43 protein-coding genes, 5 pseudogenes and 1 riboswitch (1 of these 49 cut by a window edge) are annotated in these 45167 nt (G+C 67.6%); of the genes and pseudogenes, 21 read left to right on the forward strand and 27 right to left on the reverse strand.

The window, feature by feature from the left end:
• From CDN38_RS10850 to thiO, 3 genes are all read right to left on the reverse strand, one after another.
• On the reverse strand, positions 1 to 611 hold the 5' portion of the coding sequence (locus CDN38_RS10850) for a thiazole synthase (protein WP_075509520.1). It extends 145 nt beyond the left edge of the window; the window shows 611 of its 756 coding nt (coding positions 1-611); it begins with the start codon at positions 609 to 611; the stop codon falls past the left edge of the window.
• Between the two features lies 1 nt (position 612).
• Complete coding sequence (thiS, locus tag CDN38_RS10855; protein WP_075509519.1) at positions 613 to 810, reverse strand: sulfur carrier protein ThiS; 198 nt, start codon at positions 808 to 810, stop codon at positions 613 to 615.
• On the reverse strand, positions 807 to 1829 hold the full coding sequence (thiO, locus tag CDN38_RS10860) for a glycine oxidase ThiO (RefSeq protein WP_075509518.1): 1023 nt from the start codon (positions 1827 to 1829) through the stop codon (positions 807 to 809). The genes thiS and thiO overlap by 4 nt, the downstream gene beginning before the upstream one ends.
• A riboswitch (TPP riboswitch) is annotated at positions 1819 to 1937 on the reverse strand. Its footprint overlaps the gene before it by 11 nt.
• A 68-nt stretch (positions 1938 to 2005) precedes the next feature.
• Between thiO and thiE the strand changes: the two genes are divergently transcribed.
• Complete coding sequence (thiE, locus tag CDN38_RS10865) at positions 2006 to 2665, forward strand: thiamine phosphate synthase (protein ID WP_142361354.1); 660 nt, start codon at positions 2006 to 2008, stop codon at positions 2663 to 2665.
• On the opposite strand, the gene CDN38_RS10870 is transcribed toward thiE, so the two are convergent.
• Positions 2637 to 3260 (reverse strand): NUDIX hydrolase, encoded by a 624-nt coding sequence (locus CDN38_RS10870; RefSeq protein WP_075509565.1) that lies wholly within the window; start codon positions 3258 to 3260, stop codon positions 2637 to 2639. The two genes, thiE and CDN38_RS10870, sit on opposite strands and share 29 nt — an antisense overlap.
• A 155-nt stretch (positions 3261 to 3415) precedes the next feature.
• Here CDN38_RS10870 and glnX point away from each other — a divergent pair, with 155 nt between their 5' ends.
• Genes glnX through CDN38_RS10885 form a run of 3 tightly spaced genes read left to right on the forward strand, consistent with a single transcriptional unit; the run spans position 3416 to position 8009 of the window.
• Positions 3416 to 4735 (forward strand): protein kinase G-activating protein GlnX, encoded by a 1320-nt coding sequence (gene glnX / locus CDN38_RS10875; RefSeq protein ID WP_075509517.1) that lies wholly within the window; start codon positions 3416 to 3418, stop codon positions 4733 to 4735.
• Entirely contained in the window at positions 4735 to 5721 is a 987-nt protein-coding gene (locus CDN38_RS10880) for a glutamate ABC transporter substrate-binding protein (protein WP_075509516.1), read from the forward strand. Before glnX ends, CDN38_RS10880 begins: the two co-directional genes overlap by 1 nt.
• The gene (locus CDN38_RS10885; RefSeq protein WP_075509515.1) at positions 5721 to 8009 is read left to right on the forward strand and encodes a serine/threonine-protein kinase PknG; all 2289 of its coding nucleotides are present in this window, start codon (positions 5721 to 5723) and stop codon (positions 8007 to 8009) included. The genes CDN38_RS10880 and CDN38_RS10885 overlap by 1 nt, the downstream gene beginning before the upstream one ends.
• A 470-nt stretch (positions 8010 to 8479) precedes the next feature.
• Here CDN38_RS10885 and CDN38_RS10890 read toward each other — a convergent pair whose 3' ends face one another.
• Positions 8480 to 9340, reverse strand: a complete 861-nt coding sequence (locus tag CDN38_RS10890; protein WP_075509514.1) for an endonuclease domain-containing protein — start codon at positions 9338 to 9340, stop codon at positions 8480 to 8482.
• A 139-nt stretch (positions 9341 to 9479) separates the two neighbouring features.
• Between CDN38_RS10890 and CDN38_RS10895 the strand changes: the two genes are divergently transcribed.
• Both CDN38_RS10895 and CDN38_RS10900 read left to right on the forward strand, forming a co-directional pair.
• Positions 9480 to 10790, forward strand: a complete 1311-nt coding sequence (locus CDN38_RS10895; RefSeq protein WP_075509513.1) for a DUF1800 domain-containing protein — start codon at positions 9480 to 9482, stop codon at positions 10788 to 10790.
• Positions 10787 to 11616: pseudogene (locus CDN38_RS10900) on the forward strand (DUF1501 domain-containing protein). Before CDN38_RS10895 ends, CDN38_RS10900 begins: the two are co-directional and overlap by 4 nt.
• Here the strand turns inward: CDN38_RS10900 and CDN38_RS10905 are convergent.
• The 3 genes from CDN38_RS10905 to fgd are packed head-to-tail and all read right to left on the reverse strand — an operon-like array spanning position 11578 to position 15854.
• Complete coding sequence (locus CDN38_RS10905; RefSeq protein ID WP_075509511.1) at positions 11578 to 12750, reverse strand: acetate kinase; 1173 nt, start codon at positions 12748 to 12750, stop codon at positions 11578 to 11580. The pseudogene CDN38_RS10900 and the gene CDN38_RS10905 overlap by 39 nt on opposite strands.
• Positions 12740 to 14836, reverse strand: coding sequence for a phosphate acetyltransferase (gene pta / locus CDN38_RS10910; protein ID WP_075509510.1), 2097 nt, complete (start codon positions 14834 to 14836; stop codon positions 12740 to 12742). Before pta ends, CDN38_RS10905 begins: the two co-directional genes overlap by 11 nt.
• Before the next feature lie 7 nt (positions 14837 to 14843).
• The gene (fgd, locus tag CDN38_RS10915) at positions 14844 to 15854 is read right to left on the reverse strand and encodes a glucose-6-phosphate dehydrogenase (coenzyme-F420) (protein WP_075509509.1); all 1011 of its coding nucleotides are present in this window, start codon (positions 15852 to 15854) and stop codon (positions 14844 to 14846) included.
• A 202-nt stretch (positions 15855 to 16056) separates the two neighbouring features.
• Between fgd and CDN38_RS10920 the strand changes: the two genes are divergently transcribed.
• Positions 16057 to 16821, forward strand: coding sequence for an MBL fold metallo-hydrolase (locus tag CDN38_RS10920; protein ID WP_075509508.1), 765 nt, complete (start codon positions 16057 to 16059; stop codon positions 16819 to 16821).
• Positions 16822 to 16956: 135 nt separating this feature from the next.
• On the opposite strand, the gene CDN38_RS10925 is transcribed toward CDN38_RS10920, so the two are convergent.
• The 6 genes from CDN38_RS10925 to CDN38_RS10950 form a co-directional block, all read right to left on the reverse strand.
• The gene (locus CDN38_RS10925; protein WP_142361272.1) at positions 16957 to 17181 is read right to left on the reverse strand and encodes a hypothetical protein; all 225 of its coding nucleotides are present in this window, start codon (positions 17179 to 17181) and stop codon (positions 16957 to 16959) included.
• Positions 17182 to 17313: 132 nt separating this feature from the next.
• The gene (locus tag CDN38_RS10930; protein WP_075509506.1) at positions 17314 to 18648 is read right to left on the reverse strand and encodes an NtaA/DmoA family FMN-dependent monooxygenase; all 1335 of its coding nucleotides are present in this window, start codon (positions 18646 to 18648) and stop codon (positions 17314 to 17316) included.
• Entirely contained in the window at positions 18645 to 19763 is a 1119-nt protein-coding gene (locus tag CDN38_RS10935; RefSeq protein WP_075509505.1) for an LLM class flavin-dependent oxidoreductase, read from the reverse strand. Before CDN38_RS10935 ends, CDN38_RS10930 begins: the two co-directional genes overlap by 4 nt.
• Positions 19760 to 20845: an LLM class flavin-dependent oxidoreductase gene (locus CDN38_RS10940; protein WP_075509504.1), complete on the reverse strand. Its 1086-nt coding sequence runs from the start codon at positions 20843 to 20845 to the stop codon at positions 19760 to 19762. The genes CDN38_RS10935 and CDN38_RS10940 overlap by 4 nt, the downstream gene beginning before the upstream one ends.
• A gap of 7 nt (positions 20846 to 20852) precedes the next feature.
• Positions 20853 to 21767 carry an SAM-dependent methyltransferase gene (locus CDN38_RS10945; protein WP_075509503.1) on the reverse strand — a complete coding sequence of 305 codons (915 nt, stop codon included), beginning with the start codon at positions 21765 to 21767 and terminating at the stop codon, positions 20853 to 20855.
• A 44-nt stretch (positions 21768 to 21811) separates the two neighbouring features.
• Positions 21812 to 22183 (reverse strand): DUF3054 domain-containing protein, encoded by a 372-nt coding sequence (locus tag CDN38_RS10950; protein ID WP_099318950.1) that lies wholly within the window; start codon positions 22181 to 22183, stop codon positions 21812 to 21814.
• A 35-nt stretch (positions 22184 to 22218) separates the two neighbouring features.
• Between CDN38_RS10950 and CDN38_RS10955 the strand changes: the two genes are divergently transcribed.
• Both CDN38_RS10955 and CDN38_RS10960 read left to right on the forward strand, forming a co-directional pair.
• Positions 22219 to 23406, forward strand: coding sequence for an acyl-CoA dehydrogenase (locus CDN38_RS10955; protein WP_075509564.1), 1188 nt, complete (start codon positions 22219 to 22221; stop codon positions 23404 to 23406).
• Positions 23407 to 23495: 89 nt separating this feature from the next.
• A complete protein-coding gene (locus tag CDN38_RS10960) occupies positions 23496 to 24122 on the forward strand; it encodes a hypothetical protein (RefSeq protein WP_075509501.1) in 627 nt (208 codons plus the stop codon).
• A gap of 54 nt (positions 24123 to 24176) precedes the next feature.
• Here the strand turns inward: CDN38_RS10960 and CDN38_RS10965 are convergent, their stop codons facing one another.
• From CDN38_RS10965 to lpqS, 4 genes and pseudogenes are all read right to left on the reverse strand, one after another.
• Positions 24177 to 24761, reverse strand: a complete 585-nt coding sequence (locus CDN38_RS10965) for a PE/PPE C-terminal domain-containing protein (RefSeq protein ID WP_099318951.1) — start codon at positions 24759 to 24761, stop codon at positions 24177 to 24179.
• A gap of 88 nt (positions 24762 to 24849) precedes the next feature.
• Positions 24850 to 25023: pseudogene (locus tag CDN38_RS32970) on the reverse strand (PPE domain-containing protein); the annotation flags it as partial.
• Between the two features lie 171 nt (positions 25024 to 25194).
• On the reverse strand, positions 25195 to 25293 hold the full coding sequence (locus CDN38_RS32975) for a PPE domain-containing protein (RefSeq protein ID WP_233428352.1): 99 nt from the start codon (positions 25291 to 25293) through the stop codon (positions 25195 to 25197).
• A 104-nt stretch (positions 25294 to 25397) separates the two neighbouring features.
• Complete coding sequence (gene lpqS / locus CDN38_RS33535) at positions 25398 to 25874, reverse strand: putative copper homeostasis (lipo)protein LpqS (RefSeq protein ID WP_456320260.1); 477 nt, start codon at positions 25872 to 25874, stop codon at positions 25398 to 25400.
• Positions 25875 to 26186: 312 nt separating this feature from the next.
• Between lpqS and CDN38_RS10980 the strand changes: the two genes are divergently transcribed.
• Positions 26187 to 27602, forward strand: a complete 1416-nt coding sequence (locus CDN38_RS10980) for an NAD(P)/FAD-dependent oxidoreductase (RefSeq protein WP_075509499.1) — start codon at positions 26187 to 26189, stop codon at positions 27600 to 27602.
• 297 nt (positions 27603 to 27899) lie between these two features.
• Here CDN38_RS10980 and CDN38_RS10985 read toward each other — a convergent pair whose 3' ends face one another.
• The 3 genes from CDN38_RS10985 to purT are packed head-to-tail and all read right to left on the reverse strand — an operon-like array spanning position 27900 to position 30937.
• Complete coding sequence (locus CDN38_RS10985) at positions 27900 to 29129, reverse strand: O-succinylhomoserine sulfhydrylase (protein ID WP_075509563.1); 1230 nt, start codon at positions 29127 to 29129, stop codon at positions 27900 to 27902.
• A gap of 21 nt (positions 29130 to 29150) precedes the next feature.
• Complete coding sequence (locus CDN38_RS10990; protein ID WP_082276982.1) at positions 29151 to 29573, reverse strand: rhodanese-like domain-containing protein; 423 nt, start codon at positions 29571 to 29573, stop codon at positions 29151 to 29153.
• Positions 29570 to 30937, reverse strand: coding sequence for a formate-dependent phosphoribosylglycinamide formyltransferase (gene purT, locus CDN38_RS10995; protein ID WP_075509498.1), 1368 nt, complete (start codon positions 30935 to 30937; stop codon positions 29570 to 29572). Before purT ends, CDN38_RS10990 begins: the two co-directional genes overlap by 4 nt.
• Before the next feature lie 377 nt (positions 30938 to 31314).
• On the opposite strand from purT, the gene CDN38_RS11000 reads away from it, so the two are divergent.
• Positions 31315 to 32649, forward strand: a complete 1335-nt coding sequence (locus CDN38_RS11000; RefSeq protein WP_099319371.1) for a PPE family protein — start codon at positions 31315 to 31317, stop codon at positions 32647 to 32649.
• Between the two features lie 5 nt (positions 32650 to 32654).
• Here CDN38_RS11000 and CDN38_RS11005 read toward each other — a convergent pair whose 3' ends face one another.
• The gene (locus tag CDN38_RS11005) at positions 32655 to 33329 is read right to left on the reverse strand and encodes a PaaI family thioesterase (protein ID WP_075509496.1); all 675 of its coding nucleotides are present in this window, start codon (positions 33327 to 33329) and stop codon (positions 32655 to 32657) included.
• Positions 33326 to 34624 (reverse strand): adenylosuccinate synthase, encoded by a 1299-nt coding sequence (locus CDN38_RS11010; RefSeq protein ID WP_075509495.1) that lies wholly within the window; start codon positions 34622 to 34624, stop codon positions 33326 to 33328. The genes CDN38_RS11005 and CDN38_RS11010 overlap by 4 nt, the downstream gene beginning before the upstream one ends.
• Positions 34625 to 34711: 87 nt before the next feature.
• Here CDN38_RS11010 and CDN38_RS11015 point away from each other — a divergent pair, with 87 nt between their 5' ends.
• The 4 genes and pseudogenes from CDN38_RS11015 to CDN38_RS32390 all read left to right on the forward strand — a co-directional run.
• A complete protein-coding gene (locus CDN38_RS11015) occupies positions 34712 to 35356 on the forward strand; it encodes a peptidase M50 (RefSeq protein ID WP_075509494.1) in 645 nt (214 codons plus the stop codon).
• 10 nt (positions 35357 to 35366) lie between these two features.
• Complete coding sequence (locus CDN38_RS11020; RefSeq protein ID WP_075509493.1) at positions 35367 to 36146, forward strand: site-2 protease family protein; 780 nt, start codon at positions 35367 to 35369, stop codon at positions 36144 to 36146.
• A gap of 42 nt (positions 36147 to 36188) precedes the next feature.
• Positions 36189 to 37094 carry a cation diffusion facilitator family transporter gene (locus CDN38_RS11025; RefSeq protein WP_075509492.1) on the forward strand — a complete coding sequence of 302 codons (906 nt, stop codon included), beginning with the start codon at positions 36189 to 36191 and terminating at the stop codon, positions 37092 to 37094.
• Between the two features lie 86 nt (positions 37095 to 37180).
• Positions 37181 to 37435: pseudogene (locus tag CDN38_RS32390) on the forward strand (GNAT family N-acetyltransferase); the annotation flags it as partial.
• Here CDN38_RS32390 and CDN38_RS30000 read toward each other — a convergent pair.
• Positions 37366 to 37632, reverse strand: coding sequence for a hypothetical protein (locus tag CDN38_RS30000; RefSeq protein WP_201258249.1), 267 nt, complete (start codon positions 37630 to 37632; stop codon positions 37366 to 37368). The pseudogene CDN38_RS32390 and the gene CDN38_RS30000 overlap by 70 nt on opposite strands.
• A gap of 51 nt (positions 37633 to 37683) precedes the next feature.
• On the opposite strand from CDN38_RS30000, the gene CDN38_RS30005 reads away from it, so the two are divergent.
• A complete protein-coding gene (locus tag CDN38_RS30005; protein ID WP_201258248.1) occupies positions 37684 to 38025 on the forward strand; it encodes a hypothetical protein in 342 nt (113 codons plus the stop codon).
• A gap of 9 nt (positions 38026 to 38034) precedes the next feature.
• Here CDN38_RS30005 and CDN38_RS11035 read toward each other — a convergent pair whose 3' ends face one another.
• Positions 38035 to 38448, reverse strand: coding sequence for a DUF3151 domain-containing protein (locus CDN38_RS11035; protein ID WP_036411254.1), 414 nt, complete (start codon positions 38446 to 38448; stop codon positions 38035 to 38037).
• A 150-nt stretch (positions 38449 to 38598) separates the two neighbouring features.
• Between CDN38_RS11035 and CDN38_RS11040 the strand changes: the two genes are divergently transcribed.
• Positions 38599 to 39417, forward strand: a complete 819-nt coding sequence (locus tag CDN38_RS11040) for an Rv0361 family membrane protein (protein ID WP_075509491.1) — start codon at positions 38599 to 38601, stop codon at positions 39415 to 39417.
• A gap of 78 nt (positions 39418 to 39495) precedes the next feature.
• Here the strand turns inward: CDN38_RS11040 and fbaA are convergent, their stop codons facing one another.
• Positions 39496 to 40530 (reverse strand): class II fructose-bisphosphate aldolase, encoded by a 1035-nt coding sequence (gene fbaA / locus CDN38_RS11045; protein ID WP_036411256.1) that lies wholly within the window; start codon positions 40528 to 40530, stop codon positions 39496 to 39498.
• 95 nt (positions 40531 to 40625) lie between these two features.
• Here fbaA and CDN38_RS11050 point away from each other — a divergent pair, with 95 nt between their 5' ends.
• Positions 40626 to 41297: a VTT domain-containing protein gene (locus tag CDN38_RS11050; RefSeq protein WP_075509490.1), complete on the forward strand. Its 672-nt coding sequence runs from the start codon at positions 40626 to 40628 to the stop codon at positions 41295 to 41297.
• Here the strand turns inward: CDN38_RS11050 and CDN38_RS11055 are convergent.
• Positions 41286 to 42401, reverse strand: a complete 1116-nt coding sequence (locus tag CDN38_RS11055; RefSeq protein ID WP_075509489.1) for a glycoside hydrolase family 76 protein — start codon at positions 42399 to 42401, stop codon at positions 41286 to 41288. The two genes, CDN38_RS11050 and CDN38_RS11055, sit on opposite strands and share 12 nt — an antisense overlap.
• 625 nt (positions 42402 to 43026) lie before the next feature.
• Between CDN38_RS11055 and CDN38_RS11070 the strand changes: the two genes are divergently transcribed.
• The 3 genes and pseudogenes from CDN38_RS11070 to CDN38_RS11080 form a co-directional block, all read left to right on the forward strand.
• On the forward strand, positions 43027 to 44433 hold the full coding sequence (locus CDN38_RS11070; RefSeq protein ID WP_075509486.1) for an ethanolamine ammonia-lyase subunit EutB: 1407 nt from the start codon (positions 43027 to 43029) through the stop codon (positions 44431 to 44433).
• 5 nt (positions 44434 to 44438) lie between these two features.
• Positions 44439 to 44804, forward strand: a pseudogene (locus tag CDN38_RS11075) (ethanolamine ammonia-lyase light chain EutC); the annotation flags it as partial.
• A gap of 98 nt (positions 44805 to 44902) precedes the next feature.
• A pseudogene (locus CDN38_RS11080) lies at positions 44903 to 45167 on the forward strand (bifunctional hydroxymethylpyrimidine kinase/phosphomethylpyrimidine kinase); the annotation flags it as partial.

A 45167-nucleotide genomic window follows, 5' to 3' on the forward strand; every position in this document is an offset into this window, starting at 1 on the left:
AACACCGCGTCACAACCCAACTCCATTGCCAGCGCGGCATCGCTGGCGGTGCCGATGCCCGCGTCGAGGACCACCGGAACACCGGCCTGCGTCACGATCATCTCGATATTGTGCGGGTTGGTGATGCCGAGGCCGGTGCCGATCGGTGAGCCCAGCGGCATCACCGCCGCGCAACCGGCGTCCTCGAGGCGGCGGGCCAGCACCGGGTCGTCATTGGTGTACGGCAGCACCACAAACCCGTCGTCGACCAATTGCTCTGCGGCCCTCACTAATTCGATAGCGTCCGGCAGCAGGGTGCGCTCGTCGGCGATCACCTCCAGCTTGACCCAGTTGGTGTCCAGCGCTTCACGGGCCAGCTGCGCGGTCAGCACCGCCTCGGCGGCACTGCGGCACCCCGCGGTGTTGGGCAGCGGCGTGATACCCAGCCGGTTGAGCAGGTCGAGCAGGCCGGTTCCGCCCTCGGCGTCGACCCGGCGGATCGCGACGGTGGTCAGCTCGGTACCCGAGGCGACCAACGCCTCCTCCAGCACCGCCAGATTCGACGCTCCCCCGGTGCCCATGATCAGCCGCGACGCGAAACTGCGGTCGCCGATCGTCAGTTTGTCGCCCACGTCAACCACCCTGCACCGCCGTCACCACCTCGAGCCGATCACCTTCGGAAAGCGTTGTCGCCCAGTTAGATCGAGGAAGCACCGCGCGGTCCAGGGCCACCGCAACGCCGCGGTCGGGGAAACCCAGCGACTGCAGCAGCGCGGCAACGGTGGTCTGCTCGTCGACCTCCACCTGCTGCTCGTTGACGACGACGATCATGCGCTCGCTCCGACCGCAGCGAGTTCGGACATGATCTGCTCGGCCGTCCACGGCGCCAACAGGAATCCCGACCGGCCATGGCCCGCGGCGACTAGGGTCCGCTCGTCCAGGCGCTGCACGATCGGCAGGTTGTCGGGCGTCATCGGCCGCAGTCCCGCCGAGCACTCGGCCAATTCGTACTCACCCAGGGCCGGCAGCACCGCGCACGCGTCGTCCAGCAGGTCACGCACGCCCGACACCACCGGCGCGGTGTCGCGGCCGTGTTCATACTGGGTGGCGCCCACCACCACCCCGTCCGCCCGCGGCACCAGATACACCTGGCGACCGTGGACCCGTGCGCGAATCACTCGCCGCGACAACGGCATACAACCTTTGCGCCAGCGCAGCCGCAGTACCTCCCCCTTCACCGGGCGCACCGGCAGCCCGGGCCACAACGCGGGGGCGTCGATGCCGTTGGCGATCACCACCGCGTCCCCCTCAGCCTCGGACAGCCCGGTCACCGGAGCGGCCCAGGCGACGCCGAGTCGCTCACAGTCCACGGTCAGCGCGTCGAGCAATGCGCGGTTGTCGACCGCCAGTTCGGTAGGCGCGCGAAAGCCGTGCCGGATCCCTTGTGCCAGCAGCGGTTCGACGTCGCGGGCGGCCGACTCCCACACCACCGGATGCCCTTGCTGCGACAACCAGTCCGCAACGGTATGCAGGTCGGCGACGTCGGCCCGGTCGACAGCCACCACCAGCGACTCGCGGGCGGTGACCACGTGTGACGGCAGCCCGTCCAGGAAACCGCCGACGTGCCACAGCCGCAGCGACTCCAGCCCGAGCCGCAACAACCGTTCCTCACCCGGCCAGCCTTCGCTGTGCGGGGCGATCATGCCGCCGGCGACCCACGACGCGCCGGACTCACCGCTGCGATGCACCCGCACCGACCATCCGGCCCGGGCCGCCCGGCGCGCCACCGACAACCCGATGACGCCGCCGCCGATGACGGCCAATGACCCCGCGGGTGTGGGTGCTGACATCCTTGCTCCCTTCGCCGGCATGACCCGGATCAGGTGTGACGGTCAGGGCAGGTCCAAGGTGCCCACTCTCAGTCCCGCTGGTTACCCGGGACTCCCGTGCCTACAGGGGTTCTTCTGGTTCCAAACTAGCGCGCTAGCGTCGCAGTGTGCAGTCCCGTCTGGCCCGTCTGGCTCGTCTGGCCCGTCTAGCCGAGGCGAGGCTCTATTTGTGCACCGACGCCCGTCGCGAGCGCGGCGACCTGGCCGAGTTCGCCGATACGGCGTTGGCCGGTGGCGTGGACATCATCCAGCTTCGGGACAAGGGCTCGGTCGGCGAGCAGCGGTTCGGGCCGCTGGAGGCACTCGACGAACTGGCCGCCTGCGAGGTCCTCGCCGACGCGGCCCGCCGCCACGGCGCCCTGTTCGCGGTCAACGACCGGGCCGACATCGCTGCGGCCGCCGGCGCCGACGTGCTGCACCTGGGTCAGCGCGACCTGCCGTCGAGCATCGCCCGGAAGATCGTCGGGCCCGGCGTGCTGATCGGCCGGTCCACTCATGACCGCGACCAGGTTGCCGCGGCCGCCGTCGCCGATGACGACTACTTCTGCGTGGGACCCTGCTGGCCCACCCCGACCAAGCCGGGGCGCCCGGCACCGGGGCTGGACCTGGTGCGGGCCGCCGCCGCAATCGGTGGCGACAAACCGTGGTTCGCTATCGGCGGCATCGACGCGCAGCGCCTGCCCGACGTCGTGGCCGCCGGTGCCCGCCGGATCGTGGTGGTGCGCGCCATCGCGGCGGCCGACGACCCGAAGGCAGCCGCCGAACGGCTCAGGTCAGCGCTTCCAGCAACGAGCTGACCCGCGGACTCAGCTGCGACGGCACCAGATCCGCGTCGCCCGGCATGCACCACACGAAGACCCCGTCCTCGATTTCCACCGTGCAGGGCAGCCGTCGCCGGCGTTCGTCGCCGCGGCGCAGCGGCACGGTGACCGGGGCGGTGCGCAGCAGCTGCCAGCTGGCGGCGAATCCGGGATGCAGCGGAAGGTCGGTCACGTCGTCCTCGGCAACCCAGCGCAGCTCGGCGCTTTCCCGGTTGGGCACGGTGTGCAGCAACTCGTCGGTGTCGGCGACGACCGTCGTATAGGTCCAGGCCGTGCCGCGCGGGCTGGCCGTCACCAGCACCGCCCGCACGGTCAGGCGCTCGGCCGCCAGGCCCGCCTCTTCCCGGGCTTCGCGGACCGCGGTCTGTTCCGGAGTCTCATGGCTGTCCCGGGCACCGCCCGGCAAGCCCCAGGTGCCACCCTGATGGCTCCACACCGCCCGGTGCTGCAGCAGCACCGCGGGGCCGCCGTCGGGCAACGGGGCCCGAAGCAGCAGCCCGGCCGAGCCGAATCGGCCCCAGTAGTGGGCGCCGTTGTCGGATACCACCCATCCGTCCCCGTCGCCCTGCACCAATTCAGGATATGCACGCGACGCCGCCGGGGACTTAGGGTAATTAAGTCTGCCTCCCCACATCTGTCGGCGCATTCTCTTAGAATTCGCTTATCCGGGTTGGTGACTTCGCCGAACGAGCCGAATAGATATCGAAAGCTGAGGTCGGAGCAGACGTGACGGTTGAGCTGGCGCACCCGTCGACCGAGCCGCTGGGATCGCGGTCGCCCGCCGAACCGGCCCATCCGCGCTGGTGGTTCGTCTCGACCACACCCGGGCGGATCCTGACCATCGGCATCGTGTTGGCAGCTCTGGGCGTGTCCAGCGCGTTCGCCACGTCGACGACGATCAACCACCGTCAGCAAGTGCTGACCACCGTGCTGGAACACACCGAGCCGCTGTCGTTTGCGGCCGGACGGCTCTACACCACGTTGTCGGTGGCCGACGCCGCGGCAGCCACCGCGTTCATCGCCCAGGCCGAACCCCGCGCCGTCCGGCTGCGCTACGAGCAGGCCATCACCGACGCGGCGGTGGCGGTGACCCGCGCGTCGAGTGGGCTCACCGATGAGTCGTTGGTGCAATTGCTGGGCCGGATCAACGCTGAACTGGCGGTCTATACCGGCCTCATCGAGATCGCGCGCACCAACAACCGGGCGGGTAACCCGGTCGGGTCGTCGTACCTGTCGGAGGCATCGGGGCTGATGCAGTCGACGATCCTGCCCGACGCGCAACAGCTGTACCAGGCGACGTCGGAACGGGTCGACCGGGAAACCACCGCGTCCACCCAGATCCCGGCTCCGGTGATCCTGGTCGTCACCACCACGGTGGCCTTCGGCGCCTTCTCGCACCGCTGGCTGGCCCGGCGCACCCGCAGACGGATCAATCCCGGTCTTGTCGTCGGTGCGCTCGGTATTCTCGTCATGGTGGTCTGGGTCGGAACCGCATTGACAATCTCTACGACGGCCAGCCGCAGCGCCAAAGACTCGGCGGCGGAGTCGCTGAAGATCGTCACCAACCTGGCGATCACCGCCCAGCAGGCGCGAGCCGACCAGACGCTGTCGCTGATCCGGCGCGGCGACGAAGAGATCCGCAAGCGGTCGTTCTACCAGCGCATCGAGGCCATGCATCACCAGCTCGACGACTACATGGCCCGCCGCGACGCCGTCGACAAACCCGACTTGCTGGGTGCCGATCAGCTGCTCGTCCGCTGGCAGCAGGCCAACGACCGGATCAACTCCTACATATCGGTCGGCAACTATCGGGCCGCCATCCAGGTTGCGTTGGGCAAGGGCAAGGACGACGCCACGCCCGCGTTCGACAAGCTCGACGAGGCGCTGACCAGGGCCATGGAGCAGAGCCGCCACCACCTTCGTGACGACGTGCTCAATGCGCGGCGGGGACTGGCCGGCGCCCAGGTTGGCGGCGTGGTGCTCAGTGTGGGCGCCGCCATTGCGGTCGCGCTCGGACTGTGGCCCAGATTGAAAGAATATCGGTGATGAAGGGCCTGCCCAGTTTCCGGAGGGCGGCAACGCCTCTCGCGCTCCTCGCCTCGGCGGTCCTGCTCGCCGGTTGCGGCCACGCCGAATCGCTGACAGTGGAGACGACGCCGACGCTCCCGTATCCCACGCCGGTCGGAATGGAGGTGATGCCGCCCGAGCCTCCGCTGCCGCCGGACGCGGCGAGCCAGGACTGCAACCCGACCGCCAGCTTGCGCCCCTTCCGCACCAAAGCCGAGGCCGATGCCGCGGTGGCCGATATCCACGAGCGCGGCCGATTGATCGTCGGGCTCGACATCGGCAGCAACCTGTTCAGCTTCCGCGACCCGATCACCGGGGATATCACCGGCTTCGACGTCGACATCGCCGGGGAGGTGGCGCGCGACATCTTCGGCAGCCCGTCGCACGTCGAATACCGGATCCTGTCAGCCGCGGAGCGCATCACCGCGCTGCAGACTTCCCAGGTCGACGTCGTGGTCAAGACCATGACCATCACCTGTGAGCGACGCAAGCTGGTGAACTTCTCGACCGTGTACCTGGATGCCAACCAGCGCATCCTGGCCCCCCGCGACTCGTCCATCGCGAAGGTGTCGGACCTGTCCGGTAAGCGTGTCTGCGTCGCCAGAGGCACCACGTCGTTGCGCCGCATCCGCGAGATCGCGCCGCCACCGGTCGTCGTGTCGGTGGTGAACTGGGCCGACTGCCTGGTGGCAATGCAACAGCGGCAGATCGATGCCGTCAGCACCGACGACTCGATTCTGGCCGGGCTGGTGGAAGAAGACCCTTATCTACACATCGTCGGGCCCGACATGGCCAATCAGCCCTATGGCATCGGGATCAACCTGGACAACACCGGGATGGTCCGGTTCGTCAACGGCACACTCGAACGGATCCGTACCGACGGCACCTGGAATACGTTGTACCGCAAGTGGTTATCGGTCCTTGGTCCGGCACCGGTGCCGCCCCAGCCGAGGTATCTGGATTGATGTCCGCCAAGCCCGCGCACAACGACTCAGCGACCGACGATCAGGAAGGCCGGCAAGACCTGGCTCCCGGCACGCAGTCGGCCGACGTGCAGACGGGCGCGGCCGCCGGAAGCCGGCCGCCGGCGACTCAGGCGATTTTCCGTCCCGATTTCGACGATGGCGACGAGGACTTGTCCATCTCGCTGGGCGCCATGGACACCCAGCCGCAGGAGCGAATGTCGGCTGCGACGCGGGCGTTGCCGCCGGTCAGGAAGCTCGGCGGCGGCCTGGTCGAGATTCCGCGGGTACCGGATACCGATCCGCTCAAGGCCCTGATGACCGACCCGGTGGTTCCCGAGTCGAAGCGGTTCTGCTGGAACTGTGGACGCCCGGTCGGTCGCAGCGGCGCGGAGGGCAGGGGCGCCTCGGAGGGCTGGTGCCCCTACTGCGGCAGTCCGTACTCGTTTCTGCCGCAGCTGAGCCCCGGCGACATCATCGCCGGTCAGTACGAGGTCAAGGGCTGCATCGCGCACGGTGGCATGGGCTGGGTATATCTGGCCCTCGACCACAACGTCAACGACCGTCCGGTGGTGCTCAAAGGCCTGGTGCACTCCGGGGACGCCGAGGCGCAGGCGATCGCGATGGCGGAACGCAAGTTCCTGGCCGAAGTGGTGCACCCGTCGATCGTGCAGATCTTCAACTTCGTCGAGCACACCGACCGGCAGGGGGATCCGGTCGGCTACATCGTCATGGAGTACATCGGCGGGCAGTCGCTGCGGCGGGGCCGCGGCGATAAACTGCCGGTCGCCGAGGCGATCGCCTACATCCTGGAAATCTTGCCGGCGCTGAGTTATCTGCACTCGATCGGCCTGGTCTACAACGACTTGAAGCCGGAAAACATCATGCTCACCGAGGAGCAGCTCAAGCTGATCGATCTGGGTGCGGTGTCGCGGATCAACTCGTTCGGATACCTCTACGGCACTCCCGGCTTCCAGGCGCCCGAGATCGTGCGGACCGGCCCGACCGTGGCCACCGACATCTACACCGTGGGGCGCACGCTGGCGGCGCTCACGCTGAACCTGCCCACCCGCAACGGCCGGTATGCCGACGGGCTGCCCGACGACGACCCGGTGCTGGACAAATACGACTCATTCGGCCGGTTGCTGCGCCGCGCCATCGACCCCGATCCGCGACGGCGGTTCGCCAGCACAGACGAAATGTCGGCGCAGTTGACGGGCGTGTTGCGGGAGGTGGTTGCCGCCGACACCGGGGTGCCCCGGCCCGGGCTGTCGACCATCTTCAGTCCCAGCCGGTCTACCTTCGGCGTGGACCTGCTGGTCGCGCACACCGACGTGTATCTGGACGGCCAGGTCCATGCGGAGAAGCTGACCGCCAAGGAGATCGTGACCGCGCTGCAGGTACCGCTGGTCGACCCGACCGACGTCGCGGCCCCGGTTCTGCAGGCCACCGTGCTCTCTCAGCCGGTGCAGACGCTGGACTCGCTGCGCGCTGCCCGTCACGGCGCCCTGGGCGCCGACGGCGTCGACCTTTCCGAATCTGTCGAACTGCCGCTGATGGAGGTGCGGGCGCTGCTGGACCTCGGTGATGTCGCCAAGGCCACCCGCAAACTCGACGACCTGGCCGACCGGGTGGGCTGGCGCTGGCGGCTGGTCTGGTACAAGGCGGTTGCCGAGTTGCTCACCGGCGACTACGACTCTGCCATCAAGCATTTCACCGAGGTGCTGGATACCTTCCCAGGCGAAATCGCGCCCAAACTGGCGCTGGCCGCGACCGCGGAACTGGCCGGCTACACCGACGAGCACAACTTCTACCAGACGGTGTGGCAGACCAACGACGGCGTGATATCGGCGGCGTTCGGCCTGGCCCGAACCCTTTCGACTAAGGGTGATCGAGCCGGCGCGGTGCGCACCCTCGACGAAGTACCCCCCAGCTCAAGGCATTTCACCACCGCCCGACTGACCAGCGCGGTGACGTTGCTGTCGGGACGGTCACGTAGCGAAGTCACCGAGGATCAGATCCGCGACGCCGCCCGGCGAGTGGAGTCGCTGCCGCCCACCGAACCGCGCGTGCTGCAGATTCGTGCGCTGGTGCTCGGCGGCGCGATGGACTGGCTACAGGACAACCAGGCCAGCACCAATCACATCCTCGGGTTTCCGTTCACCGATCACGGGCTGCGGCTCGGCGTCGAGGCGGCGTTGCGTAGCCTGGCGCGTATCGCGCCCACGCAACGGCACCGCTACACCTTGGTGGACATGGCCAACAACGTGCGTCCCACCAGCACGTTCTAGGTTTATGGGTGCTGGGACGCTGGGCCGGCGTCGTGGGCCGCGGTAAGCACATCTGCCACATGAATCACTGTCTGGGGCGATGCGCAATTTGCCCACCTCGTAGCGACAACCTCACGCGCAGAACGGATTTGTCGCTATTAGGCGGGCACGACGGACGCCGCGACCTCCTTGTGGCTGATGTGACTGACGTGATCGGCCGCCGTCTCGCCGGAAGTGCGGGTTTACTACCTCAGCATCGGGCTGGGGCGTCGAGTGTGCGCCCCGGGCGGCGACTGTGCGCCCCGGGCGTCGAGTGTGCGCCCCGGGCGGCGAGTGTGCGCCCCGGGCGGCGAGTGTGCGCCCCGGGCGGCGAGTGTGCGCCCCGGGCGTAAGAATCGCCCAAACACCGCCAAGGATGCACCGTCGACGCCATAGGCGCACACTGGGAACCCGCACTGCACAACCGAATTCCGCTCCGCCACCGCCGCGCCTCACCGCACAACCGAAGTCCGCTCCGTAACCGCCGCCCGTACCCGGCGCAGGATGTCCGTGGGGCGATCCTCGGCCACGACCCGGATGATGACCCACCCCATCTGCTCGAGCAGCTCGACCCGTCGAATGTCCTTGACGTATTGCTGGCGGTCTCGTTGATGATGGTCGCCGTCGTATTCGACGGCGACCATATAGTCCTCCCAGCCAAGGTCGAGGTAGGCAAACGGCATGCCATCGGCTCCCGGTACCGGTATCTGCGTGCGCGGTCGCGGGAATCCCGCATCGATCAGCAGTAGCCGCAGATAGCTTTCCCTCGGTGATTGTGCGCCGGGGTCGACGAGCTCCAACGCAGTCTCCAGCTGTCGCAGTCCGCGCGCCCCGGGATGACGGCCGGCGACACACAGCACATCGTCCACCTTGAAACCCGTCGCCCGAGCCAGCGCGTCCAGCCGGACGACAGCCGAGCGGACCGCTCCGCGCCGGCCAATGTCGAAGGCAGTGCGCTCGGGTGTGGTGACTGCGCGACCGTCCACGATCTGCATTTCGCCGTCGCTCAGCACGTCGCGGCGGGTCAGCACACCACGCGGCGGCCGGGACTTGACACAAATCAGCTCAACGGGGAAGTCGTCGGGAATCCATCTGGCCCCGTGCACCGCCGCGGCCGCCGCACCCGCTATCACCGCCGAACCACGCGACCACAGCCAAGCAGCAGCAATGCGCTGCTTGAAAGACAACTGCGCCCGTCGCGAGAGGTAAACATTCGGCAGCACTGCCCGGTACTGCGTGCGAAGCTGATGCCGGGTCAAGGCTCCTGACGCCAACGCCGCGCTGCCGAGGAATGGTGCCTGCGAATCCCACATGCCGCAGAGGATGGCACGTCGACCGCCAACAGCGATTCCGCGTATCCACAGGCTTGAAATCGACCGCGATCTCGAAGCCACTCGGCGGCACACACGGCAAACATAGTGAGAACACAGCTTCGCCCGTCACAGTTTGAACATGGCCGGGCAATCCGCGCGGTGGATCACCACGGCCCGACTCCTGCGCCGGGCCGGGTTCGGGGTGAGCGGCGTCGAGGTGGACGCGGTGGCCGGTCAAGTCTGGCCCGCCTACCTCGACGCCGCCCTGGCCAGCGACCCCGACGCGGACCTGGGCGCGCGAGAAACTCCGATGCCCGAACTGACCGCGCCGCGGCCCCCGGGCAAAAGGGCAACGCCGGCGGCTCGCGAAGAGTTCACCCGCGAGCTGGCCGAGCAGCAGGCTGAGTTGTCCGGATGGTGGCTGCGCCGCATGGTCGCCGTCCGGCAGCCGCTACGTGAAAAGCTGACCCTGTTGTGGCACAACCACTTTGCCACTTCGGCGCGGAAAGTCCGGGCCCCGGCATATCTGGCAGCGCAAAACCAGAAGCTGCGCACCCTGGCACTGGGCGACTTCCGCACGCTGGCCGACACCATGCTCACCGACGCCGCGATGCTGCGCTGGCTGGACGGGCACAGCAATACCGCCAGTGCCGCCAACGAAAACCTGGCCCGGGAATTCATGGAACTGTTCGCGCTGGGCCACGGCAACGGCTACACCGAGGACGACGTGCGGGCCGGTGCCCGCGCGCTGACCGGGTGGGTCATCGGCGCCGACGGTCGGACGTCGATGCTGCCCAGGCGCCACGACTTCACCCCCAAGACGCTGTTCGGCGTTACCGGCAACTTCGATGCCGCCGGGTTCTGCGACACCGTGCTCGCCCAGCCCAGGTCGGCGCAGTACGTCGCGGGCCGGTTGTGGCAGCAGTTGGCCTCCGACGAACCGCCGCCCTCAGCGGTGCTCGACCGACTGGTCGTCGCCTACGACCCGGAACGCGACCTGCGCGCCCTGACCCGGGCCGTGCTGACCGACGACGAGTTCACGGGTAGTCACGCGACGGTCGTCACCACTCCTGTCGAATGGCTGGTAGGCGTCATCCGGTCGCTTCGGGTCCCGGTCGACAACCACCTCAACCTGAGCGAGGGAACACTCAAGGCGCTGGGACAACGGCCCTTCTTCCCCCCGGACGTCGCCGGCTGGCCGCGGGGCCAGGTGTGGCTGTCCACCGCGTCCGCCAGGACGCGACTGTGCGTCGCCCTGCACTTGGCGAACGCCGCCGACCTGTCAGCCGTCGAAAACACCGCGGCGCAAGACCGTATCGACGCCGTCGGCTATCTGATCGGCGTGGGCGCGTGGACCGACCGGAGCGCCCGCGCGCTCGGGCCGCTGGTGCGCCGCCCACCCCAGCTGGTCGCCGCCGCCGTCAACACACCGGAATACCTGACGTCATGATCAACCGCCGCAGGTTCCTGATCGCCAGCGCCGGCGTCGGCGCGGCCGGTTTGTTCTCCGGAGCGGTGGCGGTCAGCTGGCGCGATCTGCAGCACGCGGCCTACGACCGGCCCTTGCCCGACGACGCCGGCGTGCTGGTCATTGTCACACTCTACGGCGGCAACGACGGGATCAACACCGTAATCCCCTACGCCGACAACGCATATCACGACGCCCGTCCCGAACTCGCCTACGTTGCCGGCGATGTCTTGCCACTGGACGGACAACTGGGCCTCAACCCGGGACTGCGCGCTCTGGCGCAACTATGGCAGCGGCGGCAGCTCGCGATCGTGTGCGGCGTCGGCTATCCGAAGCCCGACCACAGCCACTTCCGGTCCATGGACATCTGGCAAACCGCATCACCGGCCGAACCGGTTTCGACGGGCTGGATCGGCCGCTGGCTCGATGCCACCGACCCGCTGCGCGCGGTCAACATCGGTGCCGTGCTGCCTCCACTGGCGGTGAGCGAAAAGCACACCGCCGCGGCGTTCGCGTCCATCAAGCCGGAAAGCGCCCACAATTCGCTGGCCACCCAGCTGAACATGGTGGCCGGCGCTCTCAAGGCGCGGGTGCCCACCCGCGTCTACACCGTGCAGCTCGGCAGATTCGACACCCACGCCGACGAACGCGACACCCAACAGCGGCTCCTGCAGACCTTCGACGAAGCCGTCAGCGGGTTCCCACCACCGACTTTCGCGACATCTACTACGAGCTGCTGGTACACACCCTCGGAACCGACCCGGCACCGTCAGTCGGAACCGGCCGGACGAGCCTCGGTTTCCTGTAGGCAGTCGCGGGCGATGGCCAGTTCCTCGTTGGTGGGGATCACCAGTACCGCGATCGGCGAGCCCTCCGACGAAATCTGTCGCGGCCCGCCGGTTGGACTGGCGTTGCGCTTCTCGTCGACTTCGATGCCGAGCTCAGCCATTCCGGCCAGCGCGTCGCGACGCACCGAGCTGTCGTGCTCGCCGATGCCCGCCGTGAACGTCAGCACGTCGGTGTGTCCCAGCACCGCCAGGTAAGCACCGATGTACTTGCGCAACCGGTGGATGAACACGTCGTAGGCCAATCGCGCTGCACCGTCCCCTTTTTCGATCAGCGCGTGCAACCGCCGAAAATCGCGCTCACCGGCCAGTCCCAACATCCCCGACCGGTGGTTGAGCATCGACTCGATCTCGTCCACACCCATGTTCGCGTTGCGCCACAAGTACCACATGATGCTGGGATCCACGTCACCGCTGCGGGTACCCATCACCAAACCCTCCAAAGGGGTCAGGCCCATGGAGGTCTCTACCGGTCGGCCGGCGGCGATCGCCGACGCCGACGCACCGTTACCCAGATGCAGCACAATCTGATTCAGGGATTCCAGCGGCCGGCCCAAGAAGGCGGCGGCCCGCTCGCTGACGTAGCGGTGCGACGTGCCGTGAAATCCGTAACGGCGGATCTGCCATGCCTTTGCCACGTTCCGGTCGATCGCGTAGGTCGCCGCCGCAGCGGGCAGCTCATGGAAAAACGCCGTGTCAAACACCGCGACGTGCGGGACGTCGGCCAGCATGGCGCGCGCCACCTTGATGCACAGCACCGCCGGCGGGTTGTGCAGCGGTGCCAGCACCGACAGCTCCTCGAGCCTGTCGACCACCGCATCGTCGAGAACTGTCGGCCGGTGAAAATCATTGCCGCCGTGAACCACCCGGTGTCCGACCGCCACCAGGCCACAGGTGCGCACGTCAATGCCGTCCTCGGACAACATGTCGAACGCACGATGCAGCGCCGTGTCGTGGTCGGGCACCGCGGACGACGATTCGCCGATCCGCTCGATATTGCCGGCCGCCCGTGAGATACCCGACACCGGATCGATCAACTGAAACTTCAGTGACGACGAGCCGGAATTGAGCACCAGCACCAGGCGGCTACTGGCCATCGTCGATCCCCTGTGCCTGAATTGCGGTAATGGCAACCGTGTTGACGATGTCCTCGATCAACGCCCCGCGCGACAGGTCGTTCACCGGCTTGCGCAGGCCCTGTAGCACCGGGCCGATCGCGATGGCTCCCGCTGAACGCTGCACCGCTTTGTAGGTGTTGTTGCCGGTGTTGAGGTCGGGAAAGATCAGCACCGTCGCCCGGCCGGCCACCGGCGAGTCGTGCATCTTGGCGGCCGCGACCGCGGGGTCAACCGCGGCGTCGTATTGGATGGGCCCCTCGACCAGCAGCAGCGGCTCTCGTGAGCGAACCAACTCCGTTGCCGTCCTGACCTTTTCGACGTCGGCCCCGGTCCCCGAGGCCCCGGTGGAGTAGGACAGCATGGCCACCCGCGGTTCGATGCCGAACTGCGCGGCGGTGCGCGCCGAGCAGATGGCGATATCGGCCAGCTGTTCGGGCGTCGGGTTCGGCACGATCGCGCAGTCACCATAGGCCAGCACCCGATCGGGCAGGCACATCAAAAAGATGCTGGACACCGTGGAGATGCCCGGTGCCGTTCTGATGATCTCCAGCGCCGGGCGGACGGTGTGCGCCGTGGTGTGGGCGGCTCCGGATACCATGCCGTCGACATGGGAGTTGTATACCAGCATGGTGCCGAAATACGATACGTCACACATCATTTCACGTGCCAGCTCGGCGGTGATGCCGTGCGATTTCCGCAACTCGGCATATTGCTCGGCGAAGTGGTCGCACAACGGGCTGGTGCGCGGGTCTAGCACCACGGCCTGGTCCAGATCCACACCGAGTTCGGCTGCGCGCGGCCGGATCTGAGCCTCCTCGCCGAGGATCGTCAGGTCGGCGATGCCGCGCTGCAGCAGCCGGCCGGCGGATTTGAGGATGCGGTCGTCGTCACCTTCTGGAAGCACGATGTGTTTGCGATCCGAACGGGCCCGCTGCTGCAGACCATAGGTGAACATCTGCGGTGTGGTGACGGTCGGGATCGGGATGGCAAGGTGGGTCATTAGGTCGGCGGCATCGACGTGGCGGTCCATCAGCTCCAGCGCGGTGTCGATCTTGCGCTGCGAGGTCGCGGTGAGCCGGCCCCGAGCCGCCGCGGCGGCGCTGGCCGTCTCGTAGGTACCCAACGTGGTGGCGATGATCGGCAACCTCAGGCGCAGCCCCGACACCAGCGCCGCGATCGACGGATGCAGGTCGAACCCACCGTTGAGCACGATGCACGACAGCGACGGAAATCCTTCGGCCGCATGGGCGCTGGCGACGGCCAGCACCACGTCCGAGCGATCGCCCGGGGTGATCACCGCCATACCGTCGCTCAGCCGCTCCAACACATGATCGGCGGTCATCCCGGCCACCAACACGTCCATCACCTCGCGGCTGCGCAGCGGCGTCTCACCGCTGATCGCGGTCCCGTTGACCGCCTTCTCCAATTCGGCCACCGTCGGCGCCGACAGCAGTGGCTCTTCGGGCAGCACATAGCTGGGCGGGCCGAGAGCGCGCAGCGCTTCGGCCACGGCCGCCAGCTCCGCCGGGTCGCAGCGGTTGGCCACCACCGCCGCGGTGTGCGCATGCTGGGCCGACAACTCGGCCAGACACACCCCGACGACGCTGACCGCCTGCTCGGCGGTGCGACCCTTGGCGCTGACCGCCAACAGCACCGGCACACCGAGATTGACCGCGATGCGGGCGTTGACCGACAGTTCGGTGGGGGTGGCGACGTCGGTGTAGTCGCTGCCGACGATCACCACCGCGTCGCACTTGTGCGCCATCGCGTGGTACGAGGCGACGATGTCGGTGATCGCGGTATCGGTGTCGGCGTGCAGGTCTTGGTAGGTCACGCCCACGCATTGCTCGTAGGGCAGGCCCGCGGTGGTGTGCTCCAGAAGCAGTTCCAGGAGGTAGTCGCGCGCACCGGATGCTCGCGTAAGTGGCCGGAACACACCGACTTTGGCGACCGTCGCGGTCAACCGGTGCAGAATCCCCAGCGCGATCGTCGCCTTACCGGACGCAGGTTCGGGCGCAGCGATGTAGATCGCAGTGGTACCCGGGGCCCGGGAGCTGGAGGACACCTGCCGTTCAGCCCAGCCGTCGCAGCCGGGGTGCCAGGTCGGTTTCGAACAGCTGCAGGAACCGGCGCTGGTCGTGCCCAGGCGCGTGGAACACCAGATGCTTGAGGCCCCACGTCACGTACTGGCCCACCTTCTCCACGGCTTCGTCCGGGTCGGAGGCCACGATCCAGCGTTTGGCGATCTGCTCGATCGGCAGGGCGTCGGCGGCCTTCTCCATCTCGATCGGGTCGTCGATGCTGTGCTTCTGTTCGGCGGTCAGCGACAGCGGCGCCCAGAACCGGGTGTTGTTCAAAGCCAACTCCGGGTCGGGGTCGTAAGAGATCTTGATTTCGATCATCTTGTCGATGTCGTCGGCGTCGCGGTTGGCCGCGGCCGCGCCTTCCAAGACGCCCGGAATCAGCTTTTCGGTGTAGAGTTCTTCGCCCTTGCCGGACGTGCAGATGAAGCCGTCGCCGGCGCGTCCGGCGTATTTGGCCACCGCCGGACCGCCGGCGGCGATGTAGACCGGCACGCCGCCTTCGGGCACGTCGTAGATCGAGGCGCCTTTGAGCCGGTAGTACTCGCCGTCGAAATCCACGCGGTCGCCGCGCCATAGTTCGCGCATCAGCCGCACCGATTCGCGCAGCCGGGCGAACCGCTCCTTGAATTCCGGCCAGACCCCTTCGTATCCGGTGGCGATCTCGTTCAGCGCCTCGCCGGTGCCCACGCCGAGGAAGACCCGGCCCGGGTACAGACAACCCATGGTGGCGAAGGCCTGCGCGATGACGGCGGGGTTGTAGCGGAAGGTCGGCGTGAGCACCGAAGTGCCCAGCAGCAGCCGCGTGGTGCGTTCGCCGACGGCAGTCATCCACGACAACGAGAACGGCGCGTGCCCGCCCTTGTGGCGCCACGGCTGGAAGTGGTCACTGACGGTGGCGCTGTCCATGCCGTGCGCTTCGGCGGCGACGGCAAGCTCGACGAGCTCGCGCGGGGCGAATTGTTCAGCCGATGCCTTGTATCCGAGTTTGAGTTCAGCCACTCGTTCTTTCTACTCCTGGGCCCGGCGAGCCGGTGTCAGTGCCGCACCGAAACCAGGCGTGAGCGCCGCAGCCGAACGGCGCCTCGGACGGCGCAGAGCCGGCTCCGGCCGTGGCGATAATCGGTTGTTGACACTCAAACGCGTTGCAGCCGTTACGCTGATCACGCGGTTATCGGGCTGGCAATGCCTTGACGGAGGAGACATGGCCCACCAGCTGAAGACGGAGCTTGTTCAGGTCACCGAGAAGGTTCACCTGGCCCATGGGCACGCGGTCAACTGGGTGCTGATCACCGACGACACCGGGGTGATGTTGATCGACGCCGGTTATCCCGGCGATCGCGAGGAGGTGCTGGGGTCGCTGCGCCTGTTGGGCTATCAGCCCGGGGATGTGCGCGCGATTCTGCTGACCCACGCGCACATCGACCACCTGGGCACCGCGATCTGGTTCGCCCGAGAGCATCACACCCCGGTGTACTGCCACGCCGACGAGGTCGGGCACGCCAAGCGCGAGTACCTGGAGCAGGTGTCGATACTCGATGTCACACTGCGCATCTGGCGGCCCCGCTGGGCGGTGTGGACCGTTCATGTGGTGCGCAACGGCGGCCTGGTCCGCGACGGCATCCCGACGACACAGCCGTTGACCGCCGAGGTGGCCGCGGGGCTGCCGGGCCATCCGATGGCGATCTTCACTCCCGGGCACACGAACGGGCATTGCTCGTATCTGGTCGACGGCGTACTGGCCAGCGGCGACGCCCTGATCACCGGTCATCCCCTGCTGCGCCGCGCCGGGCCGCAGCTGCTGCCGGCGGTGTTCAGCTACAGCCAGCAGAACTGCATCCGCAGCCTGTCGGCGCTGGCCCTGCTGGAAACCGAGATCCTGGCGCCCGGTCACGGTGAGCTGTGGCGCGGCCCGATCCGTGCGGCCACCGACGAGGCCCTGAAGCGAGCGGGGGCGTTGGCCCGCTGATCAAGGGCGACCCGCTCACTCCGCCAGGTCGCCCGCCGCGAACCAGACGCTCGCGCAGGACATTTCCACGTCGCAGAACAATTGCTCGTTAGTCACCTCGATCACCTCCTTCACGATTCAGGGACCACGCGATTTTCAGCGTCGCTTCGCCAGCAACCACCGCGTCGAATTGGGCGCGGCGGTCGTCAGGACGGGCCCGGCCGCCGTCAGCTCTTCTCGCACGGCCACCGGGCTGACGCACTGCAGGACGAGCGACTGGTGCCATCGCCGGCCGTCGGCCGTCAAGATGAACTCACCCGTCGTGACGCACAGCTGGGCATCCGGGACCGCGCTGCCGTCCTGTGTCACCACAACTGACACCGGGCATCGTTGTGCTGCTTGACATTCAGGTAACTTTCTGCGCCGGGGTCGATCACCGGTCATATTGTCAACCGGGGTTGTCGATACACTAGAGCGCCATGACGACGCGGGCAAGCCGCGTTTGCGGAATCCTTACACCCGCGCGCCCGGCCCCAGGCCCAGATGCGCGCGCAGCGTCGCGCCCGCGTACTCGGTGCGGAACGCACCGCGCTCCTGCAACAGCGGCACCACCCGATCGACGAATTCGTCCAGTCCGTGAGGTGTCAGATGCGGCACCAGAATGAACCCGTCACACGCGTCGGCCTGGACGTAGCGGTCGATCTCGTCGGCGACGTGCGCGGGACTGCCGACGAACTGCTGACGGCTGGTGACGGCGATGACCAGTTCTCGGATCGAGAGGTTCTCCGCCGCCGCCTTGTCCCGGTACCGCCGCGCCAGCGCAACGGGATCCGCGTGGCGGACGCGCCCCTGGGTGATGGCGCTGTCGGCGATCGGCTCCACATCGGGCAACGGGCCGTCGGGGTCGTAGCCCGACAGGTCACGGCCCCACACCTGCTCGAGCATCGCGATCGCGGTGGCACCGCTGACCTGTTGCCGGCGGATGTGTCGCGCCTTCTCCTGCGCCTGCGCATCGGTGTCTGCGAGGACCACGGTCACCGCCGGAAATACCTTGAGCTGGTTGGGGTCCCGGCCGTAGGAACGTGCCCGTCCCTTCATGTCCGCGTAGTAGCGCTGACCGTCGTGCAGCGACGTGTGCAGGGTGAACACGGCGTCGGCGCGGCGGGCCGCGAATGCCCGTCCCGCCGCGGAGTCGCCGGCCTGCAGCAGCACCGGATGCCCCTGCGGTCCCGCCGGAAGCGTGGCGAAACCGCGTACCTCGAAGTGGGTGCCCGAGTATTCGACGCGGCGGATGCGATCCGGGTCGACGTAGACGCCGTTCCCGACATCGGCCGGCACCGCGCCCGGTGCCCAGCTGTCCCAGAACTTCCGGGCGACAGCCAGGAACTCCTCGGCCCGCGCGTAGCGGTCGGCATGGTCGAGAAAGCCGCCGCGGCGAAAGTTGGCGCCGGTGAACGCGTCCGACGAGGTGACGATGTTCCAGCCGGCCCGGCCGTCGGACAGATGGTCGAGCGTGGCGAATTGTCTTGCCACTTCGAAGGGTTCGTTGAAGGTGGTGTTGATGGTGCCGGTCAGGCCGATCCGTTCGGTGACGGCGGCCAGCGCCGCAAGCACGGTGAAAGTGTCCGGCCGGCCCACCACGTCCAGGTCGTAGATCCGGCCGCGGTGCTCCCGCAACCGCAGCCCCTCGGCCAGGAAGAAGAAGTCGAACAGGCCGCGCTCGGCGGTGCGGGCCAGATGCACGAACGAGTCGAATTCGATCTGGCTGCCGGCGGTCGGATCGGTCCACACGGTGGTGTTGTTGACTCCGGGAAAATGCGCGGCCAGGTGAATGGGCTTGCGGCTCATGAGGTTAGCCCCCACTGGCGGGCAATCAATTCATGCGAGCGCAGTCGATCCCGGTGCCGGTGCGTCACCGAGGTGATGACGAGTTCGTCGGCGCCGGTGACCTGTTGCAGTGCGTGCAACCGCTGCGCGACCTCGTCCGGGTCGCCGACGAATTGCGTTGCCAGCCGGTCGATGACCACGGCCCGCTGCTCGGCGGTCAGCGGAGCGCAGTCGTCCGGGGCGGGATAGGGGATGGCACCGCCGCCGGCCCGGATGGAGTAGACCCAGTGCCCGTAGCTGGATGCCAGGTGCCGGGCGGTGGCGGTGTCGTCGGCGACCACGACGTCGGCCGACACCACGACATAGGGCCGTCGCAGCGTCGCCGACGGGACGAAGGCGGCGCGGTAGGCGTCGACGGCGTCCAGCGCGGTGGCCGGGGTGAGGTGATAGCTGGCCACAAACGGCAATCCGAGCGCGCCGGCCAACACAGCACTGTGCCCCTTGCTGCTGCCGAAGATCCACGGGGTCAGCGCGGCTCCCTCGCCGGGCACCGCGTGCACCTCGAAGTCGTCCACCCGATAGGCGCCGGCCAACATGGCGATGATGTCGCCGACCTGCTCGGCGAAGTCGGGTGCGACCGCCTCGGGCTGCTGCAGGATCGCCATGGTGGCGTGCACCCGGCCGCCTGCCAGCAGGGTGCGCAGGTCAAACGGCGGCGGGATCACCACACCGTCGACCTCGCGCCACTGCGCCGGTGGTCGCGGTGCCCGAGGTTTGGCCGGGTCCCTCGGCTTGACGCCGCGTCGCTGCGCGGACCGTCCCAAGCCCAGATCGATGCGACCGGGATAGAAGGCGTCGAGCATGCCGAAGCTCTCGACCACCGCGGCCGCGGTGGTGTGGCTGAGCTGGACCGCGGCCGACCCTACCCGAATCCGCTTGGTGGCCGCGGCAATTTGACCGATCAGCACTGCCGGTGCGGCGCTGGCGACGGCGACGAAGTGGTGCTCGGCGATCCAGAAACGCCGATAGCCCCACCGCTCGGCGTGCTGAGCCAGCTCGACGGTGTTGCGCAACGCCGTCGCCGCGTCACTGCCGGCGCTGATCGGCGACAGGTCCAAGACCGACAGCGGGATCACCGACTCACCGCCGCGTATCGGTTGGGCGCCGGCGGCAGGCCGAGGCGCTGGCGCAGCGTTTCTCCGTCGCGATACCCGCTCCGGAACCGGCGGGCGCGCTGCAGCAGCGGCACCACCTCGTCGACGATCACCGGAAGGTCGAAAGCGTTCACCGCCGGCCGCAGCCGCGCACCGTCGATGCCGCGGCGCTGCCATTCCAGCAGCAGCTCCACCAAATCCGATGAGCTGCCGGTGAAGACCAGCGCGTCGGAGCGGAAGTCGCCGGCACCGTCGAACGAAACCACCACATCGGCGAACACTTTCAGCTGCCCGCCGGCGGCCCGAACCTCGTCGAGGACGCTTGTCAGCGTGTCGTCGGTCGGCGTGATGAAGACGACATCCGCCGTGGCGGACGCGAATTCATAGGCCGGCACCGCGTGCGCCAGGGCCGCCACCACCGGTTGGCCCTGCGGCGGTCGCGGGGTTATCGACGGGCCCTTGACCGAGAAGTACTTTCCGGCGAAGTCGATGTAGTGCAGTTTGTCCCGGTCGATGTAGCGCCCCGTGGCCACGTCGCGGATCACCGCGTCATCTTCCCAGCTGTCCCAGAGCCGGCGCACCACCTCGACGTAATCCCGGGCTTCGTCGAATAATTCGTCGGGGTTTACCGAGCGGCGGCCGAGCAGGACCGCCTCGTGGGTGGTGACGCTGACCCTGGGCTGCCAGCCGGCCCGGCCGTGCGACACCAAGTCAAGCGTGGCAATGGCTTTCGAGACGTGGAAGGGCTCGGTGTGGGTGACCGTGGCCACCGGGACCAGACCGATGTGCCGGGTCGCCGGGGCGATGCGGGCCGCGACCAGCACGGCGTCGGCACGGCCCGCCAGCCGCCGCGGATCGATCCGCTCGCGCCGGCCCGGCTGTGGCATCAGGGTGTCGTCGATGGTCAGAAAGTCGAGCAGGCCGCGTTCGGCGGTGACCGCCACGTCGGCCCAGTAACCCCCGCTGAGCACCGACCGGGACTCGACCGCCGCGGTTGCCCGCCAGGCTTGCGGGTGCCAGCCGTATCCGTCCAGCGCGACAGCCAGATGCAGCAGATCCGTCATATCAGCGCTAGACCAGCGTCGCGGTGACATACCTGGGGGTGATCGCCACGTCACGGGGCCGGACACTCCAGCGGCCCGGCATTCCCATCGCGGCGAACAACTCGACGACGTCGCGTTCCACCGTCTCCCAGCCGTTGGATGCCAACCATTCCGGCAGATAACGGTATTCACCCGGATACGTCAGCGCGGCCAGGTCCACGTCCAGGCCGAACTTTCGCCAGCGGTCGACGAAAGCCCGTCCCGCCTTCTGCTGCAACGGTGTCCAGGTGGGCATGTGATCGGCGGCGAACCGGCTGCCGACCGCACTCACCGCGGTGACGTCTCTCAGCAACCGCTCCTGCCCGCCGGGCGGTAGGTAGCCCACGAGCAGGTTCTCGGCGATCCACACCGTGGGCTGGTCCGCGTCGAAACCGACCCGCCACAAGGCCGCCAGCCAATCGTGGCGAAGGTCGATGCCGACCGCACGGCGGTGCGCGGTCGGCTTGGCGCCCAGCCCGTGCAACAAGCCGGTCTTGAATTCGATCACTCGGGGCTGGTCTATCTCGTACACCGTTGTCCCCGGTGGCCACCACAGCCGATACGGCCGGGCGTCCAGGCCCGACCCCAGGATCACCGCCTGACGAATCCCCGCCCGGCCCGCGTCGGCAAGGAAACCGTCGAGGAACCGGGTGTGCGTCACCAGGATGTCGATGAGCCCGGCCGTTGTCCGGTTGTCGGCCTCGTCGGCTTGGTTGTCCTGGCCCAGATCTCCGTCGATAATCCGGGTGAAGTACGGCACTCCCGCGGCGCGAACCAACGGTTCGGCGAACGGGTCGTTGAGCACCCCGGCGCCGGCGGCGACGGCCCTGGCGGTGGCGCCGAAGGTGGCGGTCATCCCGACGCCGGTGGCCGCGTCCCAGTCGTCGTCATAGGTGCGTACCATCGCGCCTCACCTTGCAGCGCCTCGTCAAGCCTCGTCAAGCACCGTCAACGGCGGCGCAGCATCAGCCCGGCGGCTGCACGCCAACCGAGCAACAACACGCCGGTGACCGACGAGGCGACCACGACGAAACTCACCGCCACCCCGGCCGAGCTGGCCTTGCGCAACACCATGCCGACCGCGACGGTGCCGATCCACACCATCACCCCGGTGGGTATCACGCTGGTGGGCCGTCGCCAACCACGAGACACCAGCCATCCGGCAAGGGTCCCGGTGAGGAACGGCCATGCCGTCGTCGCGACGCCGCCGACACTGATGCCCTCGGCATGGCTGCGGCGCCCGAGGGTGCAGAAGATCAGGACGGCGACCACGTCGGTGGCCAATGAGCCCAGCCAGCAGAGCCTGTGCCGCGGTTGCATGCAGCGAGATTACCGGGCCGGGCAGGATGGGGTTCATGAGCTCTGACACACCGCCCGCCTTCGACCGCTACGACCCGCTCGGGCTGGACGCGTCGCTGTCCCCCGACGAGCTCGCGGTGCGCGACACCGTCCGGCAATTCTGCGCCGAGCACGTGACACCGTTCGTCGCCGAGTGGTTCGAGGACGGCGACCTGCCGGTGGCCCGCGAGCTGGCCAAGCAGTTCGGTCAACTCGGCCTGCTGGGAATGCATCTGCACGGCTACGGATGTGGGGGTTCGTCCGCGGTCCACTACGGCCTGGCTTGCCTGGAGCTGGAAGCCGCCGATTCGGGTATCCGGTCGCTGGTGTCGGTGCAGGGTTCGCTGGCGATGTTCGCGATTTGGCGCAACGGCTCCGAGGAACAGAAGCAGCGGTGGCTGCCCGGCATGGCGGCTGGTGAGCTGGTCGGCTGTTTCGGGCTGACCGAGCCCGACGCCGGGTCCGATCCGGCCGCCATGAAAACGCGGGCCCGACGGGATGGCTCGGATTGGCTGCTCGACGGGCGAAAGATGTGGATCACCAACGGTTCGGTCGCCGACGTCGCGATCGTGTGGGCCGGCACCGACGAGGGGATCCGCGGCTTTGTCGTGCCCACCGGCACCCCGGGCTTTGCCGCCAACACCATTCACCACAAGCTGTCGTTGCGGGCGTCGATCACCAGCGAGTTGGTGCTCGACAATGTCCGGCTGCCCGCCGAAGCGATGCTGCCCAACGCTGTCGGACTCCGGGCGCCGCTGGCCTGCCTGTCCGAGGCGCGGTACGGAATCGTCTGGGGCGCAATGGGTGCGGCGCGCTCGGCGTGGCAGTCCGCGCTGGACTACGCGATGCAGCGCACCCAATTCGGCCGTCCCATCGCCGGCTTCCAGTTGACTCAGGCAAAGCTCGTCGACATGGCCGTCGAACTGCACAAGGGCCAGCTGCTCGCGCTGCATCTCGGACGCCTCAAAGACCGTGTCGGCCTGCGTCCCGAACAGGTCAGCTTCGGCAAGCTCAACAACACCCGCGAAGCGATCGAGATCTGTCGGACCGCGCGGACGATCCTGGGCGGCAACGGAATATCGCTGGAGTACCCGGTGATCAGGCACATGGTCAACCTGGAATCGGTGTTGACCTACGAGGGCACCCCCGAGATGCACCAGCTGGTGCTCGGCCAGGCCTTCACCGGCCTGGCGGCATTCCGCTGACCGCAGCGCCGGCCCAGGCAGGTGCCCGATGCGGGCGCTCCGGTCGAATCCGGCCCACGCTTGGCGCCGTGACGGTAGATGATGGGCTTATGTCACACCGGATCGTCGTCGCCGTCGCTGTGTTCGGACTGTCCGTGAGCAGCCTGGCGGTAACCTCCACGGCCGCCGCCGACCCCACCGCTACGCTGCCGCCGATGACCTCCACCGGCAGCGGGCCGAACATCGGTGGCGCCGGTGCAGCGCCGGGCATTTCGCAGCAACTGACCAACCTCGCCAACCCGAACGTCCAAGAGGTCGACGGCTCCGACGCGGCGCAATTCATCACCGCGGCCGCCGCGGTGACCAACCCGCAGCTGGCCGCACCCTTTGTGCTGCTGCGCCGCGCGTTGGCGTGCCAGAGCGAGGGCACGGGGTCTGGCTCGCCGTTCGCGGCACGCGCCTACCGACGGGCCGACGGGCAATGGGGAGGCGCGATGTTGGTCACGGCCAAGAGCACCACTCCCAACGTCGACGCGTTGGTCAGCTGCGTCAAGACCAATTGGCGCCGGTCGACGGCGGGCGGCGAAAACGCCATGTGCAACAACGGCTGGACTACCCCAACCGACGGCGATCTGCGTCGCACCGAGGTCTACTACATCTTGCTCGCCGGCACGGCCGCGGATTTCTGCACCGGACTCAACGCCAGGTACACGGACAACGCAAGCGGCTGGCCGTGAGCTAGATTTCGTCGCCCGGTGCCAGTCCGTCGCGACGCGCGGGACCCGGCCGCCTCAGCCGCCGAACAGCGGGCGCGGCATCACCGTGGGGGGCGCCCCGGCCCGTGACGTCGCGCCGTTCAGGCCGCTCGCACCACCGCGGCCGGGCATTCCGGCAATCGGCGACCCGCCCAACAGGTTTCCGCTCCCACCTGACTGGGCCGCCGGGACGGCTGCGGTGCCGCTCCACGGCGCGGCCGCGGGGCTGGCCGTCATGGCGGCCGAGACCCAACTCGGCGGCACCGACAACGGTCCCAGCGACGCGGCCTTGCCCACCTCGGCCGCGACAGCCGATGCGGTCCCCGCCGTGAACAACCCTGCCGCCGGCGCCACCGTTCCGGCACCGGACAGTGCCGAGCCCGGCGTCGCGACTTCGCTCGCCACCGCGGTGGTAGACGAACTGAGAAGCTTTGCCACCGAGCTCACCGAGGACATCGCCGACATCGTCGAACTCATCGTCGAGGCAGCCGCGCTGGCGGGCGACGTCAACGAGGTCAGCAGGCTCAGGCATTCCGCGAAGTTCCATCCGGAGCTCGACGCCGCTACCGGCTGCGCGAGTTGTTGCAACGCCAGGGGCACCGTCGAGATAGCGCCGAGCATTGAGGCGTTGACCTCCTGCCGGCGACCGCGGCCTGGTCAGCCAGCCCGGCCGGATCTCGGGAGGAGGCGCGAAACCCGTCAAGGTCGACGCCGCGGCCAAAGCACCGGCGTAGCCATACATGGCGGCGGCATCTTGGGCCCACATCTCCCCGTATTGGGCTTCAACGGCCGCGATCGCGGGAGTGTTGACACCCAGCACGTTGGTCGCGCTCAACAGCATCAGCAAGGCACGGTTGGCCGCGATCAGCGGCGGGGGCACCACGGCCGCGCCTGAAGAGCGCTCTGCCGGGCGAGGTCGGCGGTCGCCGTCATCGATGCCAGGTAGGGCCCCGTCGCCGCGGCCATCGCCACCGCGGCCTGCCTATCCAGGTTTGGCCGGTGACCGCCGAGATGGTCGCGGCGCAAGAGTTCGCCGCGCAGTAGAGCTCGTCGGCTACCGCCACGCCGCCGCAGCAACCAGCAGCGACCCGGCTCCCGGGCCGGCATACATTTTTGCCGACGTGACTTCGGGCGGCAACGCACCGAAATCCATTTCTCTTGACCTCCAACTGAATTGGCTCTACGCGCACTGCGCTGTACGTCAGATGCGGGGCCGCGCAGCAGCTTTGACGCCTGAGGCGACGGCGAAAACGCCGATCACAAAGAGGACGACCGCCGAAGACAGACCGCTTGTCGGTTTTCAGCCGAGCCGTGAACGGGGCGCGGCCGCTTGACCGGTCCGCGACGCGCTACGCAGAGCCGGGTCAAGAGCACCCGACCGGAGATGACGCACGGTGGCGTGGCAGGTGGACTGCGCCCACCGAACACCATCGGGTCAACGAGCAGACCAACCAGACCGACCACCGCGAGCACGGCGACGACACCCAAGGCCGGCGTGACCGACTGCGGCAGGACGGCCGTCGCCAGCTTGCCGGGACACAGCGATGCCGCAGCGTCGGAACGCTGCGCGTGCTGCCCGTTGACCACCAACTGATCGGTCGGCGTCGCGGGGCGCGACCGTGATAGGTGGGCCGCAGAAAAATCCCATCGCGGCAGCCCGCAATGACCGCCTGCCGCCCCGAGGAGCAACGCGGCCGGAGCCGCGATGAGCGCAGCCCGGCCAAGGAGCCTCAAGGCAGCGCCCGCCTACCGGATGTCCACGGCGGCAACCTATACCCCGCCCCGTATATTGCAACCGTTGCGCCGTTCTGCGGAATGGCACCGCCATTCACCGCGACCGCACCCATCCGATAACGTCACGAAACGAACGAGACTGGCCGGCAATAGGTTTGCTTCCGAATACTACCGGAAACCGGACCCCGGATGGTGCTCGGCACACCGTTGGGACCGGAAACAATCGACGTCAGCCCGGGCGAAGTCGTACGGTGTACATGCGCCGCAGTGACCCCGAGACTGTCGCAGAATGACGAAAACTGAAGGAGGACCATGACGCCCCCACCCAGCGAAGGCTCGTCCGTCGGCAGGCGCCATCACGTCGTCATCATCGGCAGCGGTTTCGGCGGGCTGACCGCGGCCAAGGCGCTCAAGCGGGCCGACGTCGACGTCACCCTCATCTCCAAGACGACCACCCACTTGTTCCAGCCGCTGCTGTACCAAGTGGCCACCGGAATCTTGTCCGAGGGTGACATCGCCCCGACCACCAGGCTGATCCTGCGCAACCAAAAGAACGTGCGGGTGTTGCTGGGTGAGATCATCGGCATGGACTTGAACGCGAAGACGGTCACGTCGAAATTGATGGACATGGAGACGGTCACGCCGTTCGACAGTCTCATCGTGGCGGCCGGTGCGCAGCAGTCCTATTTCGGCAACGACGATTTCGCCATCTTCGCGCCCGGCATGAAGACCATCGACGATGCCCTGGAGCTGCGCGGCCGCATCCTCGGCGCGTTCGAGGCCGCCGAAGTGGCCACCGACCACGCCGAGCGCGAACGCCGGCTGACCTTCGTCGTGGTCGGGGCCGGCCCCACCGGGGTGGAGCTCGCCGGGGAGATTGTCCAACTCGCCGAGCGCACCCTAGCCGGGGCATTTCGAACCATTACGCCCAGCGAATGCCGGGTGATCCTGCTCGACGCCGCGCCGGCGGTGCTGCCGCCGATGGGCCCGAAGTTGGGTCTCAAGGCGCAACGAAAGCTCGAGAAAATGGACGTCGAAGTCCAGCTGAACGCGATGGTGACCGCCGTGGATTACAAGGGCATCACGGTCAGGGACAAAGACGGCACCGAGCGCCGCATCGACTGCGCGTGCAAGGTGTGGGCGGCCGGCGTGCAGGCCAGCCCGCTGGGCAAGATGGTGGCCGAACAGTCCGAGGGAACCGAAACCGACCGCGCCGGACGGGTGATCGTGGAGCCCGACCTCACCGTCAAGGGACACCCGTACGTCTTCGTCGTCGGTGACTTGATGTCGGTGCCCGATGTGCCCGGAATGGCCCAGGGCGCCATCCAGGGGGCACGCTATGCCACCACGATCATCAAGCACGCGGTGAAAGGCCACGACGACCCGGCCAACCGCAAGCCATTCCACTATGTCAACAAGGGCAGCATGGCCCTCATCTCCCATTTCAGCGCCGTCACCAAGATCGGCAAGGTGGAGTTCGCCGGCTTCTTCGCCTGGCTGGCGTGGCTGCTGCTGCATCTGCTGTACCTGGTGGGCCACCGCAATCGCATCGCCGCCGCGTTCTCCTGGGGGCTGGCCTTCCTGGGCCGCACCCGCGGGCAGATGGCCATCACCAGTCAGATGGTCTACGCCAGGCTGGCGATGCGCTATGTCCAGGCGCGGGCCGAAGAAGGCGCGCTGGCCGCCGCAGAACAGGCCGAAAAGGCCGAACAGCGAGCGGTCGGTTAGGTTAGGTTGCCGCACGCAATTTTCATCTCCCCACTTCGGGCGCAGCCCGATCTGCCCGCTTCATAGCGACAACCTCACTCCCCCAACGGATTGTCGAGTATCCGGGCACTACCGCCACCGATAATCCGTGACGTTCACGCGGGTCCGGCGCAGCCTAAACGGGGTCAGGTTTTCATTCTGCGCTGAGGGCGACGAAATCGCGGTCCGCAGCGCTCTCGGCGCAGAGTGGACGCCCTGGATGCAGACTCGCGCGTCGAGCACACTCCCTGATCCCAACAACGTGACTGACCCAGGCTGCTAGCCCAATGCCCGGTCCAGATCGGCGATCAGGTCGTCGGTGCCTTCCAGGCCGACCGAGATACGCACCACGCCGTCACCCAGGCCGATGGCGGCGCGGCCCGCCGGGCCCATCGCCCGGTGCGTCGTGGTGGCCGGATGCGTGACAAGCGATTTCGCGTCCCCGAGGTTGTTGGAGATGTCGATCAGCGCCAGCTTGTCGAGCACCTCGAACGCCCGTTGCTTGGCCGCACTCTCCGGAGCGTCCAGCGCGAAGGTGACGACGGTACCCCCGCCGGACATTTGGCGCCTGGCCAGGTTGTACTGCGGATGCGACGGCAAAAACGGGTAGCGCACCCAACTCACCGCCGGATGGGCTTCCAGGAACGCCGCGATCCGCAACGCCGAAGAATTGCTGTGCTCGACCCGAACCGCAAGTGTCTCAAGGCCTTTCAGCAGCACCCAGGCGTTGAAAGCGCTCATCGCCGGTCCGGTGTGGCGCATCAGCTTCTGCACCGGGCCGTCGATGTACTCCTTGTCACCGAGGATGGCGCCGCCCAGCACCCGGCCCTGGCCGTCGATGTGCTTGGTGCCCGAGTACACCACCACGTCGACCCCGAGCGGAAAACCCTGCTGCAGCAAGGGCGTGGCAAAAACATTGTCCAGCACCACTTTTGCACCGGCGGCATGTGCCAGCTCGGTCACCGCGGCGATGTCCACCAGCGACTGCATGGGATTCGCCGGCGTCTCGAAGAACACCGCTCGGGTGGGCTTGGAGCGGTCGGCCAGCGCCTGCTCCCACTGGGAAAGGTCGTCGCCGTCGACGAAAACCGTCTCCACACCCCAGCGCGGCAGGATCTCGTCGCACACCACAAAGCACGATCCGAATAAGCTGCGCGCGGCCACCAACCGATCCCCGGCCGCCAGCAGCGCGCCCAGCGAGGTGAACACCGCCGCCATGCCACTGGCGGTGGCGAATGCCGCCGGCGCTCCCTCGATCAGCCGCAGCCGCTCCTCGAACATCGACACCGTCGGATTGCCGTAGCGCGAGTACACGAAGTGGTCCAGCTCGCCGCTGAACGACTGCTCGGCCGTCGCCGCCGACTCGTAGACATAGCCGGACGTCAGATACATCGCCTCGGCGGTCTCGTCGAACCCCGAGCGCAACAGCCCGCCGCGCACTCCAATGGTGGCCTGGCTGACACCGTCGGGCAGCGGCTTGGGCGTGCGGACCGAACCCTCGCCGGTCATCGCCGCCACCCCGTCACCGGATCACCCCTGCCTCCAGGGCAATCCGATTGCCCGCCAACCCACGACACCACGATGCCCCTCGGCGTCGAGGTGCCCTTCGAAGCCGTCCAGCACGTTATAGGCCGGCGTGATCCCGACGCGGGTTGCGGCTTCGGCGGCCCCGATGGAGCGATGACCAGAGCGACACAGGAAAACGACCGGCCGCTCGCCCGGACCTTCCGCTGGCGCGATGGCGTCCTGCAGTTCGGCGACGAAGTTCTGGTTGCGCGCCCCGTCGACGGTGTTCCACTCGATGTAGACGACGTCACGGCCAAGGCTGGACAAGTCGGGCACACCGACGAAATTCCACTCGGCGGCGGTCCGCACGTCCACCAATACAGCCTCAGGGTTGTCGCTGAGCATCTTCCATGCTTCGAGCGGCGTTATGTCTCCCGCGTAGCTCACTTGCCCGAGTCTCGCATACTGAGCCGGTCAGCGACGTCTCGGGCGCGGCCGCGCGCGGTCCCCACGTCGGCCGCGGTAGCCAGCGCCACACCGAGCTTGCGTGGCCTCCCGGGGTGCGCACTGGTAAACACCCGGACATCGCTTTCCGGGACGCTCAGCGCGGCCATCAGCGTCTCGGCACTGGGCGCCACGCCCGCGTCGGCCCGGCCCGGGCCGACCACCCGGGCAGCGCCCGGCGACACCATCAAGGTGTCCACCCCAAGGCCCATGACAGCCCGGGCCTGCAGCTCGAAGGCGGAAAGCCGCTGGCTGCACAGAGTGACCCAGGCGCTGTCGCCCGGCCACGCGGTGACGTCGGCGAAGTACACCTCGTCGCCGTTGACCATCAATTCGACGCTGAAGACACCCCGTCCGCCGAGCGCCTTCACGATGCGGGCGGCTATCGACCTGGCCGCGTCGTGCGCGGCGGTACTCAGCTGCTGCGGTTGCCAGCATTCCAGGTCCGGGCCACCCCGGTCGTCTGCGCCGCGATAACCGACCGGCGCACAGAACGTGATTTCCGGTCCCGCGGGGCCGTCGCTGCACACCACGATCAGGGTGACCAGGACCTGGATATCGACCACCGTCTCGACCCACACCCTGGGGTGTGCGCCCGCGACCTCATCGCCGGCCGCGAGGCGCCAGGCGCGCTCGATCTCGTCGGGCCCGCGGACCACCGACCGCTCCCGACCGCTCACCTTGGCGACGGGTTTGACCATCAGCGGGTATCCGGCGTGGGCGGCCACGGCCTGGAGTTCGGCAAGCGATCCGACGAACCAGAACGGCGCGGTAGGCAGGCCGAGTTCGTCGGCGGCCAGCTTGCGCAGGCCTTCCCGGTCGCGGGTCAGCCGGAGGCTGCGGGCGGTGGGCACCAGCTCGGTGTACCGACCGTCAGACTGAGCCTGCCGGGCTGGGCCGGCTTGGAGAGCATCGAGTGCGTCGACGCTGACCGCGTCGGTGAGCGTCACCACGAAGTCCGGATGCAGTCGGGCGAAGAGGGCCGCCAGCTCGTCGGCATCGGTCATGGAGACGACCAGCGCCTGGTCGGCGACGCGGTGCGCGGGCGCATCAGGGCGTTCGTCGGCGGCAATCACCTCTGCGCCGAAGCCTTGTAACGCAACTGTCAGCTCCCGGCTTAGCTCGCCCGAGCCCAGCAACAGCACCCGCGGCCTGCCCTCGGGCTCGGCCGCGGCCGGCTGGCCGGTTGCGGCGGGCGGCACCTCCAGGGCCGTCGTCGCGTCGTCCCGGGCCGCACCGTCGCCGGCCGCCGGCCGCTCGTCCTTACCGGTGAGCTCATCCCGTCCCTCGGTCAAGCCGTCAGTCACAGCTCACCCTCTCCATCGGTAGTGGTCCCGCTGCTCAAGGATAGGGGCCGGACATGGCGCCGAACGGGGCCGGGAGCGCTATTGCCCGCGGTAATAGCGGGCTCGATAAGAGATAAGGCGCTTCTGCGCTCATTCGCCGCGCTTTTGTGTAACCCTGCTCACAGCCCGGTGTTTGCCTGGCCCATCAGCACGTGGGTCGGGGGGGTGGCGGGCGGTCATTCGCGCCATCCGAAATAGAAGGCCCTTCGCGGACCGCGCAATTCCGTCAAGGAGAAGTCCATGTCTTTCGTGATGACACCGCCGGCTGGGGGTGCGGCCGTCGATGCGACCGAGACCGCCGCAGCGGACCCGGGAGGGGCATAGCGATGACGATGGGAATGGACTTCGCGGCACTGCCGCCGGAAATCAATTCGGCCAGGTTGTATTCGGGACCTGGCTCGGCCCCGCTGCTGCAAGCAGCGGTGGCCTGGGAACGACTGGCCAACGAACTGAACGCGACCGCTGCGTCCTACTCCGCGGTGATTTCCGGGCTCACCGGTCAAGAATGGCGGGGCCCCTCGGCGCTGTCGATGGCGGCCGCGGCTACTCCCTACGTGGCGTGGATGAGGGCCACTGCCGCCCAAGCCGAGCAGGCCGCGGCTCAGGCCGTCGCCGCGGCCAACGCCTACGAATCCGCGTATGCGGCGACGGTGCCCCCGGGGGAGATCGCGGCCAACCGCAGCACCATGATCTCGCTGGCGCGGGCGAACATCTTCGGCCAGAACACGCCGGCGATCGCCGCCAGCGAAGCCGACTACAGCGAAATGTGGGCTCGGGACATTGTCGCCATGGACGGCTACGCCGGCAGCTCGGCAGCTGCGGCGGAGTTGCCGCCGTTTGTCGCCCCACCGGCGACAACCACCGGCACCGAGCCGGTGAGCGAAACCGCGACCGACGCCGCACCCGCTGCCCAGGCCGCGGCGGCAGCCGCCCCGGCGGCGTCCTTACCAGGCCCGCTAGCCGTCTTACCCATCGACCCTTCCATAGCCCTTGGACCCCTCGAGGATCTTGACATTCTTGTGCTCGCAGCCGTGCTGGTCGCGAGCGGCGCCTTGGCCGTATCGGGAGCCCAGCTGGGCGAGGTCTATCGCCACGACACGGTCGACGAGTACGAGAAGAACCCGGGTTGCACGCCGGAATCGGACGAGAGCCCCGCGGGGGGCGGGTCGGGTCCTTCGCGGGGAAGGAGCTCGATTCCGCCGGGCCGGATCACCACCCCGCCCCAGCCGCCGATCGCCGCGATTTCCGGCGCCTCCGCCAGTATCGGCGGGCTTTCGGTGCCGCAGAGCTGGATGCTTCCGCCGGCGGTGCGCCAAGTCGCCGCGATGTTCCCCGGCACCACACCGATGTTCATGACGGGTGGTTCGGACGACGGATATACGGGCATGGCGGCGGCGGGTTTGGCCGGGACCAGCCTGGCGGGCCTGGCGGCCCGGGGCGGCGCCTCCTCGTCGACCCCGGCAGCGGCGGCGCCGGCAGCGGGCGGCGGGGCCGCGGCGGCCGGCCGACCCGCCGCGAACGCACCATCGATCCCGGCGGCCGCCGGCACGAACATCCCGGGGTTGCCGTCCGGTCTACCGCCCGGCGTGGTAGCCAACCTGGCCGCGACGCTGGCGGCGATCCCGGGGGCGACCATCATCGTGGTGCCACCCAACCCGAGCCAAAGCCAATAGCTCCCTCAGGGCTGGCCCGGAAGCAGCCGCACCATCAGGCCGGTGCCTTCGGCCAACGTCGCCTCGCCGGAACCGCGCGCGTCGACCAATTCCAACAACTCCGCCGACACGAACGCCTTGCGGCCCTCGGTACGCGTCACTCGTCCCCGCATCACCAGCGGCGCATCGACCGGGGTGATCTTGCGGTAGTCGACGTGCAGGAAAGCCGTCCGGCTGATCGGCCGTCCCGCCGCGTGCGAAACCATGCCGAACATGTGGTCGAACAGCAACGGCAGCACGCCACCGTGCACCGCGTGGTTGCCCCCGACATGAAAGCGGCTGAACGAACCCGTCATTTCCACACCGTCGGGCCGGTAGCGGGTCAACGTCCATGGCGGCAGCAACAGGCTGCCCATGCCGGGCAGATCGGGGGTCCGCCCGGCCGGCCCCTTGCCTTCCTCGGCTTGGAACGGACCCAGCAGCTCGACCAGCGCGGCGGCGCGCTCGGCGGCCTCGTCCCACACGTCGTCACCCGGGTCTGCCGACACCGCCAGGTCCTGCAACCGGCGCATCGTCGTCACGAAACTGCGGAAACCCGCGCCGGGACTGGCCGGGCCGTATTCCGGAAAGCCGCCGTGGTGCTGGTATTCGGGATCTTCCGCTGGGCCCCCATCTGCGCCGAGCGAAGAATAATGCGTCACGGGCGGGCCGCCAGGACGTCGCGGCGCACGATGGTCTGATCCCGTCCGGGGCCGACACCGATGCACGAAACCGGTGCTCCGGCAAGCTCTTCCAGTCGCAACACGTAGTCACGAGCCTTGGCGGGCAGGTCGTCGAAGTCGCGCGCGGCGGAGATGTCTTCCCACCATCCCGGCAGCTCCTGGTAAACCGGCTCGGCGCGACACAGATCGCTCTGCGTCATGGGCATATTGCGGGTCTGCTTTCCGTCGATCCGATAGCCGACGCACACCGGCACCGTTTCCAGGCTGGACAGCACGTCGAGTTTGGTCAGGAAGAAGTCGGTGATGCCGTTGACCCGGGTGGCGTAGCGCGCGACGACGGCGTCGAACCAGCCGCAGCGCCGGCGCCGGCCGGTGGTCACCCCGAATTCGCCGCCGGTCTTGGACAGGTATTCGCCGTTCTCGTCGAACAGCTCGGTGGGGAACGGGCCCGAACCCACCCGGGTGGTGTAGGCCTTGAGGATGCCCAGCACCGTGCGGATCCGGGTGGGCCCGATGCCGGAGCCCACGGCCGCCCCGCCCGCGGTCGGGTTCGACGACGTCACATAGGGGTAGGTGCCGTGGTCGACATCGAGCAGCGTGCCCTGGGAGCCTTCCAGCAACACCGTTTCGCCGGCATCGAGCGCATTGTTGAGCAGCAGCCGGGTGTCGGCGATGCGATGGCGGAACCCTTCGGCCTGCTCCAGCAGCGATTCGACCACCTGCGCCGGCTCCAGGGCCTTGCGGTTGTAAATCTTGACCAGCACCTGGTTCTTGAATTCGAGTGCGGCCTGGACCTTGTGGGCCAGCTGTTCGGGGTTGAGCACGTCGGCGACTCGGATCCCCATGCGGGCCACCTTGTCCTGGTAGCAGGGTCCGATGCCGCGACCGGTGGTGCCGATCTTCTTGCTGCCCATGTAGCGCTCGGTGACCTTGTCGATGGCCACGTGGTAGGGCATCAGCAGATGCGCGTCGGCCGAGATCAGCAGCTTGGAGGTGTCGACCCCGCGCTCTTCCAGGCCGTGCAGCTCGTCGAGCAGGACCCCGGGGTCGATCACCACGCCGTTGCCGATGACGTTGGTGACGCCGGGGGTCAGCACACCCGACGGGATGAGGTGCAACGCGAAGTTCTCGCCGGTCGGCAGCACGACCGTGTGCCCGGCGTTGTTGCCGCCCTGGTAACGCACCACCCACTGCACCCGCCCCCCGAGCAGATCGGTGGCCTTACCCTTGCCCTCGTCGCCCCACTGGGCGCCGATCAGGACGATTGCCGGCATGACGCGCTCCCACCTGCTCTCGCGGGTTGTGCCCGCCTATTGTGGTCCAGCCGGTGACTTACCCTACCCAGCGGTTTGCGAGGAACCATGCATAACGGGGCGAAACCGCCCAGCACCGCGGTATTGGTGTTCGGTGATCGTCTAGTGCCCGCCGTGTTGACCGGCCTGCCGACGCACCGACCCGACGACCTCGACACCGCAGTGCGCTCCTACCGGCGGCTCGTCGTGATCGGCGATGACGCCGACCTGGCCGGCGTGCTGACCCGGCTGCTGCGCGCCGACCGGCTCGACATCGAGATCGGCTACGCGCCGCGGCGGCGCACCCGAGCCTGCCGGGTGTATCGGCTGCCGGCCGGGCGCCGTGCGGCGCGGCGGGCGCGGCGGGGAACGGCCCATCGGGTGCCGCTGATCCGTGACGAGACCGGGACGGTGATCGTCGGCTGGGCCGGTTGGTTGCCGGCCGCTGGGCCGCAGCTGCATGGCGAGGCCGTCGTCGACGACACCGTGTTGTTCGACGGCGATGTCGCCGGGGTGTTTATCGAGCCGACGCCGGAGTTGCCGGGCCTGCGGGCCGCCCTGGACACCGGACCGTGGCGCCGCTGGGTCAGCGGACGCGCCGCTCAGCTGGGCACCACCGGCGCCTCGGTGGTGCGCGACGGTGTCGCGGCACCCCGATCGGTGCGCAGATCCGCGTTCTACCGCCACGTCGAAGGCTGGCTGCTGGTCCGGTAGTTTTCGACCGGTGAGGGAGATCGGCCTGCACGAGTCGGTGCGACCCAGCCCGATCTTTCTGGGCCTGGTCGCGCTGACGGCCGTTGGCGGGGCGCTGGCGTGGCTGGCCGGGGCCAGTGTGCGGCCATTGGCCTATGCCGGAGTGTTCATCTTCGTGATCGCCGGCTGGTTGGTCTCGCTGTGCCTGCACGAGTTCGGGCATGCGTTCACCGCCTGGCGATTCGGCGACCACGACGCCGCGGTGCGCGGCTACCTGACGCTGGACCCGCGGCGCTACAGCCATCCGGCCATGTCGCTGCTGTTGCCGATGGTGTTCATCGCGTTGGGTGGAATCGGCCTGCCGGGCGCGGCGGTCTACCTGCGGACCTGGTTCATGACGCCGACGCGTCGCAGCCTGGTCAGCCTGGCCGGACCGGCGGCCAACCTGGTGCTGGCGGTGCTGCTGCTGACCGCAACCCGGTTGCTCTACGACGAGCACCACTGGGTGCTGTGGGCCGGGGTGGCGTTCCTGGGCTTCCTGCAGATCATGGCGCTGGTGCTGAACCTGCTGCCGATCCCGGGCCTGGACGGTTACGACGCCTTGGAGCCGCATCTGAGTCCGGAGACGCAGCGGGCGCTGGCGCCGGCCAAACAGTTCGGCATCTTCATCCTGCTGTTCGTGCTGCTGGCGCCGGTGTTGAACCAGTCGCTGTTCGGGCTGGTGGGCTGGCTTTTCGACTTCTCCGGTGTGCCGCACGTGCTCGCGGGGGCCGGCAATTCGCTGACCCGCTTCTGGAGCCGCTGGATCTGACCCCGTTGCAATATATGCTTGATTCTGCATATATTGATGGCCATGGGTGCCGGTCACGATCACAGTCACATGACTACAGCGGCGAGCGCCTCTCGGATGATCCCCCGGATGGTCATCGCCGCGGCCATCCTGGCGGCGTTCTTCGTGGTGGAACTGACCACGGCGCTGCTGATCAACTCGATCGCGCTGCTGGCCGACGCCGGACACATGCTCACCGACGTCGTCGCCGTGTTCATGGGGCTGGCCGCCGTCGTGCTGGCCAGGCGGGGCAGCTCGTCACCCGATCGCACCTACGGGTGGCATCGAGCCGAGGTGTTCACCGCGGTAGCCAACGCGGTGCTGCTGATCGGGGTCGCGCTGTTCATCCTCTACGAAGCGGTGGACCGGCTTCGCGAGACTCCCGCGGTACCCGCGATGCCGATGATCGTGGTGGCGCTGTCGGGCCTGGTCGCCAACTTCGTCGTGGCGATGCTGTTGCGGTCCCATTCCGAGGGCAGTCTGGCGGTCAAGGGCGCCTACATGGAAGTCGTGGCCGATACCGTCGGCAGCTTCGGCGTGTTGATCGCCGGCGTGGTGACCGTCACGACGCGCTGGCCCTATGCCGACGTGGTGGTGGCCGTGCTGGTCGCGCTGTGGGTAGCGCCCAGGGCGCTGGCGCTGGCCCGCGCGGCATTGCGCATCCTTTCCGAGTCGTCGCCCAGCCACATCGACGTGTCGGAGCTTCGGTCGGCGCTGGGCTCCGTGGACGGTGTGACGGACGTGCACGACCTGCACGTGTGGACACTTTCGCCGGGTAAGGACATGGTCACCGCGCACCTGACCAGCGGCGGCGAGTTGACCACCGTGCTGCGGGACGCCCGTGCGCTGCTCTATGCCCGGGGGTTGAAGCACGCCACCGTTCAGGTGGAGCTGCCCGAGGATGCCGGATACTGCGCTGCCAACCTGTAACCATGACTGATCGCCTGATTCGTCCGCTGCGTGAAGCCGACCTGCCGACGGCGAGCGCAATCTGCCGACGAGCATTCGCGACGTTCATGAGGGTGCCCGACCCGCAGACCTTCTGGGCGGACCGTGAGTACGTCCGGACGCGTTGGCGTGCCGATCCGGATGCCGCGCTCGCCGCCGAGGTGAACGGCGCCGTGGTGGGTTCGAATTTCGTGACCAGGTGGGGCAGTTTCGCGTTCTTCGGACCGCTGACAGTGACACCGCAGCTGTGGAATCAAGGCATCGCCCAGCAGTTGATGACCGCCACGATGGATCTGATCGACTCGTGGAACATGACCGCGGCGGGGCTCTTCACGTTCGCCCACAGCCCTGGCCACATCCACTTGTACCAGAAGTTCGGCTTCTGGCCTCGGTTCTTGACCGGGCTGCTCGCCACGACAGCCGCCGAGCCGGCGGCCGTCTCGTTCACCAGGCCCTCGCAGGCCGGAGCCGGCGAACGGAACGGTCTGATCGACGCCTGTGGTGCCTTGACCGACGACATCTACGCCGGCCTGGCGTCAGCGCCGAAATTGAGTCGGTCGACGCCCAGCAATTGGGCGACACCGTGCCGCTCGGTAGCGGCGACTCGGTGGACGCATTCGCGGTCTGTCACCTGGACACCGGTACCGAGGCCGGCGCCGACACCTGCTACATCAAGTTCGCCGCCGTCAGCCCGAGGGCACCAGCCGACCACGTCTTCGGGCAGTTGTTGGATGCCTGCGAAACGCTTGCCGTGCAACAGGGCATGCGCCGAGCGGAAGCGGGCGTCAACCTCAATCGTGGCCTGGCGTATCGGAGCATGCTCCGTCGCGGCTTCACAGCCGAGTTGTACGGCGTGTCGATGCACCGACCCGACGCACCCGCCTACATCTACGTCGTCGATGACCTGCGGTGACCAACCCGGTCAGAGGCCCAGCGCCGGGCGCGCGGCGGGGTCGCAGTCGTCCAGCAGGTCCAGGCACCGGTCGTACTCGTCGGTTTCCCCGATGGCGTCGGCGGCTCGCGCCAGCGCCGCCACGCAGCGCAGAAAGCCTCGATTGGGCTGGTGCGAATAGGGCACCGGACCGAAGCCCTTCCAGCCGTTGCGACGCAACTGGTCCAGGCCCCGGTGGTAGCCCGTACGGGCGTAGGCGTAGGCGGTGATGGCCTTGTCGTCGCCGAGCGCCTCCTCGGCCAACGCCGCCCAGGCCACCGACGCCGACGGATGTGCGGCGGCGACGATGCCCGGGTTTTCTCCGGCCAACAGCTCGGCCTCGGCGTCACTGTCGCCGGGAAGCAGGATCGGATCAGGCCCTAGAAGATCATCCATCGGCGTCATGACGCCTATTCTGCAACTTTGCCCATCCGCCCTATTAGGGCCGGTGGTCATTTCCCAAGGACCCCGCCCCACCTCGGCGATCAGGCGAACCGGGGGTCGAATCGCTAAGCTCCGAACTACCCACTCGATAGCGGGAGGACAACAGCGCTTATGCCCAACGCACCCGAACCCGACCGCCGCGACACCGAAACCGGGGGCCAGTCGGCCGGCAATGAAGGCGCCGCAGGCACCGAGCGCCAGCCTCTGATCCCCGACGACGCCGAAACCGAGACCGTGGTGATCTCCACATCTGACCCGGAGAACAATCCGGGATCGGCAAACGCGGACCTGCCGCGCGAACGCCGCTTTACCGCGCCGGGCTTCGACGCGAAGGAGACCCAGGTCATCGCCACCTCTCCCGAGCCGGCCACCGAGGTCTTCCACACCTCCCCGGCACCGCCCGGTCCCCCGCCGCCGATCGGCGGACCACCGAAAACCGCGACGCCACAGTCGATTCCGCCTCGCGGCGGCAAGCCGCCGTTGAGACAACGCAACTGGGGTTGGGTGTTGGCGATTGTCGTGATCGTGCTGGCGGTGGCGGCCATCGCCATCCTGGGCACGGTACTGTTCACCCGCGGCAAGCACTCGAAGGTGTCGCAGGAAGACCAGGTGCGGCAGACCATTCAGAGCTTCGACGTGGCAATCCAGACCGGCGACCTGACCACGCTGCGCAGCATCACCTGCGGCACCACCCGCGACGGCTACGTGGACTACGACGAACGCTCCTGGAGCGAAACCTATCGACGGGTTTCGGCGGCCAAGCAGTATCCGGTGATCGCCAGCATCGACCAGGTTGTCGTCAACGGCCAACACGCCGAGGCCAATGTCACCACGTTCATGGCCTACGACCCGCAGGTCCGCTCGACACGCAGCCTCGATCTGCAGTTCCGCGACGACCAGTGGAAGATCTGCCAGTCTCCGAGCAACTAACTCAGACGCCGAGCAGACACACAATCGCACCGGACATGGCGGATTTGTGCGAGTCTGCGACTGCTCGCGGAATGGAAATCAGCCGGCGAGCGACTTTCCGGCGCAGTGCAGGTCGTTGCAGGCCTCGATCACCCGCTCGGTCATCGAAGCCTCGGCCTTCTTGAGGTAGCTGCGCGGGTCGTAGACCTTCTTGACGCCTACTTCGCCGTCGACCTTGAGCACGCCGTCGTAGTTGGTGAACATGTGACCGGCGATCGGGCGGGTGAACGCGTACTGGGTGTCGGTGTCGACGTTCATCTTCACCACGCCGTAGCGCAGCGCCTCCTCGATCTCGGACTTCAGCGAGCCGGACCCGCCGTGGAAGACGAAATCGAACGGCTTGGCGTCTTCGGGCAATCCGAGCTTGGCCGCCGCCACCTTCTGCCCCTGGGCCAGGATGTCGGGACGTAGCTTGACGTTGCCGGGCTTGTAAACGCCGTGCACGTTGCCGAACGTCGCGGCCAGCAGGTACTTGCCGTGCTCACCCGCGCCGAGCGCGTCGATGGTCTTCTCGAAATCGTCTGGGGTGGTGTAGAGCTTGTCGTTGATTTCGTTGGCGACGCCGTCCTCTTCGCCGCCCACCACGCCGATCTCGATCTCCAGGATGATCTTGGCGGCCGCCGCCGCTTTGAGCAGCTCCTGGGCGATCACCAGGTTCTCGTCGATCGGCACCGCCGAGCCGTCCCACATGTGCGACTGGAACAGCGGATTGCCGCCCTTGCTCACCCGATCCGACGAGAGAGCCAGCAGCGGCCGCACGTAGCTGTCGAGTTTGTCCTTAGGGCAATGATCGGTGTGCAGCGCGACGTTGATCGCGTACTTGGCCGCGACGACATGGGTGAACTCGGCCAGCGCGACAGCACCGATCACCATGTCCTTGACGCCGAGACCGGAGCCGAACTCCGCACCCCCGGTGGAGAACTGGATGATGCCGTCGCTGCCGGCGTCGGCGAAGCCTTTGAGCGCGGCGTTGATGGTCTCCGACGACGTGCAGTTGATGGCCGGAAAGGCGTACGCGTTCTCCTTGGCACGTCCCAGCATCTCGGCGTAGACCTCGGGCGTTGCAATGGGCATAAACTTCCTCCTCGAAGAATGCTGGGTCTAATCAGTATTGCAACTCACCAGTTTGTGTCCAGGCCGGTGGGTCTGGCCCGGTATGTTGGGACATCGTGAGCACCGCCGTGACGGCCCTGCCGGACATCCTCGACCCGATGTACTGGTTGGGCGCCGACGGGGTTTTCGGATCCGCCGTGCTGCCCGGGATCTTGATCATCGTCTTCATCGAGACCGGCCTGCTGTTTCCGCTGCTACCCGGGGAATCGCTGCTGTTCACCGGCGGGCTGTTGGCCGCGAGTACCAACCCGCCGGTCACCATCGGGGTGCTCGCCCCGGCGGTAGCTGTGGTGGCGGTGCTCGGCGATCAGAACGCGTACTTCATCGGCCGCCGGATCGGGCCGGCGCTGTTCAAGAAGGAAGATTCGCGGTTCTTCAAGAAGCACTACGTGACCGAGTCACACGCATTCTTCGAAAAATACGGGCCCTGGACGATCATCCTGGCCCGCTTCGCGCCGTTCGTGCGGACCTTCGTCCCGGTGGTCGCCGGCGTGTCCTACATGCGCTATCCGGTATTTCTCGCGTTCGACATCGTCGGCGGCATCGCCTGGGGCGCGGGTGCGACGCTGGCCGGCTACTTCCTGGGCAACGTGCCGTTCGTGCACCACAACCTGGAAAAAATCATCCTGGGCATTCTGTTCGTCTCGCTGCTGCCGGTGATGACGGCGGCATGGCGTACCTACCGGTCACGGCGGCGCGAAAGGAACGAGGCCGCACTACCCGAGTGAGCCGACGCCGGCGACGCTGTGGGCGGCCTCCATCAGCATCCAGCCCGACAGCTGTACCGACAGATCGCGCTCCGGGATCTCGGAGCTGTTCACCGCTCCCGCGACGAACTGCGCCTGCTGTCCGCCCGCGGTGGGCAGCTCGGCGTCACGGTCCCAGAAGGCCCCGAACACCGGCAACCCGTCCACCGTTTGCCGGTAGTCCCACGCTGATTTCGCCGACGACAGCACGATCTTGGCGGCGCTGCGGCGAGCCGCGACGTCGTCGGCGGAGTCGCCCGGCAACGTGGTGGCCACCAGCGCCAGGTAGCGGGCGGTGATACCGGCGAACAGGCCGCCGTCGCCGCCCCCGGCGCCGCGCAGCACACCAGCCGGCGCCATGTGCTGGTCCACGGCTGCCACCAGCCGCTGCACCCGGGCGAAGTGGCGCTGGTCGCCGGTGCGGGCCGCCAATTCGGTCTCCAGACCGAGCACCACACCCTGGCAGTAGGTGTACTGGGCGCGGACCAACGACCCGTCTTTGATGCCGTCGAACACCAGCTGCGTCTCCGGGTCGATCAGCGTGCGGTCGATCCAGTCGGCCATCTGCTGGGCACGCTGCAGCCAGTCGTCATAGCGGGCCAGAAATATCCCGGCCGGGCCGTTGGCGGGGGCGTTGAAGAACTGGTCCTGCTTGCGCCACGGGATGCCGCCGCCGTCCTCGGGTGCCCATGCGTTGACGAACTGGGCGGCCAGCTTCGGCAGCGCGCACCGCCGCTGCACCCCGGCGATCCGGGCGGCGCGTTCCAGGGCCAGCGCCAGCCACGCCATGTCGTCGTAATAGCTGTTGGTCCAGGAGAAGTTGTTGCGCAGCCGATGCGAGCGGACCTGCCGGTTGATGCTGATGTGCCGCTGCGGCTGTGGGTCGCGCAGCTGCGCATCGAGCAGGCAATCCAGCAGATGCGCCTGCCACCAGTAGTGCCAGGTGCCGAACAGTCGGTCTTTGCGGGCCGCTGGCCAGGCCACCACACCCAGCTGCGTCCCCGGCATCGCCCAAAGCCGTCTGAGGTGCCGCTGGGTGACGGCGGCTTCGGAGGTGGCGGCCCGGTTGGCCCAGAGCTGGTCCATGGGTTAAATCCTGCCTTAGCCCTGGCTACGGTCAGCGACGGATCCGATATTCCACGGAACATCCATTGAGCGGGTAAAGAGTGCCGGGCAGGTAATGCTCACCCTGTTGTCTGTGACGGCTACCTAGTCTCCGAAGCTCACATCGTGCGAACGTGATCCATGCAATGCTGCCACTACTATGGCCGCCGCAATCAGCGCGGTGCCCAGCACCGTTCGAAACAGCTTGGGGCCCAAACTGATTAGCTCGTGCCGACGCAACCGCGGATGTGCCGGCGGCGCGATGGCGCCTCCACCGTCGGAATAACCATGTGCTGCCGACATGCTCAGATTCGCGATGACTTCGCGGTTTTCGGCTTCCGGCTGTGCGATTCGCCGTCCGGGGTCGAGAATGCTCCCGGCGGAGGGCGACAACGTCGACGCCGGAGGACGTCAGAGGACGTCGGCGGGTGCCGTCGAACCGGCCGCAACTGATGGTGGTGGAGTCGTTCAGCGTGGCTGCGCTTTACCGTCTCGGGGTATTCTCAGCATCCATACTCAATTTCGCCTTCTGTAGTCGGCACCGACTGGTCGCCAACTCCCCAGACGAAGAATTGGCCGGATTCGAATATTCCGAGAGCACACTGTGATGAGTTACCGACACAATGTTGCAGGTACCACCTACACGTTTGATGGTCTGGTCGATGTAATGGCGAAAGCAACGCCATTGCGGTCCGGTGACCAGCTCGCCGGCTGCGCCGCCGAGCATGATGCCGAACGTGCCGCGGCCGCATGGGTGCTCGCCGACATACCCCTGACCACGTTCCTCACCGATGTCGTGGTCCCCTATGAAACCGACGAAGTTACCCGCCTGATCATCGACAGCCACGACCGCGAGGCGTTCAGCCCGCTCGCCCACCTGACTGTGGGCGGTTTTCGGGACTGGCTATTGGATACGGCCGCCCGAGACGACAGCGCGACACGAATCGCCGCAATCGCCCCCGGCCTTACCCCAGAAATGATTGCCGCGGTCTCAAAGATAATGCGCAACCAGGATTTGATTCTGGTCGCCGCGGGCTCAACCGCTACCGCGGCCTTCCGCACCACCATCGGGTTGCCGGGCAGGTTGGCCACTCGGCTGCAGCCTAACCATCCGACCGACGACCCTCGCGGAATCGCGGCGGTGGTGCTCGACGGCCTGCTGATGGGATGCGGAGATGCGGTGATCGGCATCAACCCGGCCACCGACTCACCACACGCAACCTCGGAGCTGCTCTTCCAACTTGACGACATCCGGCAACGCTTCAGCATCCCCACCCAGTCGTGCGTGCTGTGCCACGTGACGACCACCATGGAACTGATCGGCCGGGGCGTGCCCGTCGACCTCGTGTTCCAGTCGATCGCAGGCACCGAAGGCGCCAATTCCAGTTTCGGCGTCACCATCGCAATGTTGTTGGAAGCCAACGAGGCTGCCCGATCACTCCACCGCGGCACAGTCGGCGACAACGTGATGTACCTGGAGACGGGACAGGGGTCGGCCCTGTCGGCTGGAGCCCACCTCGGCGTGGGTGGCAAGCCCGTCGACCAGCAGACGTTGGAGGCTCGGGCCTACGCGGTGGCCCGAGCGCTGCAGCCGCTATTGATCAACACCGTCGTCGGATTTATTGGACCTGAATACCTTTACGACGGTAAGCAGATCATCCGTGCCGGGCTCGAAGACCACTTCTGCGGGAAACTGCTCGGCCTACCTATGGGCGTCGACGTCTGCTACACCAACCACGCCGAAGCGGACCAGGATGATATGGACACGCTGCTGACCCTGCTGGGCGTAGCGGGTGCCGCCTTCGTTATCGCTGTCCCCGGCGCCGACGACATCATGCTGGGCTATCAAAGCCTGTCATTTCACGATGCGTTGTATGTGCGGCAAGCGCTGGGTTTGCGCCCTGCGCCTGAATTCGAAGCTTGGCTGGCCGGCCTGGGCATGGCCGACACCAACGGCCGAATTCTGCCTATCGATCTCGCGAACTCGCCATTACGCGCCCTGGCCTCCGGTTGATGGGCATGTCGGATTCCGCACCCGCAGAAGACGTTTGGGCACCGTTGCGGGACACCACCCAGGCACGGATCGGACTTGGACGTGCGGGAAACTCGGTACCGACGCGGCACGTCCTAGAGTTCCAAGCCGCTCACGCCGCCGCGCGTGACGCCGTCCATGACCCGCTCAATGTCGACAGCCTCACCAAGCAAATCCGCGAAATCGACCTGGGCGCGCCACTGCAGGTGCAAAGTATGGCCACCTCACGAAGTGAGTACCTCCGCCGGCCCGACCTCGGTCGCAGCCCAAAAGATTTGTCCGCCGTACCGAAAACCGGCGCGGACATCGGCATCGTGCTCGCCGACGGGCTCTCACCCGCCGCGCTCACTAACCCGTAGTTCCCCCTGGTTTGGTGACGGGTTGGGGTGTGACCTGCAGTTTTGCGGTCTGGCTGTGGGGTGTACTGCCTACGTGTAGCCGAAGCGGTGGGAATCTGGACGAGGTGCGCCTGCTGGTGGATATCGACGTGGTGGACGGCGAATCGCAGCGTGCGGCGGCCAAGGCCCTGCATGCCCTGGGTCCGCGCTGGGCGCTGGTCAAGGGCGGGCATCTGCGGTCGTCGGAACGCAGCTGCGATCTGCTTTACGGTGGGGCCGATTTTGACGAGTTCGACGCGCCGCGGGTGAGTACGGGCAATGACCATGGCGGGGGCGACACGCTGGCCAGCGCGCTCGCCTGCGCACTGGCGCACGGAT

The sequence above is a fragment of the Mycobacterium ostraviense genome (assembly GCF_002705925.1).
Lineage (GTDB): Bacteria > Actinomycetota > Actinomycetes > Mycobacteriales > Mycobacteriaceae > Mycobacterium > Mycobacterium ostraviense.

Bases quoted from the DNA above. Each gene is read 5' to 3' on its own strand.
- CDN38_RS10980 (WP_075509499.1), top strand. From the start codon at position 26,187: ATGACGCCCCCACCCAGCGAAGGCTCGTCCGTCGGCAGGCGCCATCAC.
- CDN38_RS11010 (WP_075509495.1), bottom strand. From the start codon at position 34,624: ATGCCGGCAATCGTCCTGATCGGCGCCCAGTGGGGCGACGAGGGCAAG.
- CDN38_RS10905 (WP_075509511.1), bottom strand. From the start codon at position 12,750: ATGGCCAGTAGCCGCCTGGTGCTGGTGCTCAATTCCGGCTCGTCGTCA.
- CDN38_RS11025 (WP_075509492.1), top strand. From the start codon at position 36,189: ATGGGTGCCGGTCACGATCACAGTCACATGACTACAGCGGCGAGCGCC.
- CDN38_RS32975 (WP_233428352.1), bottom strand. From the start codon at position 25,293: ATGGATTTCGGTGCGTTGCCGCCCGAAGTCACGTCGGCAAAAATGTAT.
- CDN38_RS10985 (WP_075509563.1), bottom strand. From the start codon at position 29,129: ATGACCGGCGAGGGTTCGGTCCGCACGCCCAAGCCGCTGCCCGACGGT.
- CDN38_RS11040 (WP_075509491.1), top strand. From the start codon at position 38,599: ATGCCCAACGCACCCGAACCCGACCGCCGCGACACCGAAACCGGGGGC.
- CDN38_RS10880 (WP_075509516.1), top strand. From the start codon at position 4,735: ATGAAGGGCCTGCCCAGTTTCCGGAGGGCGGCAACGCCTCTCGCGCTC.
- CDN38_RS11055 (WP_075509489.1), bottom strand. From the start codon at position 42,401: ATGGACCAGCTCTGGGCCAACCGGGCCGCCACCTCCGAAGCCGCCGTC.
- CDN38_RS11070 (WP_075509486.1), top strand. From the start codon at position 43,027: ATGAGTTACCGACACAATGTTGCAGGTACCACCTACACGTTTGATGGT.
- CDN38_RS10950 (WP_099318950.1), bottom strand. From the start codon at position 22,183: ATGCAACCGCGGCACAGGCTCTGCTGGCTGGGCTCATTGGCCACCGAC.
- CDN38_RS11035 (WP_036411254.1), bottom strand. From the start codon at position 38,448: ATGACGCCGATGGATGATCTTCTAGGGCCTGATCCGATCCTGCTTCCC.
- CDN38_RS30000 (WP_201258249.1), bottom strand. From the start codon at position 37,632: ATGTCGTCGGTCAAGGCACCACAGGCGTCGATCAGACCGTTCCGTTCG.
- CDN38_RS10940 (WP_075509504.1), bottom strand. From the start codon at position 20,845: ATGACGGATCTGCTGCATCTGGCTGTCGCGCTGGACGGATACGGCTGG.
- CDN38_RS10955 (WP_075509564.1), top strand. From the start codon at position 22,219: ATGAGCTCTGACACACCGCCCGCCTTCGACCGCTACGACCCGCTCGGG.
- fbaA (WP_036411256.1), bottom strand. From the start codon at position 40,530: ATGCCCATTGCAACGCCCGAGGTCTACGCCGAGATGCTGGGACGTGCC.
- CDN38_RS11000 (WP_099319371.1), top strand. From the start codon at position 31,315: ATGGACTTCGCGGCACTGCCGCCGGAAATCAATTCGGCCAGGTTGTAT.
- CDN38_RS11015 (WP_075509494.1), top strand. From the start codon at position 34,712: ATGCATAACGGGGCGAAACCGCCCAGCACCGCGGTATTGGTGTTCGGT.
- thiS (WP_075509519.1), bottom strand. From the start codon at position 810: ATGATCGTCGTCGTCAACGAGCAGCAGGTGGAGGTCGACGAGCAGACC.
- CDN38_RS10920 (WP_075509508.1), top strand. From the start codon at position 16,057: ATGGCCCACCAGCTGAAGACGGAGCTTGTTCAGGTCACCGAGAAGGTT.
- thiO (WP_075509518.1), bottom strand. From the start codon at position 1,829: ATGTCAGCACCCACACCCGCGGGGTCATTGGCCGTCATCGGCGGCGGC.
- CDN38_RS10930 (WP_075509506.1), bottom strand. From the start codon at position 18,648: ATGAGCCGCAAGCCCATTCACCTGGCCGCGCATTTTCCCGGAGTCAAC.
- CDN38_RS10890 (WP_075509514.1), bottom strand. From the start codon at position 9,340: ATGTGGGATTCGCAGGCACCATTCCTCGGCAGCGCGGCGTTGGCGTCA.
- CDN38_RS10885 (WP_075509515.1), top strand. From the start codon at position 5,721: ATGTCCGCCAAGCCCGCGCACAACGACTCAGCGACCGACGATCAGGAA.
- CDN38_RS10945 (WP_075509503.1), bottom strand. From the start codon at position 21,767: ATGGTACGCACCTATGACGACGACTGGGACGCGGCCACCGGCGTCGGG.
- CDN38_RS10965 (WP_099318951.1), bottom strand. From the start codon at position 24,761: ATGCTCGGCGCTATCTCGACGGTGCCCCTGGCGTTGCAACAACTCGCG.
- CDN38_RS10960 (WP_075509501.1), top strand. From the start codon at position 23,496: ATGTCACACCGGATCGTCGTCGCCGTCGCTGTGTTCGGACTGTCCGTG.
- CDN38_RS10895 (WP_075509513.1), top strand. From the start codon at position 9,480: ATGGCCGGGCAATCCGCGCGGTGGATCACCACGGCCCGACTCCTGCGC.